Raw genomic sequence first — 57,671 nt, 5'->3', positions numbered from 1 at the left:
AACTGCTATGAATTGCAAGAAGTGGAATTCCCTAAAAGCCTGAAAACCATCGGCAATTATTGCTTTGACAAAAATTTGAAATTTACCAAAGTAACCATACCAGAGAATGTAACTCTTATCGGGGGATATGCATTTGAAGGGAATCCCCAACTTACTACCGTTTATTCTTTAAGTCAAACACCTCCTGAAATCAAAAAAGGATACCTTGACGGAGAAGAAGTATACACCTTATTTGACGACAATGACTATGGTGAAAGGGTTTTATATGTTCCTCAAGGAACTGTAGACGCCTATAAACTAACCTTCGGCTGGAATCATTTTAAATACATTAAGGAAATAATTCCCACCGCTATTCATAATCTTACAGCAGGCTTGAAGACTAATGCTTATAGTGATGCCAAGGGTCAACTGGTAGTTGTGAGTGCTGAAAAAGCCATAATCAATGTTTGTGATCTTACCGGAAAAAGGATAATCACTCAGCCAATGAATGCTGGGATCGTACGATTTAACGTACCAAGTGGTGTTGTGATTGTCAATGGACAAAAAGTGTTGGTTAAATAAACACAAGCCACCGTTTACTTTCGTACGTCATGTCACCATGGTATGCCATCCCGAATGTAGGTAAACTTTCATCAAAGCCTGTTTGAAAAGACACAGCGTACATAGGATTCATCATCATGAAACGTTGTTGGAGATGAGCAACTAACAACCGTCAATGATGATGAATTTTCTTGACATCGAATCTCTTCATAGCTGGCGTATTTGCGAACAACGATGCATCTTGCGGCAAATACGCCAAGCATTTGATACTTTTGTATACGACTAACAGACAACACATTACACTTTCCCCACGTCGTTTTTGATCTATTTTCAACTTCTTTTTAGGTCAAAAGCATTGAGTTAGGGGATCAATATGCATGCTTTTGGGGTGCAACAGCATGTAGATTGCCCACCAATAGGATGCTTCTAAGGATGTTATCTCCATGCTTTTGCGGAAAAATCCTTTTTTTCTTGGCAAACCAAACTCCTGTTTGCTCCGCGTCTGCCTATTGATTTTTTCCAGATTGAAAGTTTTCATGTGCCGTTTTAAGGGCAAAAAACAGACGAAATATTTTACAATTACGTTGTGACGTAATTTGTACGGAACGTGGTAAATCATACATCAACACACATCAAATAGCACAAAGAGCGTGTGGCAAGGAAATGCAAACAACCTTCTCAACCATCCGACCTCATTTACAAGTTGGCGCATCCAGGAATTGCGCTGCTTATAAATTTAAAGGCTGGCCTTAACCCATTATGCGGTTAGAGCCAGCCTTTAAATTTATCTTCTCAATCAACGCCATTCAGACGATGAATGTTCACACTCGCTTATCTGCGACGTCTGCTTTTCTTACTTTTCACGCTTTTCGTTGCGGTCAGTTCTTTCGTGAACGAATAAGGAGCGTCACTGTCGCTGATGCCACGCTGCTTATTGGGGGTACTACCCATGACATACTGGATGTTGCCGCCCCGCATCAACTGGTCGTGCGTGAAGAAGTTCTTGGTGGAAGGCGTGCCGTTGACGCTCAACGACTGGATGTATTTGTTCTCTTGACTACAGTTTTGCGCCGTGATGGTCATGGTCTTGCCGTTCTCCAAATGCAGGGTCATCTTGTCAAAGTAAGGTGTACCAATGACATACTGGTTGGCACCTGGACAAACGGGATAGAAACCCATGGCCGAGAAGACATACCAAGCAGAGGTTTGTCCGTTGTCCTCATCACCGCAATAGCCATCGGCATGAGCCGTGTAGAGCTTGTCCATCACCTCGCGAATCCAGTATTGAGCCTTCCAAGGCTGCCCAGCATAGTTGTACATGTAAATCATATGCTGGATGGGCTGGTTGCCATGGGCATAGTTACCCATGTTCATAATTTGCATTTCGCGAATCTCATGGATAACGCCTCCGTAGTAACTGTCATCGAACAAGGGCGGAACATTAAAGACTGAATCGAGCATTTGGACGAAGGTTTCCTTGTCTCCCATGAGGTTGATCAAGCCCTGTGGGTCGTGGAATACGGACCAAGAGTAATGCCAGGAATTGCCTTCTGTAAACGCATCACCCCACTTTAAGGGACTGAACGGTGTCTGGAACTTACCATCCTGATTGCGACCGCGCATCAAGTTGGTTTCCTTATCGAATACGTTCTTATAGTTCATGGCGTTCTTCTTGTACTGAGCCAGTTCTTTTTCAGACTTACCCAGCGACTTACCAAACTGATAGATGCACCAGTCATCGTAGGCATACTCCAAGGTACGAGCCACGTTCTCATTAATCTTCACGTCGTAAGGCACATAACCCAATTTGTTGTAATACTCCCATCCCAAGCGACCCGTTGAGCTAACCTTTGGGTGAACCGCGTTGGCACCATGCGTCACGGCTTTCCACAACGTTTCAGCATCGTAACCACGCAGACCTTTCAGGTAAGCGTCTGCCACGACAGATGCCGAGTTGTTGCCCACCATGCAGCCGCGATGGCCAGGACTTGCCCACTCTGGCAGGAACCCACTCTCGAGATAAGCATTGGCCAAACCCTCTTGCATCTTGACGTTCATGGACGGATAGATGAGGTTGAGCATGGGGAACAAACAGCGGAACGTGTCCCAGAAGCCTGTGTCGGTAAACATGTAACCTGGCAACACCTTGCCGTTGTACGGACTGTAATGGACGATTTTTCCATTGGCATCTTTCTCGTAGAAACTGCGTGGGAACAATACAGAGCGGTAAAGACATGAGTAGAAGGTACGCAAATGGTCTACATTTTTATCTTCCACCTCAATTCGGCTCAACGTTTTGTTCCAAGTCTGTCGGCCCTGTGCCTTGATTTGTTCGAACGACGAGTTGCCCAGCTCCTGCAAGTTGAGTTCTGCTTGCTCTGGACTGATGAAAGAAGAGGCGATACGGGCATGCACTTGTTCGCCTCGTTTGGTCTTGAAGCCGATGATGGCACCAGCGTGATTGACCGTTGCTTCCGTGGTTCCTTGCTTGATTTGACCATCGGCCACAGCAGCTTTGTATGTGAAAGGCTTGTCAAACTTGATGACAAAATAATTCTTGAAATTGTCGGGTACGCCCCCACTGTTGCGAGTAGTGTATCCAATAATCTTGTTTTCTGAAGGAATAATCTTCACAGAAGACCCGCGGTCGAGGGCATCTACTACCACATACGACTGGTCGGTGTCAGGGAATGTGAACCTGAACATGACGGCCCGCTCTGTCGGAGTCAATTCCGTCACCACGTCGTGGTCAGCCAGATAGACGCGATAGTAATAGGGTTTGGCCACTTCGGCCTTGTGTGAGAACCAACTGGCGCGTTCGTCTTCATTGAATACCGGCTTGCCGGTGATGGGCATGATGGCAAACTGTCCGTAATCGTTGATCCATGGACTGGGTTGATGCGTTTGCTTAAATCCGCGAAGTTTGTCGGCTGTATAAACATAAGCCCATCCATCTCCCATCTTACCTGTTTGAGGCATCCAGAAATTCATGCCCCATGGCAGGGCGATGGCCGGATAGGTATTACCTGTTGAGAGGGAAACCTTGGACAGGGTACCCACCAAAGGGTTCACATAATCTACGGGGTCTAGTTTGTCAAGTGCACTTGCATTCATGGCAGTAACCAGTGCGAGTGCAGACAGACACGTTTTAATGATGTTCATATTATTTATTTAGTTAGTGTTATTAGTATGGCAAATTTACAACAAAAAACAGGAACAGGCAAATGCGTTATCATTTATTCACTTTTACGTTGGATGTGCCCAACCAATACCATTCATTGTCTATCCGTCATCGATTGCAACGAACTTACTGTTGCGCTCGATGTGTCTATTCTGCATCTGGCAAGATTTTATGAAACCTGCCCTGCATGAAGTGATTTAATTAGTCTATTTGTGAAGAGCGGAATCTAATTCATCACGTTCTACAGAATTATAAAATATTTTATCTGTTTTTTTACCCTTAAAACGGCTCTTGAAAACTATCAACGTAGAAATTTGCCGAAAAAATGCATCGTAGTTGGCAAATTCGTCAGCTATCAAAAGCCTTGATGTCAAGAAAATTCATCATCAACGTACATCTTGTTTTTCAGTCAATCTACAGGCTGAGTTGCTGCTTTACAGTAACTGGTGCAGGCAGCGATGTAACATGCACAGGCGTCTCATGCCAAAAAGACGAAGCAGTTTTAATTTCAGGGTGCCGTAAAAGGGAAGTGTGGGAAGCTGGATGTCGTTCACATTGCCCGTCAATTCGTAGGTATGCAACTGAACATTCAACACATGGGCATAGTAAGCGCCAAAGCCTTCGCAGGCTTGAAGAGCCGTGTTTTCCAATACGTTGAGATGCGCTTGCAACAGGTCTTTCCATTCGTTGCCCTGCGCCCGAGCCGTTATACCGTTCTTATTATAGGTATATTGGTAAAACCCGATAGGAGTGGTACGAACACAGTGAACCTTACCTAACAGCTGTGGCAGCACAAAAACGTCCTCAAATTTACGACCAACTGGAAACTGGATGGTGTCAAACAGAGCTCGTTTGAATATTTTATTACAGGCGAAACCATGCAGATATGCCTTGGCTTCGAACCAATAGCGCCACACGTCGTGATAACACTTGTCGTGGAGCGTATGCGTTTCCACGCTCTTTCCATCGTCTCTGACAAACGAATATTCCAACAAGTCGATATCGGCATCCGCCTGTAATACCTTCATCAGCGAGGGATAAAGGTCGGCATCCAAGTAATCATCCGAGTCAACAAAAGTGACATACCTGCCTTGTGCCACCGTTAACCCCGTGTTTCGTGCCGCAGAGAGGCCCGCATTGTCTTGATGGATAACAGTGATATTCTTTGTGTTGCGATAAGTATCACAGAGAGCAGCCGAGCCATCTGTCGACCCATCATCCACCAAGATGACTTCCATATCAGGAACATTCTGAGTCAACACACTCTGCACACACCTTTCAAGGGTGTGTTCTACATTGTAAACGGGGATGATGACAGACAGCAACATCTTCTTTAATCAGGTCTGGTGAATTAATTTTTAATACCTATTTTTACATTCCAGGTCTGGGCCTGAACAACAAAGTGAACCATGTTATATCTAACATAATCCCACTTGTACCGCATGAGTCGGCGGAAAGATGTTCGATGTTTTTTTCTTTTTTCATCGTTTGGCAAAAGTAAGCAATATCCGTGATAATCAAGAAAGAAAAGATTTATTCTTCTTGTTGCGGCATTCGTTAAGCGCACAACCGTCTGAACAAACAAACGTTCCAAACAATGGGGAACGGTATGAAAAACGAATGCCGGGCCACCTTAATGGAACCCGGCACGAAAGTGAGATATAAAAAGTTGTTCTGATTATCGTTTCGCACTCAACAATACGTTTAGTTTGCCGTCGTCAAGAAGCTTGATAATCAGTTCACCGAAGAGCGTGTTCTGCCAAGCAAACCACGAACGAGTGAATTTTGTGGCATCGTTTTTATGGAAAGACTCGTGCATGAAGCCCAATCCGGCATCGGTACGCATGAGCTGTTCGATACATTCTTTGATTTCAGCGTCGTTGTTGCTGGTAAAGGCTTTCATCATAATGGTCATTGGCCAAATCATGTCATATCCAGTATGCGGTCCACCAACACCTTCTCCCGCTGCGCCCTTGAAGAAATAAGGATTGTCCTCGCTCCACACAAAGCGACGCGTGTTCTGGTAAATAGGGTCGTTCACGTCTACATCACCCAGGTAAGCCATGCCCAACAAACTGGGCACATTGGCATCGTCCATGAGCAACTGGTTGCCGAAGCCATCAACCTCAAAAGCATAAATCTTACCATATTTGGGGTGGTTGTGTACTGCATATTTCTGTAAAGCAGCTGCCACCTCATCGGCCAAAGCGGTACATTGGCTGGCCAAAACAGTGTTCTTGTTTACCTTTGTCAGAATCTCAGCAGCCTTGCGAAGTGAAGAAACCGCCATGAAATTGGACGGAACAAGGAACAAAAAGGTGGTAGCGTCGTCTGACGGGCGGAAGAATGAGGCAATAAGTCCAACTGGCTTCACAGGGTTTCCCAATCCGTCGTTTGACACGGTGTCCAATTGTCGCTCGGTCTTGCGTTGGAATTTGTACGGTCCTACCCCATTCTTGCGTTGCTGTTCGTGGAACGTCTTCAAGATATTCTTCATGGCCTCTATCCATTCGGGGCCAAAAACAGAGTCGTCACCAGTTACTTGCCAATAGTGGTAAGCCAAGCGGAGCGGATAACATAGCGAATCAATCTCGTATTTGCGCTCATGCAGTTCGGGTTTCATGTCTGTCAAGTCGCTCTGCCACTCGCCCCCCGTCGGTCCCATGTTGAAAGCATTGGCGTAGGGATCGATGTTGATACATTTCAATTGACGTAGAATGGTACCGCGCAACATGGCTTTCAGCTTAGGATCTTTGTTGGCCAATTGAACATATGGCCACACCTGCGCAGCTGAATCACGCAACCACATGGCGTGAATATCGCCTGTGTAGACGAAGGTATCATCTTTGCCGTCAAAGTGGACTGTGGTATCTAAGGTGTTGGGAAAACAATTCTCGAACATCCAAGCCAGGTAGGGATTGCCCTTCAACAGCTTGCGTACTTCCTTAATTTTCTTTTCAACAGCGTTGGAAACGAACAAACGTTCTGCCATAGGGGGACGCTGGGTTACTAACTTGGTGTTGTCGGCAGCAGCCACGATGGCTGTGCTTTCAGCAGTCATTGTGTAGGCCATTGCACCATTTGCAGACAGGCCCAACATCAAGCTGGCACCTGCCAATAACTTCATTCTTTGTTTCATAAAAGTGATTGTTATTTAATATTTGATAATCTTGTCATCATTTCTATCTATTGCAGCAGTGAGATTGGTGGTCTTTGTTGTACCATACCCGCTATTGTGCCTACAAGCCAGTGCCCAATCAGGGCCATCATTACTATTTTCATGTTGGTTTTTAATCATTTTTTGGGAAAGAAACATCGTTTCCCATGTTTAAGTAAACGAAGCATTTCTTCTGCAAAGATTGAGCAAGCCGAAGACAGAGAAAGTTTACTTTCTATGTTGAGGCGAAGCCTATCTTCTGCAAAGATAGTAAAAAATAAAGAGAATGAACGTTACAGGGGGAGGGAATTAAGCAACGGAAATTCACAATGTTTCCAATGAAAAATGATATATGAAGACATGGCTTCGGCTCCATATCATCGACATCCATGTTATACAAACAAAAAAAAATCCAACTGTTAGCATCCTGTTTCAGATTTCTAACAGTTGGATCTCTATAAGTCTTAAATCGGTAAAAAAGCCAAACCCTCTAATTATCCTCTCAGCACCTTCATCACTTTCCTGAAGTAATGATGCGTACTACGGTTACTGTAGTTAGGTCCACCGTTCCATGAACGGATTGCTTTCTCAACGTTGTTATTCGGGTTATACACCGATTGAATCAATAGAAACATCTCTTTAGACTTTGCCACACTTAGGCGGTCTGACAGCTTGTAGCGTTTCTTGCTGTTACGTCTTTTCAAGATTTGATTGCATTCTGCTACGAGTATCGGCGTAATCTGCATGACACCTACCGAATTTCCGCTCCTCGCTTTGACATTTCCACGACTCTCTACATGAATGATTGCCTCCATCACTGGAGTCCAATCGAAATTGCTTGTTGCACTGGTGCCTTTCATCTGTCCTGCCAAGGCAAAACCGGGAAGAAAGAGCAAGATTATCCATGTTACAAAAACAATCTTTTTTATTCTCTCCATATTTACTTGTTTATGGAGCCTGGACTTGACAACGCTCTTGTCAAACATGCCCGGGATGGCAGCTATGTGAGAACTTTTTTTTCTGCTCATCCGGCTCCGTTAGATACTTAGTAGATGGCCTGCTTATAATCACTATAAAATACCATCTCTATTTTTATCGGGTGCAAAGGTATGCAAAAAAAGGCGAACAGACAAATTATTCAATCTTTTTAAGTCTAATTTTAAAAATGTAAGACACTGATTTGTTGATAGTTATCATGCTACAATCGTCTACACATGGGTCTTCTGGGATGATTGAAACGCGATTGACATGGCGCCAGTGTAAATGCAAAACGCCCTCCGATTATCTCAACCGGAAGGCGTTATTCATTGTTTTTAGCACCGTTTGCTGGTGTGAGCGACGTGCTTACTTCGTCATCTTGCGCACGGTACTTGTGCCGTTGCTTCTCACCTCTTTTATAAGGTACAAGCCATGGATAGGTTCGGCGTTGAGCCGTTGGCCGCTGAGATTATAATACAGGCAGCGCACGACTTCGCTTGAACCTTCTGGGAGCAAGCGGTTAATGCCCGATGTGATTTTCTCGGTTACCTTCCAACCTTTCTGCTCGGCCTCGCTCTTGTGTACATCGGCACTGTTCTGACAAGAGTACACCAGCTGATCGCTCCACGTCACGCCTTGGATGGGCTTCTTACCTTTGATGTCAGGCAAAGCTGCGATGATTTTATTCAGTTCAGCGTCAGCCATGGCGTTGTCCTGAAGAAAGAGTCCTCGCAGACTTTTTTTGCCCTGAAGGTCTAACGTAGTGAGTTTGTTATGTTCGGCTGCCACCAGATGGAGGTCTTGGTTGGCCGACAAATCCAGGCTGGCAATCTCATTACTGTCGCAACGGAGGTAATACATGCTCGGGTTCTTAGAGATGTCGAGGGTAGTCAACTGGTTGTTGCCGATATTGAAATCAAACAGTGATGGGTTGTTGCTTACATCAATGTTGGTAAGCCGGTTGTGCTCAGCATAAAGCGTGTTGACCATCTTGTTGGTTGTGATGTCCAGTTCAGAGAGGTTGTTGTAAGAAACGCGCAACAACGCCAACTGCGGCTGCGACTTGGTGCTGAATTTAGACAGGTTGTTGTGTTCCACATTGATCCACCGCAGGTTGCGATTGGGTGTCAAGTCCAGTTCCGTCAATTTGTTGTTGTACAGGTACAAGCCAGTGAGTTGAAACAAGGGCACCAGGTTGATGCTCTCCAGCTGATTGAAACTCAGGTTGAGCAAATCCAGCTTATTTTCCCGCGGAAACGTGATGGTTTTGATTTCATTGTGGTCGGCATATAACTTCGTCAAGGATGATAGACCGGTAAGGTCGATTGTTTGAAGTTTGTTGCTTGAGCAAGAAAGCTCATCGAGTTTTTTTAAGCCCGTAACATCAATGTCAGTCAACTCGTTGTTATCGCAGTTTACATCCACCAGAACTGTATTCTCATCCTTGGGCAGCAACAGTTGAGTGAGCTGGTTGACAGACACGTCGACCTTCGAAAGACTTTTCATGCCGCTGCAATCCATCTTGCCCGGAATCTTGTTTTCACTGAGGTCGATGACTTTCAAGCCGTTGCAGCCGGAGAAATCCATCTCGTTTTCAATTTCATTTTTTGCAGCATACAGTCCGATCATCTTCGTCATGTGCGACACGTTCAAATGTTTGATGTTGTTTTCATAGATATGAAGACGCTGAATGTTGGGACAACCACTCAAATCCATCTCTTCAATCTCTTGAGCGACGGCAACAATTTGCACAAAATCGCCATACAGCTTCACCTGCTTTCCCTTCACGTAATCGATGCAAAACTGCGTTTTGTCATACTTTTTGAGAACGCCGTCGCCCCAATCTACCGAAAAGCTGCCAGTTGCTGCCAGTCCAACTTTCACAGGCTTGTTCACATGTGCTTCGTTATAGGTAAACACTGCAGCTGGCTTGTCGGTGTCAGCTGCCATGACCGACCAGGATGCACAGGTAAAAAGTGCAATCATGAGTAAAATTTTCTTCATACTTTGTCTCATTTTTTTAATAATTTGTAAATATCAGTTAACATTCAATTTTCAGTTTGGACAGGAAATGCATACAACTTGCTGCGCAAACTCATTGAGTTTAGTGTGCAAACTCATTGAGTTTAGCACTCAAACTCATAGAGATTGGAGTGCAAACCCATAGAGTTTGGAATGGCATCGACACCAAGTACCCATCACGCATCAATAACATCTCTCATCAAGCATGTGCGGAGGCGGAACCAGATAAGCTACACCCCTACAGATACGACCATGAGTTGTCATGTCCATTTGACATTTTGTAGGATGCACGTCGTTACGACTACAAAAGTACAGAAATATTACAAACAAAAGCAATAATTTGTAAGTTTTTTATCAAAATCGTCTACATAACATCATAAGAACTCTCCCATTTGAGCCATGTCGTCATGTTGATCCATTCATCAAGAAAAAAGTGTCAGTCAACTTATTGTGGCGAAAATGGGGTTAAATAAAAATATGACGAAGCATTTTTAATTTTAAAGAAAAGACAATAGGTTTATTGTTACAAAAAAGGTATGAGAAAAAGAACAGCAGTTCATATGGTGAACAGCTCATGAATACACATAGCATCCGTTCGCATGGACAGGAAAGAGCCTCCTACGCTCATGTGGTGACGACTCAAAGAGTTCATTTTATTTATGAATTCAGCGAACCTTAGAAAGACGACAGAAAGATTTTGTATACAAAAAAGCAATAAGCGGAAAGCCTTAACTTATCGGGCTTTCCGCTTATTAGTGGGGTGGGTGGCAGGTGGGACTCGAACCCACGACATTCAGAACCACAATCTGACGCTCTAACCAACTGAACTACGGCCACCATGTATAAAAAACTTGCTTCCTCACTTGGAAGCGATTGCAAAGATAAGGGATTTATTTAATCCAGCCAAACAAATCCCTTATTTTTTATCTATTTTCTACTTTGCCGGTGTTGCCGGAGCTTTTGGAGCTGCGGGTGCCGACTGTGTTCCCTGTGTTGCAGGTGCTGCTTGTCCGCCAGCTGCCGGAGCTTGTTGCTGACTGGCGCCAAATCCAGGCGTTGTGTTCGGGTTGGTGGTCTGTGTCTCAGTGGCGGTCTTCTCCAACACACTCTGACTGCTGGCTGAGTGAGGAGCCACATAAGCGCATGCTACGCTCAAGACTACCATTGCGATGGCCAAACCCCAAGTAGCTTTTTCGATGACGTCGGTCGTTTTTCTAACTCCCATGATGGCGTTTGAAGATGAGAAGTTGGAAGCCAAACCGCCTCCTTTTGACTCTTGGATCAATACGATTCCCACCATCAACAAGGACGCAAGAACGATGAGTCCAACGAATAATGTGTACATCATTTTCTTATTTGTTTATTTTATTGTTTAATATTAATTTCTCTAAAAAACGTAATTGGTCTGCAAAGTAACTATTTTTTTTTGGATAATTCAAATTTAATCGCTGAATTATTTCCAATGCCTGCTGATATCTTCCCTGTTTGATGTATATTTTGGCCAGTGTCTCAGTGAAGTATCCCTCATCCGGTTCACTGTTCTCGTTTTCTTCTTGCAGTTCTGGAAGATATTCGGGCGTGTCGCTCAATTGGATGCGTCCATCGCCGCTTTTCTCTATGAAGCTGTCGATAAGTTCCTGACCTTTGAGGTGTAGTGAGGGTGACGACTCCTGTTGTTCCTCACTGTTTTCCACCTCCATAAGATAAGCCACATAGTCAACGGCAGCATCTGCTGGTGTAGGCTTGCGTTTCTTGCTGGTTTCCTCTTCATCGGCAGGAATGGTTTCGAGGAAGTTGTCAATCAGTGAGATGGTACGATCGTCATCCACAGGTTGATTTTGTGGATTCTGTTTATCCTTGTCCGCCCGCTTGAGTTGATAATGCGCCGCCTCGATGAGACTGAAGAGAACCTTCCGATCGGTGAGATAGATGGCGGCTCGTCGCAGTTCTTCATCAAACGAGGGGTCGTGCAGAAGATACAGGTTTTGCAACATCAGCAACCTTGCCGTCTGATAATACGGGTGAAGGGCAAGCAGGCTTCTCAGGTCATAGAGCGTCTCCTTGTCCATCGTTTCTGGATGTTGTATCAGTCGGGTCAGATCCATCTGTAGGTTGTTGATTGCTTGAAGTTACCAGTTGGCTACGGTCGCATTGAAAATTTGGTCTGCAAGATCTTTCACCATTTGCGATACCAATTCTTCCTGCACTGAGCTCAGGTTCTGCGTTGTCTCGTACGACTTCGCGGATGAGAACTGTCTTTCAAAGTCTTCCGTATGGTTGACGTTATTGGTGAAGCGCACGTTCACCGTAAGAGTCAGCTCGGTTTGTGCCGAATGCCCTTCGCTGGAGACCGACTTGTTACGCTGCGTGTACGACACAATCTCGCCTTCTATTTTCAGATCTCCATTACGCCTCACCTGCTGTAGACGGGTGTGGTTGGCGAAAACGTCTTTCAGTTCGTTGTTGAACATCGGCCCCATCGGTCCCCACACATAACTACTTCGTATGGGAAAGTCGACGATTTGGATCGTCTTGGTCTTGGTATAGTCGATGCTGGCACCATTAAACTTATAGCTAACAGAGCAAGCCATGAGCATAAAGCCCACAACAAGACTGATGATAAGGTTGCCACATGCGTGGTAATATTTTCCTGCTGCCATACCGTCAACTCTTATCCAGTCCATATTGTTTAATTCTTCTATACAGCGTACGGTCAGATATACCGAGTTCCTGTGCGGCTTTCTTGCGGTTTCCACCATTACGTTCGAGAGCCTTCTCCACCATTTTCCGCCCTAGATCGTTCAAGTTCAGGCTCTCTGGTTCGGTCACTTCCTCCACGATGGCATCCTCTGGATCGGCCGATGACCGTACGTTTGCCTGCGGTGCGGTTACCTGGGGGTGCTGCGGCATATTGGGATATCCTGCCAGTTTATTATCCAACGCATGCACCTGTCCTTGATAAGCCACACCAACATTTTGCTGTTGCGCCTCGTTAAGTTGTTTTCTGAGGCTGTTCAAATCCCTTCGCAGATCACTCACGTTGCCCCTCAGCTCGTATAATATTTTATACAGTATCTCGCGCTCGCTTTCGTAGCTGTGCGATCCTTGTGGCGAGATGGGTGCCAGTTGCGTGCTTTCGGGATCGCGTGGGATGAACTGCTGCAACAGCTGTGCGTTGATTTCCCTGTCTTTCACCAACACCGACATCTGCTCGGTGATGTTCTTCAGCTGCCGAACGTTGCCCGGCCACTTGTAATTCAGCATCAGCTGTTTGGCATCTTCGGTGAGACTAATCTTTGGCAGGCGGTATTTCTCGGCCATCTGCATCGAGAACAAGCGGAACAGCAAAATCACGTCTTCCCCGCGGTCACGCAGAGGAGGCATCTTGATGGGGATGGTGTTGAGACGATAATACAAATCTTCTCTAAACCGTCCCTCACTGATAGCTTTAGGCATGTTCACGTTGGTGGCTGCCACGATACGCACATCGGTCTTGCGAACCTCTTGTCCGCCCACGCGGATATATTCGCCGGTTTCCAGCACACGCAGCAGGCGAGCTTGCGTAGCCAGTGGCAGTTCGCCCACCTCGTCCATGAAGATGGTGCCTTTGTTGGCTATGCCAAAATAGCCTTCGCTCTCACCGATGGCACCGGTGAACGACCCTTTCTCGTGTCCGAACAATTCACTGTCGATGGTTCCTTCAGGGATAGAACCACAGTTGATTGCAAAATACCGCTCTCGTCTTCGAGGTGAATGGTCGTGAATAACGCGCGGAACGATTTCTTTGCCCACGCCACTCTCTCCGAATATCAAGACCGACAGGTCAGTGGGTGCGACCTGAAGGGCCACATCCAGCGCATGGTTCAGCTCGTCAGAGTTGCCCACGATGCTGTAACGCTGCTTAACTTTCTGCAATTCCGAAGTGTTCATTGGTTGACAAAATTAAACAATTTATTCGAGATAGCCGCAAGGATGGCTGAGTTTTTATGCGCCATCGCTCCACCTTATTATATAGCATTCATCTGTCTGTCCCTTCCATCCTGAGTGTCAAGGCGTGGCCTTCGTCTGATCCTGTCCCTTTCGTTCGTTGATCTTGATAAACAACAGTCCGATGCCCGTCCACACCAATTCACGCAGTCTCACCAGCAGAGCCACGAAGATACCCGCGCTGGCCGTCATGCCCAGGGCCGATACTGACATCAGGAAGCCACCCTCGCGGCCGCCCAATTGCAGGGGCATGAAGAACAACAGATTGGCAAAGAGCGACGTGAAGGCCAACACCAGCACACAATGCAGATAGTCTACATGTGGCATGAGCACCATCAAAATGAACATCACCTCCAGTGCTGACAAAAACCTGCATGCCATTTCCAACGCTACGGCCGACAAAAAAGTCTTGGGATTTTGCTGATGCAAGGCCGCAATTTGCCGATCCACGGTGTCCAGCTGCTGCCTGTGCTTCTCCACGAAAGGCTGAGCCCACTTCTTGACAAACGGTATGTGGCGCAGCACATTCATCATGCGCACCGCCAATCCCTTTTGATAACCCACCAGAAAGAACCAAATACCCAGTCCGCAGAACACCGCTGCGGCAGCCAACAACAGCCCCATTTTGACGGACATGGGCTGCGTGAGTAGGTACAACCCGATGCAGACGGCCCAGAAACAAAAATGGGTAAAGATGTGTGTCATCACATAAAGAATCACCGATGACGACGCTCGCTCGGCACCTATTCGTGGCGACAGCTCCATGATGCGGTAAGGCTCGCCACCCATCAATCCGCCAGGAGTGGCGTAGTTGAGCGCAAACCCAGACACGGTAATCTTGTAGAGCCACCAAAAGCCCACCTTCTTCACAGGCTTCCCAGCTGCGTTGTCGTCACCACTTGTCGATTCTTGCGACGAATAAACAGGCTCACTGCTTCGGATGATCAAGTACCAAGCTGCGGTGTTGAACACATATAACACCGCCCACAGGGCTACAATGGCAAAGAACCAATAGCCTGCATGGGTCAACCCATTCCACACTTCGGTGAAATTGAGTTGGGTGACCATGATGACAAGTATGACTAACCCAAAAATGAAGAAGCCATTCTGATATTTACTTTTCATCTTTCTTTGGCTGACTGGCCTGCTGCTCGCCCTTCATCTGACGCTTGGGCGCATTGAAGCGACCTCTGCCACGGTCCTCGCGGCGTTCATGATAAAGCTTGGGCAGCGGATTTTTCATCGGCTCATCATAGTTGAAGCGGTTGCGATAGATGTCGATGGCCAGATAAACGGCTTGCCGCAGTGGGTTCTCATTGATAACACCCTGACCGGCCACCTCGAACATTGGCGTATAATTGGTTTTGGTACAGACGATGGGCAAGTTAGCGATGGCACTCACTCCCTCTTCCAGCGACAGCGTCTTAAAAGGCAACATGGCCTGGTCGTGATACATCGCCAAGATGCCATCAAACGCATCATAATCGTTGGAGCCAAAGAACGTCTCGGCCGCATAAGGACCAAAAGCGCACATGCCAGCATCCGAAAGCTTGGCAACAGCCGGACGAATGATTTCCTGCTCCTCTGCCCCATCGGCCTTCGGATTAAGACCCAGCACTGCAATGCGCGGGTTGGCGACACGCAGGTCACGCTTTAAGGTGAGGTACAGGATAGCTGCCTTGTGAACAATGTTCTCTAACGTGATGTTCTCCATGGCCGCTTTCAGAGGTTGATCGTCGGCCACCACGGCCACATGCATGAAGTCGTTCAGGTACAACGTGGTGGTTTGCTTCCCCTCTCCCAAGCAAGTCTGTAGGTAGTTTTCCAAGCTATCGAATGTGAGGTTGCCAAACTTAATGCCATCGGCGCTCATGGGAGCTGCCACCAGCACGTCGTAAACCCCTTCCCGATAATCGGTCATGGCACGGTCAAGGGCACGCACTGCCGCCTGTCCCGACTCTTCCGTAGGGGTTCCCAACTCCACTTTCACCTCGTCATCAAAGCAGGTCATCAGGTTGATGCGACCGTCGCACACCTCATCAGCCGTGTTGATGATGCTGAAGTTGGCCTGGATGTCCAGCGCCTTTCGGTGGTAAGCAGCAATTTTGGGCGACCCATAGATGATGGGCGTGCAGAGCTCTAACATCTCTGGAGCTGCGAAAGTTTTAAAAATCAGTTCATATCCGATACCGTTTGTATCACCGTGTGTAAGAGCCACACGAATTTTTCTGTTGTTCATAAGAGAATTTGTTTATATGTCACGGAGGTCATGAGTGACGGCTGTGGCCTGTCCTCGCTCCCCCTATCTTTATTTTCGTTTCACGGTCAGCAGTACCGCTTCCATCTCACGCATCTTGTTGCGTTTGTCCATTTCAGGCGCATAGACGAAGGCATCGAGTACCAGTGACTTACCGGCTACGCTGTCTTTGACGACGCGTCTCACCAACGGACCGCCCATGGCGTCGCCCACCATCTCCCACAGTCCGCACTGCAGCTGGCATGACTGTCTGCCGATTCTGACGTTTTCTTGTGTCATGGAGCGGGCCATGGTGCGCATGTACATGCGGTCGGTCTCGCCTTTCATGTTCGCCTTCAGCACGCTGTCCATGCGTTCAGGAGGTTGATTATCAATTCCGCTGAGGGTATAAACGCACAAATTCTGCATGCCCTGCGCCGCATTGTTTGACACCCAGAGGAAGTCTTTGCCCACCTTGTGGTAGGTCATGTCCGCAGGCAGCAGCACGGTATGGTGGAACATCGAGTCGATAAGCCTTCCACCTCGCACGGAATGCTTTCGCTGGAGCTGGAGAATGGCCGACAGATATTCGTTGGTCACCAGCAGCTGCCTCACTCGTTGTTGGTTCGTGGCGATGAATTGCTTCAGGTCGTTGGCCGACCCCACGTCAACATATACCATCAATTGCGGCTGCGCATGGCGGTCACGTTCGATGTGGAGCGAGGGTTTTCCAAGCCATTTTCGGTTTTGCCTCACCACCACGACATTGCGCGCCAGCAACAGCTTTCCCTTGAACCGAGCAGGCTCAACCTGCCGAACGTCGAACATTGGTTCGCGCTGTGGCAGTGCCGGCATCGGCACCGACAACATGTGGCTCACCAAACTGTCGGCATCGCCAACCACCAAAACCTCGTAAGGGTTCGCCGAGGCAGCGGGCAGCGGACGTTCCTGCTGCCGGCAGGCTGTTAAGAGCAGCATGGCAGCAAGGGCAACTACCCAACGAAGCCTGCTCATGCGCCAGCTTTTTTAGCCGTACTCAACAGGCCACAGGCTGCGAAGATGTCCTGCCCACGACTGGCTCGGATGGTGGTGAATACGCCATGCGACGTGAGGTAGTTGCGAAAGTTTTCCATCTTCTGCTCGTCGGCACCTTTCAATGGCACGTTCGGAATCTGATGGAAGCGTATCAAGTTGACGCGGCAATCCAGCCCATGCAGTAGGTCGATGATTCTGCGGGCGTGCATCGCCGTGTCGTTCAGTCCGCCAAAGACGATGTATTCGAACGACAACCGGCGTTGGTGAGCAAAGTCGTAGCCGCGCAATAGGTCAACAATCTGCTCGATGGGCAAGCCTTTCTCGGCGGGCATCAGCATGCTGCGCTGCTCGGGCAGAGCCGAATGCAGACTGATGGCCACATGGCAATCGCTCTCATCCAGAAAGCGTTTCAGCTTGCCTTTCACGCCCACACTACTCACAGTGATGCGCTTGGGGCTCCAGGCATAGCCGTAATCGGCGGTCATCACCTGTGTCACCCTCAGCACGTTGTCCAAATTATCCATCGGCTCACCCTGCCCCATGAACACGATGTTGGTCAGCCTGTCACGTTCGGGCAGTGAGTACACCTGGTTGAGGATATCGGCATAGGTCAGATTACCTTCAAAGCCCTGCTTGCCAGTCTGACAGAACAGGCAGTTCATCTTGCATCCCACCTGACAGGACACGCACAGGGTGGCACGGTCGTCATCGGGGATGAACACGGTCTCGACAAACTTTCCCGAGGCGGTTGGAAACAGATATTTGATGGTTCCGTCTTTCGAATACTGCGCATCGATGTGCGCCATGCAGCCAATTTCATATTCTTTGGCCAGCCGTTCACGGTTCGACTTAGAGATGTTCGTCATCTCGTCAATACTCGTCACCTGCCGCTGGTAGAGCCATTTAGCCATCTGTCCGCCAGCGAACGAAGGCATTCCCAAAGCCTGAGCAACCTCTTTGAGCTCGCTCAGCGTCATTCCCAACAGCTTTTTCTTACCAGTTTCCATTTTTGATCTTGTTTGTTAAATCGCCACCTGCCCTTTGCCGAAGACAGGCTTCGCCGCTGCAAAGTTAGCAAAACTTGCTTTGCATTCTGCTCGCACTATCTTTGCAAAGGTACACAAAAAGCCTGGAACATCCTACACCTAATATATAAAAACGAAAATTACAACCCTGATTCACGCAAAAAATCTGCTGTTTCTGCGAATTTTGCGTGACTAAACAGCCAAAGAATAAATTCTGCCAAAGATGAAAAAGCGAAGATGGCAGATGTTGGATGATTATACCACCCTACAAATGAAACCTTTATTTATGTGGAAAGCGATATACCAAAACCCTACAAATTGTCCTTATTTTTTATCAGATTTATGGTCAAAATCGCCCCATAAAAAAGCACATTCTAGAAAAAATCAATAGGCTTACCAGACACAAAAGAACGATTTGAGAGGCCTGAAAAAATCGTTTTCAACTTCAAAAGGAGCATTTTATCGGCTAAAAAACATTTTTATTGACGCACAACAAGCATGCTATTGAGGTACAAAAGCATGTGAATTGAATGCCAATAGCTTTGCTTTTGTCGAAAAAGTGCGTGAATAGCAGAGGACGAGCAAGGACAAGTTCGCATAAGAACCTGACTATCAATAATATCCTAAAATCACTCATATTTCTCGTATTTGCGTCTTACTACCCGTCTGGTGGCAAAAACGCAAAATATGGAAGGGTTGCTTGTCAAGATTATTCATCATCCAACACGATGATGGTTGGCATATTCTCGACGCCAACTTATCACTTCTTTGATAGTCAGAAAGGCGGACGATAAAAAAGTAGGTTGTTCATTTCTTTTTGTGGGCTTTTTGCACTATCTTTGCATAAAACAGGCAGCACCTCAGCAATTCAAACGCGATTTGACTGCTTTCGGTTTGCGCTGTTTTTGCATAAGATAGGCTGCGGCTCAACAATTACAAACAAGAGCACAAGCTTATCTCGCTCAGAAACCAAATCCGTTCATGTAAAAACCAAAATAATGAGAGAAAAAATAGACTGCTTCCTACCGTGCGACGACATCGCCGTGATGGAAAACACCCTCCACGACTTGCGACAGAGCAAGTGTGTACGACAAATTTATCTGATGGTTTCGGAACAGTTCACACAGGAAAACGAAGTTCCCCACGACTGTTCACTGGTTCGTATCAACCGCCTCACGTCATCTGAAACGATGAGGAAAATGGCTCAATTGGCTACTGCCGATTATATCCTGCTCAGCAGGAAGGCCACACCATTCACGCTGGGATTTCATGCCATGGACCGGTGGCTGCGCGTGGCGGTCGACGCTGATGCCACCTGCGTGTACAGCGACCACTACATCAGTGCGGACGGAAAGCGGCAGCCGCATCCCGTGATTGATTACCAGGAGGGGAGCATCCGAGATGATTTTGATTTCGGACAGCTGCTGTTGCTGAAGACAGAGACCTGCAAGGCATTCGCAGAACAAGCCGACAGGGACGATTACTTGTATGCCGGATTCTACGACCTGCGCCTCTTTCTCAGCACGCAAGGTACCATATTCCACCTCGACGAAATGCTTTATACCGAGCAACAGGTAGACAACCGACTGAGCGGAGAGAAGCAGTTTGACTATGTGGACCCGAACAATCGGGAGGCACAAACGGAGATGGAAAGAGCAGCCACGGCTCACCTGACCGCACTGGGTGCCAAGATAGACACTACGGCATATAACCGACCTGATTTTAAAGAGCAGGACTTCGAGTTTGAAGCTTCGGTAATTATCCCTGTTTTCAACCGCGAAAAGACAATTTCTGATGCCATCAAGTCGGCATTCGCACAACAAACGACATTTCCTTTCAACGTAATCGTGGTAGACAACCATTCAACAGATGACACCACCCGTATCGTAGAGGAATTGACTCGCACTCACCAACGACTGATTCATCTTATTCCCGAGCGTACCGACCTGGGCATCGGCGGTTGCTGGAACATGGCCGTGAACGACGAACGCTGTGGACGGTTTGCCGTACAGTTGGACAGCGACGACCTGTATTCGTCGCCCCAAACGCTGCAACGCTTAATAAACGCCTTCTATGAGCAAGGAGCTGCCATGATGATAGGCAGCTACCGCCTGTGCGACTTCAATCTGCAAACAATACCACCAGGCCTTATCAGTCACAGCGAATGGACAGATGATAATGGCCCAAACAATGCTCTTCGCATTAATGGGCTTGGAGCGCCAAGAGCCTTTTTCACACCTTTGTTACGACAGATACAGGTACCCAACACCAGCTATGGCGAAGACTATGCGCTGGGACTGCTCTTCTCACGCAAATACAAGATTGGGCGTATCTTCGAAGAGTTGTATCTCTGTCGGCGATGGAATGGCAACAGCGACCATGATTTGAGCGTGGAGAAACAGAACCGGAACAACCAATACAAAGATCGACTGCGCACATTGGAGATTCAGGCACGACGACAAATGGTGAGCGGAAAGAGTGAAAGCATAGTAGAGAGCCAGTTGCACCGGTTCACCAACCGCCAACTGGAGGTTTGGGAAAGTGCCCATCAGCGGTTCAGAGAACTCAAACAAGTAGAGACCCGACAGCTGCTTTTGGGCGACAACAGCTTCACCATTCAGTTAAATCCAGCACGAATGGTGTCAACGGGTGCAAAGATTGACCACAAATCGTTGGCCGCTCGCCCTTGCTTCCTCTGCGAGAAAAACCGACCGGAAGAGCAGATGACGAAGACGATTGACCAGGATTTTGAATTGCTCATCAATCCTTTCCCCATCCTACCCGAACATTATACCATCCCACTTCGGAGGCATGAACCCCAACAAATAGCCCCGCATTATGCGGAAATATACAAGCTGCTGGATTACTTTCCCGAGCTGATGGTGTTCTACAACGGTCCGCGCTGTGGCGCATCGGCTCCCGATCATGCCCATTTCCAAGGCGGCAGCAGCGGCATCCTGCCTCTTCAGCAGGCATGGCAACGGCTTTCACACTCCTTAGAGCCTGTGATATCGCTGAGTGAAGACGACCAGCTGGCAGTGGTCAAGGCATATCCGTGCCACGCCTTCGCCATCAAGTGCCGCTCAGCCAAGGCAGGTGAAAAGCTCTTCCGCGAACTGTATCGGGCCCTTCCCCTGCACGAAGGGGAAACGGAACCCATGATGAACATCGTGGCTTGGCGGCAGGATGAAGACTACATTTCGGTAGTATTCCCCAGAAAGAAACACCGTCCCGACTGCTACTTCGCCGAGGGGGCAGACCAAATGCTCATCAGTCCCGGTGCCTTAGACATGGCCGGACTGATTATCACGCCTCGGAAAGAAGACTTTGAACGGCTCACGGCCGCACAACTCGAGCACATTCTGTGCGAGATGAGCATCTCCCAGCAGGACATGCAACAGGTGTTAGACCGCCTGGCGAAAGCCTCAAACGCCAATCAGCCTACCTTCGCCACCATAGAGAATCATCAGGAACCCAGTGTATCGGTAGGAATTGTCAGTGCAGAGGAGATACGTTTCACGCTCAACAAGCCCTATTTGGCCAAAGGAGAGGTGGTGTCGGGCGAACAAACGGTGCGCTTCCACGAAGGCGGTATTGGTTGGAACGGTAACACCTACCGTGAGTTGACGTTCACGCCCCATCAAGCTGACGCGTCGTTCACGCTCGACGACGTGACCATCGGCATCAACTTCCACTGGGAACGCAAAGAGTCGCAGACCTTCCCAGGCGTGCTGCGCCTCATCGTGGACAGCGAAAAGATATGCGCCATCAACGAGCTGCCGGTAGAAACCTACCTCGAGAGTGTCATCTCCAGCGAGATGAGCGCCACGGCCTCGCTTGAACTACTGAAGGCACATGCCGTCATCTCACGCAGTTGGCTGCTGGCTCAGATGGAGAAACGCCGCAACCTGAAGGAGTCGGCAAACAGCTTCTTCTCGTTCATTCGGAAAGACGACGAGTTGATTAAGTGGTACGACCGAGAAGATCACACGCTCTTCGACGTGTGCGCAGACGACCACTGTCAGCGATATCAGGGCATCACAAAGGAAACAAGTCCCAACGTGGCCACCGCCATTCGCCGCACACGAGGGCAGATTTTGCTGTCGGAGGGCGAGATATGCGATGCCCGCTTCAGCAAATGTTGTGGCGGCATCAGCGAAGAATACGAATATTGCTGGGAAGATGAGCATAAACCTTATCTGGAAGCCATACGCGACAACCATCAACAACTGGAAGGTAAAGCCGAGCCTCTCCTCGACCTGACGGTGGAGAAAAATGCCGAGAAATGGATACGCTCGGCACCCGAAGCCTTCTGCAACACCACTGACAAAAAGATTCTCTCGCAGGTATTGAACGACTATGACCAAGAGACAGCCGACTTCTATCGATGGAAAGTGAGCTACACCCAAACGGAGCTGAAAGCGCTCATTGAGCAGAAGACGAACATGACTTTTGGCGATATCCTGGACTTGGTGCCGCTGAAGCGAGGCAAGAGCGGGCGCATATCCCGCCTAAAAATCGTTGGCAGCGAACTGACCTTCACCATAGGCAAGGAATTGGAGATAAGAAGAACACTGTCAGAATCGCACTTGTATAGTTCGGCCTTCGTGGTTGACAAGGAGGATGTGGTTGATGGCGTTCCCCAAAGGTTTGTCCTCACCGGAGCCGGATGGGGTCACGGCGTTGGACTTTGTCAGATTGGCGCCGCCGTAATGGGTGAAGATGGATATGGCTACGATGAGATTTTAACCCACTATTACCACCACGCTACCATCGAAAAACTGTACGAATAACAGGGAGTAAACGGGAGTGAATGGAAGTAAGCCGGAGTTAGTAGGAGTTAGTGGGAGTTAATTGGGGTTAGCAGTCAAATGCCTGTTTGGTAGGGAAACATCACTAACCCCCCGCTGCGTCAGCCTATATAATATAAGGTAACGTCCGATAACTCCAGTTAACTCCCACTAACTCCCCTTAACTCCCAATAAGAATTACCAGATACGAATAGCTCCAATCAACTCGAGATGATAAAGATCAGCCATCACCTATTCAACTCTCCCCTGAACCTCAACCACGAAGTCAAGGTTCCCTGGAAGTGGATGCCAACGTTGTACCTCTTCAAGGGGCTCACGTTTGTGATGCTGTTCTATTTTCCACTCGTGATTTTCAAGCGAATGGGAGTCGACAACGGAGCGGCAACTTTCTTTATTGCCTGGTTGATGTTGCCCGTCGCCATGCGTCCCGTACTGTCAATTTTCGTGCAGACGGGCCACCGCAACCGCCTATGGATACTGCTTTCTGAAGCGCTGATTGTCCTCTCCATGGCTGGCATGGCGTATACTCTGAATGGCACTTGCTGGTTGGAAGGCAGCCTCATGTGCCTCGGGGTGATGGCCTTTGCGCATGTTTTTCACGACATCGCCATCGACAAATTCAGTCTACAGGCCATCAAGCACCACCGCACCTCGTCCCTTCGACTCTTCAAGCTGACGTTCTACCAATTGTCCATGCTGGTGGTACTGGGCATCACCGTGATGATAGGCGGCAACCTCGAGGTGATAACTCGGAACATACGCAGTTCATGGAGCACGGCATGTTACTGCCTCAGCGGTTTCCTTGCCGTCGTTTTGCTGTGGCACATCTTCATGATTCCACAGTCGGGCGCCGCTGACAGAGAGCGAAAGATACGAGTGTCCGACATGTTCTACGCCTGCCTGAACACCAGTGCCGACCTCATCCGAACCCCGAGTTCGTGGCCAGGCATTCTCTTCCTGAGCATGTTTCTACTACCCTGTACGTTGCTCACGCCCGTTTCCATCCAGTTCATGCTCGACTTAGGAAGCAGTGGCGGACTTGCACTGTCGCCTCAAGAGTTTGGCTATGTACAAGGAACGGTAGCCGTCTTCGGCCTCATCATCGGTGGCATGCTGGGCATCTGGCTTCTTCGAAAAGTCGCATTCGGCAATGCACTCCCCCTCATGGCGTTTGCCACATGCATTCCCCCACTCTTCTACATTTATCTCAGCTATGCTCTACCCACGAACATTGGCTGGATAGCGTGCTGCGCATTCATCAATCAAATGGCCTGTGGATTCGGCTTATGCGCCTATATGCATTATCTTGTTTATTACAGTGAGGTAAAACGAGTGTCCACCTATGCCCTGTGCATGTCGCTGGCCACGGTGTCTGCGATGATTCCCATGATGCTCTCCGGCTCGCTTCAGCAAGCCCTTGGCTATCGTCGCTTTTTCATTCTCACCACTCTTTTGGGCATCTGTACCCTCATCACATCAGCTCTGGTGATGGTGGATAAAGAACTGACGGAGGAGGAAAACAAGCCAACAGAAAAGAAAACCATCCGGCAATGAGTACCTGATACGATATTTTCCGAACACAAATATTGTAAGAACAGAAAAAACCATGTAAGTTTGCACCAGCTTCTTGTGCCATTGAGGTTGGTTCGAGAAAGTAAATTTGTCTACACTGACGTAATCTAACGTATGAAATGACATTATCTGAATACCGCTTATATTTCAGACAGTTTTACCCGTCGTTGCTGCTCTACGCCACCCGGCTGCTGGTTCATGATGGCATGGAGGACGTTGTTCAGGACGCGTTTGTTGATCTGTGGCACCGACGCAATGCGATGGACGATGCGGCCCATATCAAGTCGTTCCTCTATCGGGCCGTGTACACCAAGTCACTCAATGTCATCAAGCACAGAAATGTGGTGAACGGCTATGCTGCCGAGTGTAGTGCCCTGGAGGCGATGCGACTGGCGTACTACGACCCCGGCAGCAATCAGGTTGACATGGACTTGGAGAATCAAGAGCTGCGGGAGAAGATTGACGCGGCCATTGATGAGCTGCCCGACAAGCGCAGGCAGATATTCAGGATGAGCTATCTGCACGGCATGAGCAATAAGGATATAGCCCAGGTCATGGACATCTCCGTGCGCACGGTCGAGGCGCAGCTCTACAAAGCTTTGAGGTTTCTGCGGCACCGCCTGGAGCGTCTCGTGCTGTTGCTGGTGTTAATGTTTGTTTTTGGGTAAGTTGTTTTGGCTGCCCAGTTGTATTATAATAAAGGAATGGAAGAGATAAGCAACAAAATACTCAAGAATTACCTCCTTGGCAAGTGCTCGCCACGGGAGATGGAGCGGCTCACGGCCTGGGCGCGCGAGTCGGACGAGCATGCCCGGTGGCTGTTCAGGATGACCGATGCCTACCACGCCTACCGCGCGTCACATCAAGTTGACGAGGCTCATGTGCAGCGGGCCGAGCTGGACTTGCTGAATCGCATTGCCAAGGAAGAGAAGTCAAGAAGACATAGAAACGGCGTGAGGTGGGCGATGTATGCCGCCGCCGCTGTTCTTGCCGCCCTGTTCGTCATGACTGGCCTGCACTATTGGGGAGACCGGGAGGAGATGGTACGGGTCGTGGCTCTCGACGGCGTGCGACATGTGCTGCTGCCAGACAGCAGCGAGGTGTGGCTCAATGCCCATTCCACTCTTCGGTACCCCAGGCATTTCAGCGACGATGGCCGGCAGCTGGAGCTGGATGGCGAGGCTTACTTTGAGGTGAGGCCTGATGCCGACAGGCCGTTTGTGGTGAGGAATGAGTTCCTTACCACCCGCGTGTTGGGAACAAGGTTCAACTTCAGTACCCGTGCCACGGACAATACGGCCGAAGTGACCCTGCTGTCGGGAAAGGTGAGGGTGAGCGGCAACCATGGCGAGGGAATGATCACCCTGCGTCCCGACCAGCGGGTCATCCTCGACAAAGCCAGCCGCAGCATGGAGATTGTGCAGACCTATGCGCCCGTGTCGGCCGCATGGCACAACAAAGTTATTCCCTTTACCAACATGCGCATTGACGAGATTGTCAAGGCACTTGAGGAATACTATGACGTGCGCATTGACATCTCGCCCCGCCTGCAGAACAGGGCAACCTATACGGGCGTCATCAACTGCCGGCCAACGGTTGACTCGGTGCTGGCCGACCTGTCGTACTCCGTTCCGTTTACGTTCCACCGAAAGAACGGGCGCTTGGTTCTCGTAGCAAAACAACCTTGACGCCAGTGCCATCCAGGCACAGGCAAACAATCAAACCAATCAATATCAAGAAGCAAGGAGAATGGCGTGCCGTTCTCCTTGTTCGCGCAATAAAGCATTTTTTCTTGCACCGGAGTAAGTACCTTGCAGGTATCAGTTGTAATAGTAATGTAACAACAATCAAACTGGGCAAGGCTCCGGAAGCCGGCCTAAGTCTTAACTCTAATCAATTCATAATGAACAAACATTGCTATGAAAGAGGATCCATGCTACGCAGGATTGTCTTATCCGCGGTTCTCTTAGGCTTGCCGCTGCAATGGGCAAGCGCACAGATTAATCTGACTTCGGAGCGAACAAAGTTGGAGAACATCGTGAAGAGAATCAAATCACAGTCAAAGTACCGTTTTTTCTACAACGACTCGCTCGGTTCGGTTCGGGTGAATGCCGTTAAGCTGAGCAACGTACCCTTGACAACCGCCTTGGACAAGTTGTTCGCCGGAACGGGCGTGAAGTACCACATCTCGGGAGATGTCATCTATCTAACGCTTCAACAGAAGCCCCTCAAGACCAAACCGGCACCAGCCAATGCCAAGCCTCATGTCATTTCGGGCGTGGTGACCGATGCCAATGGTGAGCCGCTCATCGGCGTGAGCGTTCTTGAGAAGGGCACAGGCCAGGGTGTGGTGACCGATATCAACGGTCACTATTCATTCGAGTCGAAGAGCGACCAACCTCTACTCGAGTTCTCGTACATAGGCTATGCCTCACAAACCGTCAAACCTGGCGACCGCTCCAGCATCAACGTGCAGCTGATGGAAGCTGGCCAGGAACTCAATGAGGTAGTGGTGACCGCCTTGGGTATCAAGCGCGAAGAGAAGGCACTGAGCTACAACGTGCAGAAACTGGGCGGCTCAGACTTCGCCTTGAAGGAGGCCAGTGTGGCCAATGCCTTGAACGGTAAGGTGGCAGGTGTGGTTATCTCGCAGTCGGCATCGGGCATCGGTGGTTCCACCAAGGTGGTGATGCGAGGTGACAAGTCGGTCAATCCAGACGGCAACAACAACGCGCTTTATGTTTTGGACGGCATTCCGCTCCCCGACCTCTTTCCGCGTAAAGGCTCGGCATCCAATGGTCAGTATGGCGGTGTGGACGACGGCGATGGCATTTCAAACATCAACATGGAGGACATTGCCGAAGTCACCGTGTTGACTGGTCCGTCGGCAGCTGCCCTGTATGGCGGTCAGGCTGCCAATGGCGTGGTGATGCTGACGACCAAGAGAGGAGGATTGAAAGATGGAAAGCCGCGCATCAGCTTCTCCAACTTTACCGACTTCTATCGGCCTTTCCTGCTTCCAAAGCTACAGAACCGTTATGGAAGCCGCAGCAACGAGTTCAGCAGCTGGGGACCACGCTTGCAGAATGAGGCCAACTACAACCCTGCCGATTTCTTTCAGACAGGAGCCAGCGTCTCGAACACTGTTGGCATACAGTTCGGTAACGAAAAGAACAGCACTTATTTGTCGCTGTCGGCCTACAACGCCCATGGAGTGATACATAACAACAAGATGAACCGCTACAACGTTTCGTACAATGGTATGTATTCCATCGGTGACAAGCTGAGCCTTGGTGCCACGCTGATGTACATTGATAAAACCGCACAGAACATGCTCTCGCAGGGAGAATATTACAATCCTATCGTTCCCATCTACCTCTTTCCACGAGGCGACCAGATAGAAAAGTACAGGTCGTATGAGCGTTATGATGCCAGCAGGGGCTTCCCTTTGCAGTTCTGGCCTTACGGAGATCAGAAGCGGTCTATTCAGAATCCATACTGGATTACCCACCGCAATTTCAATATCAACCACAACGAACGTATTATTTTGGGGGGAAGCCTTAAGTACGATATCCTTGACTGGCTCAATGCAACGGTACGGTTCAGAACCGACCGCAACACCAAGGTCAATGAAATCAAGAACTACGCTTCGACACTTCCTTTGCTTACATCGGCATCTGACAAGGGGTCTTACCTGTTGGCTACCGATAAGTCTACGCAGGATTATGGTGACCTGATAGTCAATCTTCATAAAAACTTCAATCATTGGGGGATGGTGATCAATGCCGGTGGCAGTTTTAAGAACACCAGTTTCAACTATACAGCCAACTCCAACAAACTTGAGTTTGGTGCGCCCTTGGCCACTGTTCCCAACAAGTTCACCCTGAACAACCTCACACCAGAACCTCAATACCAGGAGGGAAAATCCATCAAGACACAGGCTCTGTTTGTGAGTGCATCGTTCGATTACAAGCGTTGCATATTCTTGGATGTCACGGGGCGCAACGAATGGACTTCGTTGTTGGCCAATACCTCCAGCAAGAGCATATTCTATCCATCGGTGGGTATGTCGTTCATCCTAACCGAATGGCTCAAGGCACCCAAGTCGGTGCTGTCGTTCTCCAAGTTACGCCTGTCGTATGCCAAGGTGGGTAACGTGCCGGTTTCATTGGCAGGCATCACCGTACCGTCCTATCCCATCAGTCCTGGCGGAGGCGTGAGCATCAATCCAGACCTGCCCATCAACAACCTGAAGTTCGAACAGACCAAATCGTTCGAGATTGGTCTCAACTCACGTTTCCTGAACAACAAGATTGGCGTGGACATCACTTGGTATCACGCCAACACCTACGACCAGCTCTTCAAGTTCAGAGCGCCCGAGAGCAGCGGCTACAGCAACTTCTATGTAAATGCCGGAAAGGTGAGCAACCGCGGTATTGAGGCGATGGTAGATGCCGACCTGACATTTGGAAAACTCTTGTACAAACCCGTGCTGACCTTTACCTTCAACCGTAACCGTATCGAGGAGTTGGTGCGCAACGTGTCCAATCCTATCACGGGCGAACCCATGAACGTAGACCATTTTGACTTAGGTGGTCTGTCCTCTTTCAGAAACTACATCAATGAGGGCGGCTCTATCGGTGACTTTTATGTGAATCATCTGGTTAAAGACTTGAACGGATATACCTATGTCAATCCCAACAACATGCAGATGGCTATCGACAACACCAATCTGATATATGGCGGCAACACGTCTCCCCGGTATTCCGTGAGCCTGCGTAACAGTTTCCAGTACGAGGGTTTCAACCTCTCGTTCTTGATTGACGGTCGCATAGGAGGCAGAGTGGTGTCGGTTACGCAAGCCGTACTCGACGCTTATGGCGCATCCGAGCGCAGCGCTTTGGCAAGAGATCGCGGCGGTGTAAGCGTGAATGGAATGATGATGGATGCCGAAACCTACTATCGGCAGATAGGAGGAGGATCGGGTGTGTTGTCCAACTATGTGTACGATGCCACCAACATCCGTCTGAGAGAGGTGTCACTGGGCTATACCTTCTCCAACAAATGGTTTGGCAATGTCATCAAAGACCTCACGATTTCGGTGACGGGTCGCAATCTCTGGATGATCTACAACAAAGCACCTTTTGACCCACAACTCACATCATCGGTCGGAACGTTCTATCAGGGAGTTGACTATTTCCTGATGCCGAGTTTGAGAAGTTTCGGTGCCAGTATCAAATTTTCTTTATAAAAACAAGCAACAACTATGTATAATTTCAATATAAGTGCAAAGAACACATGGACATCGCTTCTGCTGTCCGTTGTGATGCTCTCCTCTTGCACAAGCGATTTCCTGTCTACCAATACAGATCCCAATGCGGCAAACGAGGAAGATTTGCTGCATGACAATTTGGGCATGGGGTCGCTGATCACACAGATGGAGTATCAGATATACCCCTGTGTCACAAAAGCACAGAACGTGGATGTGAACAATTACCAGAAGATGTATTCATTGGCTGGTGACATATTCTCGGGATTCATGGGCGTTTCCAATACGTTTGACAACAGCGGAATGAACAACGCCACCTACAAGATGGAGCCACGGTGGTGCAATGCGGCTTACAGCGTGGCTTACCAGAATTACATGATACCGTGGTACAGGCTATCCTTGAAGAAAGAACTCGTGCCTACCACCTTTGCCGTAGGGCAGATATTGAAAGTGCTGGGCATGCACCGCATAACCGACATGTACGGACCGATACCGTATAAGGACTTCAAGCCTTCGTCAGACATTGCTTTCACGGCACAGAACGAGATATACGACCTCTTTTTCAATGAACTGGACGAGGCGGCGGCAATCCTTGCAGATTTCGTGAAGACCAACCCAGACGCACGTCCGTTGGCAGCCTACGACAAGGTATATGCCGGCGATTTCACCAAGTGGATTAAGTTGGCTCATTCACTAAAGCTTCGCTTGGCCATGCGCATTGTATATGCCGATGCGGCCAAAGCACAGGCTAAGGCTGAAGAAGCCATACGGGCTGGCGTCATGGAAGGAAACGACGACAATGCCTTGATTCGCGTAAACGGTGCCTCCACCGTCAATCCGCTGTACATGATTTGCCATTCGTACAACGACAGTAGGTTGGGTGCCACGTTGGAAACCTACCTGAAAGGATACAAGGACCCACGCCTCGGGTTACTGTTCGAGCCGTCTGAGGTATCTGGCGCGAAAGACTACAACGGAGTGAGGACTGGTATCTACATGACCGGCAACGAATACAAGGTGTGCTCCAAACTGAATGTCACAGCATCAACGCCCATTCAGCTCATGACAGCTGCTGAGGTATACTTCCTGAAAGCAGAGGCTGCCTTGCGTGGATGGCAGACTGGTGGCAGCGCACAGCAGTTATATGAACAAGGCGTGCGCACGGCATTTGACCAGCCTTTGGGAGCATCGCAGGCAAAGGCAGGCAGTGCCGATGAGTACCTCAAAGGTACAACTACGCCCGTTCCATACAAAGACTTGTTGGACTCATACAACAGTGTTACCACTTATGGACTTTGCTCAGTGGCTTGGAACCATCATGTACAGATTGATGATAATGATGGTGATGATGAAGGTGGTGACGACCCTGGTGACTATCCAGATGATGGTGATGACAATGGCGGCATAGACGACGGTGGTGAGATAACGCCAGCCATGTTACCATTCGGAGGAGCTGACAGCGAGGAGTTGCTGGAGAAAATCATCACACAGAAATACATCGCCCTTTATCCTGATGGACAGGAAGCTTGGAGCGAATTTAGGCGGACAGGCTATCCACGCGTGATTCCAGTGGACATGAATATGAGCATGGGCAGTATCGACTCTAAGAAACAGGTGGCCAGGTTGCCCTATCCAGTGAACATCAAGAGCGACTTCCCTGCCTCTTACCAACATGGACTATCCTTGCTACAAGGTGCCGACAATGGCGGAACTAAGCTGTGGTGGGACAAGAAAGCAGATAAGAAATATCAAAAATAAGTAACATCCATCAACATCGTAAATTATTCAAAAAATGAAAATAAAAAGTTTTATTGGCATCTTGGCTTCACTGTTCTGCCTGGTGGCATGTGAGGAATGGACTGAGCCAGAACCGAAAGCGTTGGACGATACATCCTTCCACTCTCTGACACCCGAGCAGGAGAAAGACCTGATTGCGTACAAGAATTCTGACCATAAAATTTTCTTTGCATGGTACAATTACTCACCAGCCACGCCATCAATGCAGACTCGGCTGACAGGCATTCCCGACAGTATCGACATTGTGTCGTTTTTTACGGGATATGTGAACAACGAACAAAACAGGAATGACGTAAAATTCCTGCAAGAGCATAGAGGGACAAAGGTGCTGGTCACCATGTGGCCTGAACATTATTTCAGTAAGACTGGGGAGGGATCGGAAAACTTGGACTCCATGAAAATTTATGCTAAGAACCTGGCTGACTCCATTTTTCACTGGGGACTTGATGGATTTGACCTTGACTATGAGCCATGGTTTGGCGGCGACCAATACAGCAAGGAGATGATGCGCACCTTCATAGATGAGCTGAGCCAGTATCTTGGTCCCAAGTGCAAGGAGCAGTACAAGGTGAACGGCAAGCACAAACTATTGGTGGTTGACGGTCAATGGCTGGATGAGGAATATGCTGACAGGTTCGATTATTTCATTGGACAGGCCTACAGCTCAATCTCACCGCGACAACTGAAAAACCGCCTCAAGGGAGGTTGGAGCGATTATGGAAAGGGCTTTCCCAACGAGAAACGTATCTTGTGCGAGTGGACCAGCAAGGTGGGTAACTCCTTCGGGCATGGTGGCGTAGACTTCCATGAGGACGGCAAGGTGATACCGAGCTTGTGGGGTATGGCCAAGTTTGCCGTTGACAACAATCTTGCTGGCTGTGGCGTATATGTGTTGCAGTTTGCTTACGCAGAAGGCAACCATCTCAACAAGCCTGTACCGCCCAACAATTACTTCTATGTAAGAGAGGCTATCCAAATTATGAACGGTAACAAGAACAATAAAAAACAAGAATGATGAGACATACGATAAAAACAATCTGCTATCTGTCCACAGTCTGCTTGTTGGGTTTGATGGCCTGTACAGATGACGTAGACGTAGACGCTGTTTACATTACGGCAGCAGAAAAGACACCCGTTACCACTTTCTCGGTGAAACAGCAGGGCGATGCCATGGGACTGACCATATCGAGTGCCTTGAAGGTGGAAGAAGATGTTAGTACTGAACTGGCTATAGACAACAGCTTGGTGGAGACATACAACAGCATGCACGGTGAGAATTACCAGTCATTGCCAGAGGGCACGTTTGCATTATCGCAAACAACGCTGACCATCAAGAAAGGTGGCTATCGTTCAGAAAGCACCAGTCTGCAAGTAAGCAAGCTGGAGAACCTGAAGAAAGGCATGAACTACTTGCTGCCTGTGAGGATGACAAGCAAGAACAAACGCTACCCACAACTTCCTGGCAGTGACGTACTTTATGTTGTTGTGAACAGAACCCTTCTGATGAATGTACCGAGGCTTAATGGAAGTAATTGTTTCAAGGTGACTTTCAAGGACAATGATGTCAGCAGACTTCAGAACCTGGATGCCTTTACGCTCGAGGCTCGAGTGTGCTTGTGGGAGATGCCGAAATACTATGGAGGCAACCTGATGGGCATTCTAGGCTTTCCCGAAAACTCGAACGATGAGAAAAGCGCATGGCTGTTCGTGGATGGAACACCCGACCGTGTCGGTGGCGAGGGCAACGTGCCTGTGTTCATGTTTGGCTTGAAGCAATGGGATGTCTATGCGGGGCGTTTGGGCTTCAGCATCGCCAAGAACGAGTGGTACCACATCGCAGGCGTGTTTGCCAACAACAAACTGTCGCTCTATATAGACGGAATCCTCTTTGCCGAGGCCGACTACGCTAAGAAAGTGTCATTTACCAACAACTTCTATATCGGTGCCGCACCTGGCGTACAGAATGGTTTCTATCTCAAAGGATCGGTGAATGAATGTAGGTTCTGGACTCGAGCTTTAACACCGCAAGAACTGAAAAACCCATTGCATCAGTGTTTCGTTGAAACCAACAGCAAGGGATTGGAAGGTTACTGGAAGCTGGACGATGGTACTGACGAGTGCAAAGACTACACTGGCCACGGACACACCGCCCATAAGGATGGTTATGGCGAGATAACTTGGCAGAAAGAAGTACCATGCCCCTTCCATTGATAGAATGAAGGAAGAAAATTGAAAAGAGAGGCGACTGCATTTGTGCAGCTTGCCTCTCATTTTTTCATAGTTGATGCAAAACAGACGTAATGAGTTAGATTCATCTGCAAAAGAATGAGAGATAAAAGTCCAAGGTAAAAAGAAAAACAAGACGAGAACATGGGTAACCGGTTTCGATGCACAAAAAAAATTTTGAGGTTATCCTTTTTTGTAGTAACTTAGCACCTGATAATAACATCGAACGATATAACCAACTTACACCCAACTACCAACCATGAAGAAAACAATGAAAATGCTGGCAACCGCCCTGTTGCTATCTGCCATCTGCCTGTCGGCATGTGAAAAGCCATCTCTAGCAGAAGAGACAAACACCGAGGAACAAGAAGCAAAAGACTTGTTTCACCTTTCTTTCCATGTCGCCCAATTCGAACACATTCCTTTCAACCAAGCCGTAGACATGTCGCGTGCCACCGATGTCAAGCAGGTTTGCACGCGTATCAGCTTGGCCTTGTTCAAGGATGGCGTGAAAGTAAAGAACATTCACCAAGATACGAAGGACACCCACTTCGGTCAGATTGACGTCACACTGCCAGCAGGAACTTACCAAGTGGTCGCTATTGCCCACAGTGGCAGCGGGTCGGCCACCATCACATCGCCCGAAGAGATTTCATTTGCCAAGAACAAGATGACCGACACCTTTTATTATTGTCAAGAGGTAACGGTTGGAGGCAATGCGTCTTACCAACTCGAAATGAAGCGTGCCGTAGCCATGTTCAGACTGGTAACCACCGATGCCATACCAACAGCGGTCAAAACCATGAAGTTCTATTACACGGGCGGCAGCTCAACATTCAACGCGATGACAGGCGTTGGTGCGAAAAACTCTCGCCAGACCGAAGAACGCACCGTGACAGATGCACAGCATGCTGCATCTGGACAGTTTGACGTATACACCTTTCCGCACACGCCCTCGGATGTGTTGAAGATCACGGTATCTGCATTAAACGCATCTGGCGATGTCATTACCGAGCACACTTTCGAAGAGGTTCCCGTCAAAGTAAATGAGATCACGCAATACAAAGGCTCGTTCTTTCAAGGCACCACACCGGCAGATGCCAATGTCTTTTCCTTTTCCGTCCAAGACGAATGGACGAAGAAAGAATACAATTATTAATCGTAACCCTTCAAGAAGGATATTTTTATAGCTCAACCAGACAGGTTTTTGGAAAGATTTATCTACCTTTGGCCCAGCTTTCCAAAAAGAGGATACTATGTCGTCTATTCGAAATTTCAAAGACATGGCCAGTCAGCTGGCCCAAAGAGGTGTACGAAAAAGAACAGCGGTTATCTGTGCAACCGACGAATCAACACAGCAGTCGGTCGCCATGGCCATCCAGCAAGGATGGATGGAAGCAGTCATGATTGGCTGCACCGACCAGGTTAAACAAAGCCAACCCTTGATGGCATGCTCGCAACATCTATCGTTTATAGAAGCTGAGAATGATCAAGAAGCAGCCGAAAAGGCCGTAGCAATGGTCAAGGAAGGCACGGTAGACCTCATTATGAAAGGCCTCATCAGCACGGATGTTGTCATCCGAGCCATCCTCGACAAAGAGAAAGGCATCTTACCCGCAGGAAACGTGCTCACCCATGTAACCGCCGCATCCATTCCCGACTATCACAAACTGCTGTTCTTCACCGACGCTGCGGTGATACCTTACCCCACACAAGAACAGCGTTACATGCAAATCAAGTATATTACACAGCTTTGTCATCAGTTTGGCATCAGCCAACCCAAGGTGGCCCTGATACACTGCTCAGAGAAGGTCAACGCCAAACATTTTCCATTCACTGCCGGTTACGCCAGTTTGATAGAGCAAGCGAAAGCCGGAGACTTCGGACCTTGCATCGTAGACGGCCCGCTCGATTTGAAGGTGGCCTGCAACTTGCACAGCATGCAGGTCAAACGCATCGATTCACCCATACAGGGATCGGCCGACGCATTGGTATTCCCGGACATTGAAGCTGGCAACTTGTTCTACAAAACCATTACACTGTTTGCCCATGGCGAAACGGCTTGCATGCTGCAAGGCACCCAATGCCCCGTCGTCCTCCCGTCAAGAGGCGATGATGTCATGTCCAAATTCAACAGTCTGGCGTTGGCCTGCCTCCATTGTTAGCACGCCGTTGCACCTGATTCCTACAGAAATAATCAATTTATGTTCCACATATTAAGCATCAATCCCGGCTCTACATCCACCAAGATAGCCGTTTTTGAAGATGAACAGATGCTGTTCACCCGTAACATCAAACACTCTGTTGCCGAATTAAGCCAGTTTGACCAGCCCATGGATCAGCTGGAATACCGTCGGCAACTGGTTATAGACACCCTCAAGCAGATGGAGGTACCGTTCAATTTCAACGCCGTCATCGGTCGCGGTGGCTTGGCCAAACCTGTGGAGAGTGGGGTCTATGAGGTAAACGAACGCATGCTCGAGCTGACACGCAACGCCTTACACCAGCATGCGTGCGACTTAGGTTGCCTCATCGCTTACGACATTGCGAAGGACATTCCCGGCTGTCTGCCCTTGATTGCCGACCCCGGCGTGGTGGACGAGCTGTCGCCTTTGGCCAAAATCAGCGGCTCTCCCCTCTTACCGCGCTATTGTATCTGGCACGCACTAAACCAGAAAGCCATCGCCCGACGATATGCACGAGACATCGATAAACGCTATGAAGACCTTAATCTTATCATCTGTCACCTGGGGGGCGGCATCTCCATCGCAGCCCACGAGCATGGCCGCGCCATTGATGCCAACAACGCCTTGGGTGGCGAGGGACCTTTCTCTCCCGAGCGAGCCGGCTCACTACCGGTGGCCGACCTGATACGCTTGTGTTTTAGCGGCGAGTACACCATGGAGCAACTCCTTAAGAACGTGACAACAGAAACGGGACTTAGAGCGCATCTAGGCACCAACGACGTGAAAGAAATCCTACAACGCATCGACCAGGGCGATCAGCATGCGCAACTCATCCTCGACGCCATGCTGTTCCACACCGCCAAAGCCATCGCCTCAGAAGCAGCCGTGCTGTACGGTAAAGTAGATGCCATCTTGCTCACCGGAGGCATCGCTTATTCCGACTATGTGGTGAACAAACTGAAAGAACGTTTAGACTTTCTGGCACCCGTCATCACCTATCCCGGCGAAAACGAGATGCAGGCCATGAGCAACAACGCCCTTGCCGTGCTGCGGGGAGAGCTGAAGACGAAAGAATACCAATAAGTCGACAGCACACGAATGTTGCAAAGCGGCGATGTGTCGATGGAGAGATTGTGCCAACAACGTGTGTAACAAACGAACTCCAAAACGCATTTGACTATTTTGGGGTTCCAAGGAAAGAGCTTTAGTCTTGAGGGGCAAACGGAAATCATCTCACTAAAACAGCTAAGGGCGGTTCTATAAATTAGCTTTGACAGATTGTGAGACTATTTTTGAGGTCAATTTGTTTGTAAGTGAAGGAGTATAGCGAGCTATACGACTGAACGAATAAGCAAATTGAACCAAAAAGAGTCCACAAGATGACAAAACGTAAAAAAAGACTGACATAAAAAACTTTACGGTGGTAATTTATAGAACCGCCCATATATTGCAATGGGATGCCAACATCAGGCAACCATCAACACCCTAAAACGTCAAAAGACTGGTAGCCACCAAAGCAGCTGCCAGTCTTTATTTTTAGTGGACTTGCGGAGATTCGAACTCCGGTCCGCACAAGGAAACCATACGTTTTCTACATGCTTATTTCAGCCTTCGATTTTCGTGCCACAGCAAGACCTGAACCACCAACTGCGACCTTATCCTCTAAATTTCACCTATGCATCGAGGCGTACACGGGCTATTTCCGATTTACCTGCACCGCTTGACCCTCAGATTCGGAACAACATCCTTGGAGCAGTGTCTCGTTCCATCATCTAATGACGGAATAAAGCTAATAATCTACTATACTTCGATTAAGCAGCGAGAGCGTAATTATTTTCGCCAATTAATTCTTTGATAACTGAGATTTAGGAGCCAGCCACCGAAGCTCCGCATGCTTACATACCATTTCGACTTGCCGTCAAATCCATACAAGCCCAGGATGTAGAATGCAAAGATACATCTTTTTTCTTTACTTCATATACTTTCCCGCAAAAAGTTTTCCTTGACGGAGAGTAAACTTTAAACTTTAACCAAAAGAGTATTACACAATATACATTACAGCCGCTGCCTTCATCATTTTAGTCGAATAAAAACAGCGGCTGCACTACACCTACAAATTGGTTATTAGTTCCACATCACCTTTACTGTAGAATGTTTCTTGCCGTGATATACCGTAATAATATAAAGACCGTTGGGTAAACCATTCAATGGAAGCATGTAAGTTCCACTCTTAATTCGTCCCCAATAGCTTTGACGCACCACGCTTCCTGCAGCTGAAGCCACTTCCACACGCACATTTTCTTCCTTATCTAAGTCAAGAGCCACCTGTGCCCCCTTGCCTGCAGCCATTGTAACAACAGGCTTTCCACCACGTTCTAATACAGGATTCACGATACTTGTAGCCACATTTTTATATATCAAAGCAAATTGCTTGATTTCTAAATCATAGCTTTTCTGTGATACCATTCCTGCACCTCCTATGGAGAACTGCATAAAATTGAAGAACAGAGGATAGGCACCACGATCATTAGCATGTTCCATCAGGTCAGACAATGCCAAGCTAATGGTATTATCTTTATTCTTCTCGAACGATGTGAATTCTTTATTAATCGTTTGTATTCCTCCGTTATTCTCTTTAAAACGCATACTTAATTTGTGTACGTTTATATCGCCAGGATTGAACACTAACTTCACCGTGTCAGGCAAACTATACAATGCAACCTCACTATTATAAGCCACATTAGTATTACGTCCCGACTTATACGTAAAAGTTGTCTTTATCGATTGTTCTGTAGGAGTATTCACAAGGCCCTTCAAATTAGACGATGTGGTTACTTTCCATGACGCATTAGTAAAAGGCAGAACAACCCTTGGACTTTGTTCTGCCACCTCTACCATCACCTTTATCTGATCTCTGTGTGTACCCAAAGTTCCTGTAACAATAGCTGTTCCATTCTTTAAGCCACGCAGAACACCATTTGTAACCGTACAAACAGTAGGGTCATCAACCTCCCAAGTAAGCGCACCGGGGTAAAGCCCCATTAAGGTTCCTTCTACCTCTGTTTGCACTTCAATAGGGTAAGCTACCTTATTATCGAGCAAAACAGAATCTAAACGAATAGAAACAGAGCTTTCAGCCAACTGCTCTATGATAATTTTTGTTGTAGCACCATGATATGTTGCTGTTATCTCACCGCTCTTTGTTCCTGATGCTAAGAAGCTGCCATCATCAAGAATTTTTCCTACAGCAGGATCAACTGTTTGTATAACACCCTCTACATTCTTTGAAACAAGAACGCCATACTGGTTATAACCATAGTACAAAGGTGCATAAACACCATATCGAGGTAGGCGAACACGCTCTTTTACACATCGAATCTCACTGATATTATTATCGGTAGGAGCTGTAGAAACCACATAAATACCATTTGAAACAGCACGTTCCTGACCATCGCTAACCTTGTTCATCGGACCAAAATCTTTCAAGAACAAACAGCTTGAACCTCCACCATCTAAGTTGATAGCATCAACAGCACCTACAAACCGCATAATTTCAGCCAAATCTTTTGTTGAAGCTCCTGTCGAGATCGTGCTACGACCATCAACTACACAGTGAATAGCCGTTTTTCTATCTGCTGTATAACCAAAACCCGTACGCGGGTGAAGCTCGTTCCATACGTCGCCTGTGCTCACTACTCCATCCCTAATTATCGCACTTCTTGCATCGCCACCTACAATCTCTGAGAATGGTTTCACAGCACCATCTAAGGTGATGTTAAGCGCAATTTTTACTATAGCGCCCTCAGTTAGTGTATTTAAGGCGTCAGCACCAGCACCGTGACCCGACAGCACTGCATATCCTGCGGGAATCTTCATATTGCCTTTATTCTTGACAATCTTTTCTACTTTGGCTTCCAATACTTTATTAACAGCCCAAGTATAACCCTCCGAAAGCTTTACCAACACTTCAGTACCATATTGATTAGTATGTGTATAACCTCCGTTATGCTGATTATAAAGCACTATTTCTCCTGCCTGACGCAAATGATTTACATGCGCAATTGAATAGTTATTACCACCTACTGTCAATGTTCCTGTATAGTCAATACCACCTAAGTACGGCACTTTGTTATCGTCAAAAGCTAAACCCATTCTGCGCCCAGCTTGCAGAGGGTTATTAGCAATCTCATGATCAATCATTGTATAGCCGCAAGGCAGACCCACATAACCTGTTGTATTGTAGAAGTCGCCATTAGTACCTGCAAGATAGGTAAAGCCCTCACGACTCTTACGTGCTGCCACACGTGTAGGCTGTTCGCCTCCATAAATAGAGTCGTTACCAATAGCGGCACGATAGGTAATATAAGGATTTGTCAGGTCAACCTTCAGAAAAAATGCGTTCATACGCCTACTTCCTCTAAACTCCAGCGCCATATACTGCATACCCGGACCTGCTTTAAACATAGCCGTTGTATCAACACTGTAGCTTTTTCCACCAATAAGCACATCGCCTGCCTGTGCACTAACACACAACAACAGCAGGAGGAAGCTTTGTAAAATCTTCTTCATCGTGTTTTTCTGTATATAATTGTTATAAAGAGTATACTTCTATTGTAATGAAAAGAAGAGAGTAACGGCTACTCTTCACACCGCACTCCCTTCTCTGTAACGTTAGTCTATCACCATCTTTGTTGCCTTCTTGCTACCATCTGCTGCCTGAATGCTAAGCAAATAAACGCCCTTTGCAGGTGCCTTTACAGTGCGTCCATCAGCTGATGTTGCAACTTTCTGTCCGTCTAAAGCAAAAAGATTGATTTCCTTTGCCTGAGTATTTACAGTTACCGTACGGCCATTAACGGTGAAGTTAAAGCCTTCTGCAGTCTGCAGTTTAACGCTTGTTGCGCTTGAATTTGTAAATTCATATATTCCGTAACCGTTACGATATGCATACAGATTAATCCTTGCTTTCTTCTGTCCATCAGCTCCTTCTACCACTTCTACACGTGGAAGAGCTGTTCTTACTGCATTAGACACTCCACCTAAACCTGCTTCTGGGAAACGGTAAAGCAGCTGCATGTCTGCAAATGAGCGCCCATCGTCCTTGAATTTAAACAAGTCAAATGCCTGAGGAGGGTCGTTATTGGTGTTGGTAGAAGCCACAATAAGGTAGTAAGAACCATTAAGTTCGAACTCGGTTACACCGTTCTGGCCTGTTGCTACTGGTGTTAATGGAACATTATTTTGGAAACCATCAACCACGCTACCGTTCATATCATAAAGCATTGGCATAGTTGAGAAACCGTCATGATAGAACAACTCGTCGTCAAGAATGTTGATACGAGGTGCTGCACCTGCTGCAGTAACTTTCTTTGGATTAAATTCTGCCAACACGATTGTCTGGGGATTAGCAACATCTGCCACACCATTCGACACATTATATTTAATTACAATATTACCCGCTCCAGGCTCATTACTACTGATAGGCAGCATAATAATACCCTTACCATTTAGAATATCTCCGTAGATATCATAAGTATCTACACGCATACTCTTTTCAAAGGTTGTAGGAAGTGTAGCATTAAACACAGTCCTATAGGTTACAGGATTCTGCGAAACGTCCACATAGTTTATTCTTAATGTGTGTGCAGCACCCTCGCCACGCATATCAGTAGCCATGTTTGCAACAAAAAGATGACCAGCATTATCAGCTTGAACGTCATTCGCAATGAAGCCAAGCTTTACCTCTCCGTCTTTCCACATCTCTTCAGGAAGCTCAATAGTACGAAGCAAAGCACCAGTAGTTCCGTCTAATTCTACAAGATGCGAAACACCTTCTGGTGTTCTATTGCACACGTACATTTTGCCACCTACTACAGCCATGCCTCTTGCGTCACCCTCAACGCCGCCAGGATACACTGCTTTTCCGCCGTTCAGAACAGCTGAATTCAAATAGAGGTTGGTGAGTTGCTCGCCAGATGCCGTTGGAGCATAAGTAGCAGGATCTTTAAATGTTTGCGCTGTTGCAACAACGCCACACAGGCCAATAGCGGCCAAACTAAGTAAAATTTTTCTCATATGTATTAGGTTTAAAAAAATATTATCTTATAGATTCATTTTGTCGTTTCTGCAATATAGACTTGTATACTAACAAATCATACCGTGTGCTGTATATGATGTAAAACCGACATTCTCTCGCAAATATACATAATAATTTTGTATTTGCAACCTTTTTCTATAATTTTTCCTACACCTTTCAGGCCTCAATCCACATTTTTTCACCACAATTCCGTCTGCGATTCACAAAAACAATGTACCTTTGTGGAAATTAAGCATTTCGTGAACGAAACGACAGCAATCAAATAACAATACAATGAACAAACTTATTTCATTTTTCCTCGTCACCTTCCTGGCCCTCAACGCATGGGCTGGCAAGATAGTGACCGACAGTATTCACAGCAATGTGCTGGATAGTACGATGACCTACAATGTCTATCTGCCCACAGGATACGAACTGTCATCACAAAAGTACCCCATTGTTTACTTGCTGCATGGGCTGTATGGCACTTATAAAGATTGGGCTTCGAAGGCAAACGTGAAAGAAGTAGCCGACGAATTAATAGAGTCTCAGGAGGCTGTGCCCATGGTGATTATTATGCCCAATGCAGGAAATCCCGATGTAAGGAATCAGTGGAATGGCTATTTCAATATGCCTGGCTGGAACTATGAAACGTTCTTCTTTACCGAACTGATGCCTGCCGTGGAGAAGAAATACCGCGCCATAGGCGATAAAGCCCACCGCGCCATCATGGGACTCTCAATGGGTGGAGGCGGCAGCACGGTGTATTGCCAACGCCATCCCGAGCTTTTCTCGTCATGCTATGCCATGAGTGCTTGGTTAGACAATAAAGAACCAGAGGTTGCCCCACATGGGAAGGACAAATTGTACTATGTTTCTAAATCGGTACGTGACCATTCGGCAATTGATTTCGTTGCGAACGCTGACGAAACAACGAAACAACAGATGCGTTCTGTTCGCTGGTTTTTCGATTGCGGGGATGATGATTATTTGGTAGAATTATCCTTTAAGATTCACCAACTCTATGCCAAAGCGGGCATCAAAAGCGAGTTGCGCATCAGAAACGGCGTACACAACTGGGAATATTGGCACAGCTGTTTGCGCACGGCCTTACCGTTCGCCTCCATCGACTTCCGCAGATAACTGATAAACAAGGAGGGTGCCACACCAGTGTCTTGCCGAAGCCTGTCTGTGACAGTGTATAGCCCCTTCATTCCAAACTCATTGAGTTTGGAGGTCAATCTCCATGAGTTTGACCTCCAATCTGTATGACTTTAGGGTGTAAACTCAATGAGTTTGAGAAGCGTCAATCAATCTTGCATAAAATACAGTCAATGACAAGCCCCTCACGAAGCAAAGAAAGCAATTATTCCTTCTATTTGTTTTGATAAACAACATCAAAAATGTATCTTTGCCTTAGCTATTAAACAGAACAGTCAACTACTGCGCAAACCGAATCATTCAACTGAAGCCCACTTTTCATAAAAAATAATATTGATTTGATACCGCGTTTAGAAACATAAAGTTGATTATGGACGACAAATTTTTAATCAAACAACTCAAAAGTGGCGATAAACTTGTATTCAGGCAGTTGTTTAAAGGATATTACCCGCGCCTAAAAGGATATTGTTTGAGATTCGTTTTCGATGATGAACTTGCTAACGACATTGTCCAAGAATGCTTTCTCAAACTTTGGGAAAAGCGTAAGGAGCTTACAGGCATATCTATTCGGTCACTATTGTTCACCATGGTGAGAAACAGCTGTCTGAATTATCTCAAGCATAAGGCCATTGAAGAAAAATATCAAGCAGCTTACTATGATATCAAGCAAGGTGAAGAACGCCTGTATTCACTTGATTTCACTGGATCAGCAGACGGTCTCTTGCTTTACGAAGAGCTTCAAGAGCAAATAAATATTGTATTGGAAAACCTACCCAAAAGGTCAAAGGAAATATTCTGCATGAGTAGACTGAATGGACTTAAAAATAAAGAAATTGCCGAACAACTGAAAATATCTTCTACTGCTGTCGAAAAACATATTTCAAAAGCTTTACATGCCTTTAATAAATATTTCAGAGAAGCCTATCCGTTTGACATACACACTATAATCCTTATAATCTTAGCATTACATTAACTCTTTTTATCTTTTTTTTCTTGACTTACAAGTTGGGAACAAGTGATATAACTTGTTATATCTGTAAGAAACTGAAATAAGTATGACAATTGAAGAAAACATATTGAAGAACCTCGCCTATAAATATTTTCAGGGAGAATTAGAAGCCAAGGACGAAAAGACTTTATACGATTTCATCCAAACAACCTATGGGCAGCAACGCCTCAGACAGTGGGAAGAAGAATGGATTAGTCAAGCTGAACAATCTGATCGTGATGAGGCCGCCTGGAAGAAGTTGGAAAGTAAAATGTATATCAAGGAGGCTATTTCTCCATCAATACTACATTCCAGAAATGCGATGTTTTGGTTAAAGACAGCGGCAATTGTACTTCTTATATTGAATGTAACAATGGGACTTTGGTTGGTATTCCAAAAACAAACTCCGGTTACATACCAAATATGTGAGGCTCCATACGGTGAAAAGGCCAAATTAACCCTACCAGACGGAACAAACGTGATGCTCAATTCAGGCTCCAAACTGACGTACTCTAATCAATTCATGGCGTCAAACAGAATTGTAGAGTTAAGCGGCGAGGGTTATTTTGAAGTGACAAAGCAAGATGGCAAGGATTTCACAATCAAAACGAAAGAATGCAATCTTGTTGTGAAAGGTACCAAATTTAACATCTCTGCGTATGATGACGACACAGAAGTGGTTACCTCTCTATTTGAAGGAAAAGTTGTTTTAATGGGCGACTCCAACTCTATAGAAATGCAACCAGGTGATCTTGTGGCTTACAAGCTTGACACCCACCAGTTTATCAAGCAACAGACCAAATCTCTACAAGCAAAGGCCTGGATAGATAGCAATATCGAATTTGACGACATCTCACTTGGCGAGTTATGCAAACGTCTTTCGCGCCAATATAATGTAAACATTCAAGTTGCTTCCAAACAATTAGAAGATACACACTATAGTTTATCATTAAGAAATAAGGAGTCTATTTCAGAAATTTTGAATGCACTGAAAGAACTGATCCCCATCAAGGTTGTATACCAAGAAAAGAAGATACTCATCTCCTCTTTGTAAACAGACAGGATGTTTACAATCATTTCTATAAACATGAATTTAATCTTCAGCACATAGCATCATGGCTTTGCTTGAAAGTGCTGTTGGGTCTATTTCCATAAACTATTCCTCAGACTCAACACCGACGGCAGGTTCCATGCACATGCTATGGACTGCCGTCGGTGTGTATTGAATCAAATGCCACTATCTATCTGACATGGCAATTCTCACCCCTAAAAAACAACACAAGGGTTGGGTAAAACGTAAGCTGGTTGTTATATCTGTATAACCTAAAGAATCAGGTTTGTTTAAACAGACATGATTAATAATTAATAAATCTAATGAAGTAATATGTATTTTCGAAGTAACTCTTGCCACAGACTACTTTTTGTTTCTTTATTGGTAATTGGCACAACGCTATCGTTTGCACAAACAATTACAAAAGATTTCAAGAACGAGCCTTTAAAAAAAGTTCTCAAAGAGGTTGAACGACAAACCAACTATTCCATCATCTATAAAAAAGGAGAAATAGATGAGAATCGTCGTATAACAGGACGCTTTCAGAAAAGCACGCTTGAAGAAACACTGAATACCATTTTAGGAGATAAGATTGAATACAAACTGCAAAACAAATTGATTATTCTTTCTCCTAAACACAAAGCTATCACCAAAGCCTCTTATAACACAAACAGAAAAATAACAGGTAAGGTTGTTGGCGCTGACAACGAACCTATCATTGGAGCAACCCTTAAAATCAAAGGTAAAAATACTGGTGCCATAACCAATGTTGACGGTGTTTATGTGTTGGATGCAGAGGATAACGACTTAATCACCATTTCGTATATCGGTTTTGAAAGTAAGACATTGAGAGCAAACCAGCTAAAGAATAATGGAACAACGGTGCTTACCGAAAGTTCTCAATCACTCAATGAGTTGGTTGTTATAGGTTATGGCAGCCAGAAGAAAATAAATCTTACTGGAGCTGTAGCCGTTGTTCAAGGCAAGGAGATGGCAGGACGCCCTTCACCTCGTTCATCCCAGATGCTGCAAGGTTTGGTCCCCAACATGAATATCACGTTTTCTTCAGGCTACCCCGGAGTTTCACCAAACATCAACATCCGTGGTGTGAATTCCATTAGTGGAGGTTCTCCCTTGATTCTGATTGATGGCATTGAAGGAAACATAGACCGCATCAACCCCAACGACATCGAATCGATTTCGGTACTTAAAGATGCCTCATCGGCAGCCATTTATGGTGCACGCGCCTCGTATGGTGTCATTCTTGTGACTACTAAGAATGGCGCATCCGAAAAACCTACAGTCAACTACGACGGAAGATTCTCATGGAGTTCCCAAACAACCTCTACAGACTATGAAACCCGGGGATATTATTCGGCTGGTATTAACGACTTGTTCTACTCCAATTATGCCGGCAAGCCCTATACCAATTATACGGAAGACGACTATAAACAACTTTGGGCCAGACGTAATGACAAAACAGAGCAACCAGAAAGGCCATGGGTGGTGACTGACCAGCGAGACGGAAAAGAAACATACATTTATTATGCGAATTTTGATTGGTACAATCATCTCTTTCGTAAAACCCGACCAATGTGGGAACACAATGTAAGCATCAATGGCGGAAACAAGAAAACCAACTATTATCTTTCTGCCAACACGGCATCACAAACAGGAATTTTCAAACAAAATCCCGACCATTACCTTGTATATAACATCCGGGGAAAGCTCGGCATTCAGCTTACGGACAAGATTCATCTAACCAACAATACAAAATATCACTATGATAGCTATTCCTATCCTGGATTGGCAGGCGTGAACAATACATTCAACGGAATCACCAACCACGGCCTGGCAAGTTTTGTACCTACCAATCCAGATGGCAGCATTGTATGCAAGACATCGCTGAACAACGAGATCATCATGGATGGTGTCGGTGCCATATTGGAACACGGAAAACACAATAATAAGGACAGAAGACACGAATTCTCCAACACTATAGAGTTATCATGGAATGTACTTAAAGGACTGAATCTGCATACCAACTACAGTATTGTTCAGTATAACTACATCACTAAAAACCGAACGGTCAACATTCCTTATTCTCACTATCCTGGTGAGACACAAACACTCACAACAGGTTCCATGGTGAACAAACTGACAGAAAACCACACAAACCACACCTATCGGGCCTTCAACGTATATGGTGACTACCAGTTTGATTTGGACGGTCACCAATTCAAAATGATGGGTGGCTACAATTTTGAAAGCAAGAAACTAAAGGACACATCTGCTTCCCGACAGGGATTGCTCTCAGACGACCTCGATGATTTCAACCTGGCAACAGGAGATGTCATGAATATCAATGGAGGACAGAACGAATATGCCATTGTTGGACTTTTCTATCGATTGAATTACTCTTTTAAAAACGGGCGCTACCTCATGGAAACTAGTGGAAGATATGACGGAACCTCCCGCTTCCAAAAAGGTCACAGATTTGGCTTCTTCCCTTCAGCTTCTGCTGGATGGCGCATTAGTGAAGAACCGTTTTTCAAACATCTTAAAAAGACATTCAGCAATGTAAAGCTGCGAGTTTCTTATGGTGCGTTAGGCAACCAACAAGTTGGATACTATGATTACATACAAACCATCAATACAAACAGGACGATGTCGTACCTGTTTGGCGATCAACAAATGGGAAACTACGCCAGTGTTTCCGACCCCAACAGTGCAGACTTGACTTGGGAGAAGGTGTCGACAGCCAATATAGGTTTAGATTTGGGAATGCTTAACAATAAACTAAATCTAAACTTTGACGCTTATATCCGTGACACAAAGGGCATGCAGGCCGCCGGCAAGAAACTCCCTGCTGTTTATGGTGCAAAATCTCCGAAGCAAAATGCTGCGAACCTAAGAACAAAGGGATGGGAATTAGCCTTAACATGGAACGACTCTTTCCAACTACAAGGTAATCCATTTAAATACAATTTCACTGTGGGTGTTGCCGACAACACTTCCGAGATTACAAAATATGACAACCCCTCACGTATTCTCAACGATTATTATGAAGGCCAAAAGTTAGGAGATATTTGGGGATATGTAGTTGATGGCTATTTCTTAACTGATGAAGAAGCCACAAATTATGAAGTAGACCAAACAGCTGTCAATTCAATCATCAATTCTTCGCAAGTTGATCCTGGAGTACACGCTGGTGACCTTAAGTTCGTCGATTTGGATGGCGACAAGAAGATTTCTATTGGCGCCAACACAGCTGATCATCCTGGTGACCGCAGAATCATCGGCAATGCGCTGCCTCGTTATACATATAGCTTGCAGACAGGAGCAAGCTGGGCTGGGTTCGATATCTCAGTATTCTTCCAGGGTGTTGGAAAACAAAATTGGTATCCAGGACAAAATGCCCTCGGGTTCTGGGGGCCCTATTCTCGTCCTTACGCATCATTTATTTCATCTACCTTCTTAAAGGACGTATGGAGTCCTGACAATCCCAATGCTTATTTTCCACGTCCACGTGGATATATCGCCCTTAAAAGCAATAGAAGCCTGGGTGCGGTAAACACCAAGTATCTTCAAAACTTGGCTTATTGCCGTATCAAGAATATCACAATGGGCTATACACTCCCCGCGCAACTTACAAACAAGGTTGGAGTAGAACGCATACGTATCTATTTCAGTGGTGAGAACCTGTTTACATTCACTGCTCTCCGTAGTAAATATATTGACCCAGAGCAAGCATCAGCTCAAAACTCTATCCGTTCTGGATCGAGCACGGCAAAATTGTATCCTTGGTCAAAGACATATTCGTTTGGCTTATCTGTAACATTTTAAAGCATTATAAAAAAATGAGTAAGTTAAATTATATAAGAATACTGATTATATCATTAGTTTGGATAAACATTTCTTGTGAGGATCTTTTGGATAAGACACCTCAAGACAGGCTTCATCCAACCGTATATTTTAAAACTGAAGAAGAACTGAAACTCTTTACAAACCAATTCTATAATCAGCTTATTCCAAGTGCGGCAAGTGTGTACAATGAAACCGCAGATATCATAGTTCCCTCCACTTTAATGAACGAAATGACAGGTCAACGTGTGATACCCGATGATGGTGGAGGTTGGGGGTTCTCGGCCTTGCGAGACATTAATTTTTATCTGCAACACTCCAATCAGTGCAATGACGAGGCTGTACGCAACAAATATGATGGCGTGGCTCGATTTTTCAGAGCATTCTTCTATTTTGACAAAGTGAGGCGATTTGGGGATGTACCCTGGTATGATACGGCTTTGGAATCAACGTCTCCTGAGCTGTACAAGCCGAGAGACACCAGAGAATTCGTAATGCAGAAAATAATGGAAGATCTTGATTTTGCCATCACCAACCTTCCTGCCGAGAAAGATCCATACAGAATTACAAAATGGACGGCACTGGCCTTAAAGTCAAGAGTGGCGCTGTTTGAAGGAACCTTCAGAAAGTATCATGGACTACAGGACTATGAGAAGTATCTTGATTTGTGCATTGCCGCCTCTGAAACATTTATGTCTACAAGTGGATACACCCTCTACAACGAGGGAAAATATCCATACAGAGACCTGTTTGCGTCAATGGATGCAAAACCTGAAGAAATTATTCTGGGAAGAGATTACAATGCAAGCTTATCTGTATTTCATAGTGTCCAAAACTATGAGAATTCGTCATCCATGGGTAAGCCTGGACTCAATAAAAAAATTGTAAACTCATATTTGATGAGTAATGGTAGTAGATTTACTGACAAGGCTGGATACCAGACCATGACATTTCAAGAAGAAACGCAGAACAGAGATCCAAGACTGGCACAAACCATCAGGACACCAGGTTACAAGCGCATAGGCGGAAGCAGTACAGAAGCACCCAACCTGGCATTTACCATGACAGGGTATCATCTAATTAAATACACGCTGACGCCAAACTACGACGGCTATAACAAATCGTGTAACGACATGCCCATTTTCAGAACGGCAGAGATATATCTAAATTTTGCGGAAGCCAAAGCAGAAAGAGGAACGCTTTCACAAGGCGATTTAGACAAGTCGATCAAGCTAATTCGTGAAAGGGCAGGAATGCCAAATCTTAGAATGGATGATGCTAACGCAAATCCTGATCCCTACCTGTTATCCGAAACGACAGGATATCCACATGTGCAGGGAGCCAACAAAGGCGTCATTCTTGAAATTAGACGCGAGAGAACCATCGAGCTAATGATGGAAGGATTTAGATATTGGGACCTAATGCGTTGGAAAGAAGGAAAATTGCTTGAGAAAGAACTACTTGGAATATATATTCCAGGAGCAGGTATCTATGACCTAGATGGTGACGGGAAAAACGATGTATGCTTCTACGAAGGCACCAAACCTTCAGCAAGGGTTCCACTATTCCTGGAGATAGGAAAGCAAATTCAGCTTAAAGAAGGCAACAAAGGAAATATTATTTGCCACAAACAAATTGAGAAGAAATGGAATGAAGACAGAGATTATCTGTACCCCATCCCTATTAATGACCGCACTCTTACAAACGGTGCATTGACCCAAAACCCTGGATGGAATGACGGATTAAGTTTTCAATAATCACAAAGAGATAATATTTAATTATGAAAAATATGTTTTTATACAGTTTACTTTTAGCGGCTGCATCATTTAACTTTTCATGCGCCAATGAAGACGACAACTCAAAGTTCGACAACTTATTGCCCTATGGCAAGCAGGAAGTGTCATACACATATCCTAAGGCCGATGGCAACTTCCGCCTCTTGACTTTTAACGTCAGAAGGTGTATGGGAAATGACAACCAGATAAATTATAACCGAACAGCCTCTGTCATCAAAGCCCTCAATCCAGACGTGGTATGTGTTCAAGAACTCGACAGTGTAAGGCCCCGCACAGGATCTGTCTACCAGCTGGCCGAGCTGGCAAAGCTTACAGGCATGAACTATTATTTCGGACGGGGCATCAGATACGAAGGAGGCGGATCATACGGTACCGGACTGCTTTATAAAGGCAAGCCCATCAGCACCCGTACCATACCTCTGCCTGGAAAAGAAAAACGATGCGTGTCTGTAGCAGAATTCGATCATTATGTCTTAATGTGTACTCACCTTGCTCTGCAAGCCGAAAATCGTGAAGCATCGGTAAGAATCTTCACGGAAGAGGCAAAAAAATATAAAAAACCGGTCTATCTCGCGGGCGATTTCAACGAAGACAAAATGGAGAGTAAGTTTTTTGTTGACCTCCAGAAAGAGTGGGACATCGTATCTTCTTCAGAATTCACATTCCCTGTTCCCAAGCCTGTCAAGCGAATTGATTTTATCATAACATTGAAGAAGTATCCTGTAACAGCCAATGCGTCAAAAGCCGTTTATAAAATGGATGGGTTGAACGTTGATGCCGTTTCTGACCACTATCCTGTCTATTGTGACTTCCCAACCCCACCACCCTTTGTTGTAGAGGACGACCCGCAAGAAGGTAAGGGAGAGATACCACTGGCTGCTGGCGATGTGCGAATAGCGAACTATTATACCCAATATTGCAGAGGAACTGATGGAAAAGTGGATTGCAATCGGTTTGCAACAGCCATCAATAAGATCAATGCCGACGTGTTGTGCATTCAGCAACTGGACAGTTGCTCTGAACGAGCCAACAACAAGTACCAGATTGAGGAGCTAGCGAGAATGACAAAGATGCACGGATACTACATGACAACAAATAAACTGACGCAAGGCTCAATGGGGCAAGCTATCCTGACAAAAGACAAGCCTCTCTCCATTGCGAGAGTACAGCTTCCTGGAAAGAAGGAGAACCGGGGTGCCATCATCGTTGAATTCGAAAAATATGTCGTTGCCTCAACTCATTTTGACACAGACATGGGCAACCGAATCATTGCCCTAAACATCTTGAAGGACAAGCTGGGAGTTTATCACAAACCGGCTTTCATATCAGGTTATTTCAATGAGGGTAATTTGAAAAGTGATTTTTTCAAGGAAGTAGAGCAAAACTGGACTATCGTAAACAAGCGCATACCAACAGAAAATCGAGGGAAAAAGCGTGAATTGGACTTCATCGTCTACCTGAATGGTTTAAAGCCATCCTTGACAAAAACGGATGTGATTCAACAGCTCAGCGATGTTGACCTGCTGACTATATCAAAGCATTACCCTGTGTATTGCGACTTCTCTGGCTTGAAATAAAGCTGTTGGTTGACTGTATCAGAATTCATACCAAAGGGTTCTGGTACAGTTAAACACTAACACTATTGATGCACACGTTGCATCTACCGACAAATAAACAAAATCTCTAATACGTTTTAAAATCATGAAAAAAGTTCTGCTCACCTTGGCGTTGTCAATGATATTTTCAACAATGCCACTCCTGGCACAAAACACCGGAGCTTTTCCACGAGTCAATCAAAGCGATGTGCGCATCGCCAACTATTATACGCGATACTGTTATAGTCCTACGCTTAAAAATGTCGATGTAAACAGAATAGCAAATGTCATCAACAAACTGGATGCAGACATCGTTTGCATACAGCAATTGGATAGTTGCACATCGCGTTCCAACAAAGAGATCCAGACAAGCAAGCTGGCCGAACTAACCCACATGCATGGCTACTTCATGAAAACCGTAACACTGAAGGATGGTGGGGCTCAAGGACAAGTAATTCTCACACGCGACAAACCTCTGTCTGTTCAATATGTTCAACTACCTGGAAAGATAGAAAAACGAGGTGCCGTCATTGCTGAATTCGAAAAATATGTCATTGCCTCAACACACTTTGACACAGAAACTACAAACAGGATAACGGCCTTAACCACGTTGAAAGAAAAGCTCAGCGCCTACAACAAAACTGCTTTCATCTCAGGCTATTTTAATGAAGGTAACCTCAACAGCGAATTCTTCAAGAAAGTGATGACTGATTGGACAATTCAAAATGAAAGAGTGGCTACAGAAAACTCACGTAAAAAGCGTGAACTCGACTTTATCGTTTCTCTCAATGGTGACCACAACCCCTACTGCACCAACACAAAAGTAGTGACATCACTCGAAGGTCTTAACCTGATAGAGGCATCGTTGCATTATCCTGTTTTCTGTGACTTCAAGGACTTAAGAACGACGTCGACAAACATTCTACACATCGACCCGGAACAAAAAGACAATACGTATTATAATCTTCAAGGCACAAAAATAGAAAATCCAACGAAAACAGGGGTATACATCCATCATGGAAAGAAAGTTCTCATCAAATAATATTTGCATGAAAGCATAGCTGTCGAGCAAAACTTTTTGGCTTTTAAAATCAAGATGATTTCTCCGTACGAGTGATCTCCCAAAGCCTTGCTGCAACGGTGTATAGCCCCTCCATTCCAAACTCATTGAGTTTGGTGGTCAATCTCAATGGGTTTGACCTCCAATCTACATGACTTTAGGGTGTAAACTCAATGAGTTTGCGCCCTATTTTATTCGATAATAGAATGTATTCATCACGTTGACCCTTGCTTGCCCATCGTTGAAAAGGCCAATACGGGCGGGTGGCAACTGGTTGATTTGAAAACGGCCAACTTCACTGCGGTCTACGTAAACCACGATAGCATCGCCTCTTCGCTCCACACGCAATTGATACTGCGCAGCTACATCGCGTCTCGTTTCCATGCGATATACATGCCTTTGATGGTCAACAGGATTACGATTAATCAACCGAATGGCACGTGTAGACACAGGATTAAAGGTAGCTTCGTCGACACCCGGATAAGCAGAAGGTTTGATTTTAATAGCCAATGGACGCCAGGTATCCCCATCAAGATAACTAACCTGCTGTGTTGCTATTGCACTTTCTCCGCTTTCGCGCGGACAGAGAATGCCCGACACTTGGGTGATGGCATCAAACCGATATTGTTTTTCAAACGAGTCGGAATACTTCACGTCGGGATAATGTACATCATAGTGCGAGAGTGGTTTGGCACTGCGCTGCACCTTACCATCTTGGCAAAGCTCTGTCGTGAAAGTGAGTGCCTCTGTATCAATACCCACTTTCAAATAGTTGCGAGCATTGATATAATAAGCATAAAGGCCATACTTACTTGGTGTCAAGCTGGCGGGCTGACTGAACATCACACTAAACGCATACGACGAAACCGCATTCCCCTTCAAACTTGATGTATCTGTGAGTTGAATGCCCTGTGGTAGGGTACGACATTGCTCCCAACCACTGAAATGATTATCATATTCATCCCAACCTTCAGTATAGGTAACGTGCACCACTTGGTACTCACTTGCGTTGCCCAACCACTGGATAGGCGAATTGACTCGGATGCCTGTTGTTACATGATCGTAAACCAACACGCCATCAATCCATACCGACAAAAGACCATTATTTTTCTCAATACGCCACTCATGAGGCACACCTGTGGAGAAGCCTTGTGGAAGCATGAGTTGTTGTTGACCTATGCTAACACCCTGTTGTGAACGTTTTGAGGAGAACGTAAGCTCCAAGAGAAACGCATCAGTGGTACGAAGACTGTCGAGCGACTTACCTGCATACATGGGTTGTGCGGGTTGCGGATGAAATCCTGGCGTTTTCTTACCCGTTATCCCATCAACCGACAGTTTATTGTTGACAAAATGAACACGGTCAATATACTGATCACGCTGCATTCCTTGATTGGCCATGTATACCAGCCACCACTCCCAACCATTAGGGCCACGCACCAAATTTGGTTGTCCTGGAGTGAAAAGCGTGTCTGTTACCGGCTGTTTGGCTTGCATAGACAACGGTCGGTCAGTAGGCGGACCCAGCACTGGATAAGGATATTTACCGCCTGCATTGAAGCACATGGGCGACGAAGCCTCACAAACGCCCAGGCGGTAATTCCCATATTCGGGTGCCGTATGATTGGCATTGTACATCATGTAATAACGTCCACGATACTTGATTACGAAAGGACCTTCCGCTACCCTGTTGTCATACGTTTCCCATGTGTCAGGCTGCGAGCTGAACTGCAACATGGCATCACCCGAAAACGAGAAATCGGCATGCATGGGACGCACCCAGATAGCGTTTCATTCGGTAAACTTGACCATGTAAAGATATAACTTTCCATCTTCATCCTTGAACACCATCGGGTCAATGCGATTCTCGGTCCACTGGTCAGGGCGCACTTCAACATACTTTCCGTCAACCTTTGGCGACACGGCATGTGTGATATGCACGATGTGCCGGTCGTTACCCCAATAATTCACACTAAACAACAGATGAAACTGTCCGTTGTGGTAAATCATGTCATTCGCGTGAATTTGATTGTTTTTAGCCCCAGTTCCGTGTGTCCACTGGTTATCTAAATCAAATACATGGATGCGTTGATTCCAGTGTACAAGGTCAGTACTCACGAAAAAATCGCCATACGTATGCACTCCCCCAATGTAATATTTTCCACCAAAACGAAGCACACCCGCATCAGCAACACCTTTCAATACGGGGTTTTGAAGGGGTTGGCCACTGCTTTTTGAAAACAAGAGCAAGAAGAGGCTCAGCAAAATGATTTTGAATCGACGCATCCTATCGTTAAACGCCAATGGGTTATTTGAAATAAGGCTTCTTTTGTTCCTTGGAGGGCGAATCGGTATCAACATAAGGCCATCCGTCTTTCCACTTTAATTGATCCATCATGAGCACCCGTCCCCGACCAATGTCCGACCGCAGGAAAGAATGATAAATCATCCAATCGTTACCATGATCATCAGTTATGATTTCGGCATTATGCCCTGTACCCACAAACTGATTATTGGCATGCAGCACCACTTCGTATTGATTGTCCATCAACTGTTTACCTTGCTTATTGACATAAGGGCCCAGCAAATGCTCAGAACGACCAACGGTAATGCGATAAGTACTATTGGCACCATCGCAGCATGATCCGAACGAACCAAACATATAATAATAATCGCCTCGACGATGAATGCATACCGCCTCCATGAAACTGCCCGCCACCTTTTGTTTTTCGGCACCAGGAAGCACCGACAAGCCATCAGCCGACAACTCAATGGCATAAATACCGCGAAAACTACCCCAAAAGAGGTAATGTCGTCCATTTTCTGTAAAGTAGTATCCGTCAATGCTGTTTTGCACACCAATCTCCATACTGGTCAGCACTTTCCCACAATCCTTAAAGGGACCTTCTGGCCGATCAGCTACGGCAGCACCGATACCAGCCTGCCATTCGCCACCCCAAGTAGACATGGCGTAATATAAAACATACTGACCGTTGATATAATTGATGTCAGGAGCCCAAATTCCTCCGTCCTTTACCAACGTTGGTCTGGTGCTATTGGTGAAAGCAGTGCCTACGTATGTCCAATGCACCAAATCACCCGACTTGTAAATAGGGGTATTACGGATATCTTCAGTGGCATAGAGATAGAAGTTTCCATCACTGGCTCGGATGACTGTAGGGTCGGGTAAACTGGTATTGATGATGGGATTGTGATACACATTTTCTTTTTTCTGTGGCTTTTCCTTTTCCGCTCTTGTCGGTTCGTTGTGTGACGAACAACCTAATAGAAGCGCGGAAAACAAAAGGATGTATAAGCTGTTTTTCTTCATAATTATTGTTTCAATTTCGGAACGATATAATCTTCACTTAGTCGTAGGTTACCTTCATGATCGAAAGTAGCCGTTGTGATGTACATGAGGCGTGGATGAATGTGTGTCCGATCGTGATGAGCGTGGAAGACATAACGCAACACTCCTTCTTTATCTTTGAACAGAGCGCCATGCCCAACGCCCACCAAACCAGGAGGATTTTGCAAGATAGGGTTGTGCTGGTACTTGACCCAAGGGCCTTCTATCTGATCAGCAACGGCATAACCTACACCATATTGTTGACTTTCATAACTATTGGCAGAATAAAGAAGGTAATACTTTCCTTGGTGTTTGTACACAAACGCGCCTTCATTCACCCTTGGCCAAACCTCTTCCCACTTTTGAGAAACATGGATACAAGGGCATAGTGTGTTCTGCAACACAGCCATATTGTCATCCAATTGGACAGACCAAATATTCAATCCGTCATTGAATCGATCGAAAAACATGTATTTCTTGCCGTCGTCATCAATGAACAATGTGTTATCAATGTTTTTCTCCCAAGCCATCATGGGTTCTTTCTTTGGTTGTTTGAAAGGCCCCAAAGGCGAATCGGCGACCGCCATGCACACATGTTCTTCGGCCGAATAAAACATGTAGAATTTTCCATTGAGCGCATATACTTCAGGAGCCCAAAACCACTTGTTGCCCCAGGAATCGTTGCGATGTAAGGCCAATCCAGCAGGTT

The 57,671-nt window shown here is 46.5% G+C and carries 38 protein-coding genes, 1 tRNA gene and 1 other RNA gene (2 of these 40 only partly in view); 19 read left to right on the top strand and 21 right to left on the bottom strand.

Translation table 11 applies throughout. The features are described 5' to 3' along the window. Positions 1–561: the 3' portion of a leucine-rich repeat domain-containing protein gene (locus NQ518_RS13460; protein WP_227961468.1), read on the top strand. The gene continues 369 nt to the left of window position 1, outside the view; 561 of the gene's 930 nt are visible here — the last part of the coding sequence; the start codon falls outside the window, past its left edge; the stop codon is at positions 559–561. Positions 562–1,371: 810 nt separating this feature from the next. Here the strand turns inward: NQ518_RS13460 and NQ518_RS13455 are convergent. From NQ518_RS13455 to rlmN, 14 genes are all read right to left on the bottom strand, one after another. Then, positions 1,372–3,702 carry a GH92 family glycosyl hydrolase gene (locus tag NQ518_RS13455; RefSeq protein WP_227961470.1) on the bottom strand — a complete coding sequence of 777 codons (2,331 nt, stop codon included), beginning with the start codon at positions 3,700–3,702 and terminating at the stop codon, positions 1,372–1,374. A gap of 453 nt (positions 3,703–4,155) precedes the next feature. Further along, entirely contained in the window at positions 4,156–5,049 is an 894-nt protein-coding gene (locus NQ518_RS13450) for a glycosyltransferase family 2 protein (protein ID WP_227961472.1), read from the bottom strand. A gap of 350 nt (positions 5,050–5,399) precedes the next feature. Beyond that, positions 5,400–6,860 carry a glycoside hydrolase family 125 protein gene (locus tag NQ518_RS13445; RefSeq protein ID WP_227207588.1) on the bottom strand — a complete coding sequence of 487 codons (1,461 nt, stop codon included), beginning with the start codon at positions 6,858–6,860 and terminating at the stop codon, positions 5,400–5,402. A 512-nt stretch (positions 6,861–7,372) separates the two neighbouring features. Next, positions 7,373–7,816 carry a lytic transglycosylase domain-containing protein gene (locus NQ518_RS13440; RefSeq protein WP_227207586.1) on the bottom strand — a complete coding sequence of 148 codons (444 nt, stop codon included), beginning with the start codon at positions 7,814–7,816 and terminating at the stop codon, positions 7,373–7,375. A 406-nt stretch (positions 7,817–8,222) separates the two neighbouring features. Then, a complete protein-coding gene (locus NQ518_RS13435) occupies positions 8,223–9,860 on the bottom strand; it encodes a leucine-rich repeat domain-containing protein (RefSeq protein WP_227207584.1) in 1,638 nt (545 codons plus the stop codon). 780 nt (positions 9,861–10,640) lie between these two features. Beyond that, positions 10,641–10,716 (bottom strand) — tRNA-His (locus NQ518_RS13430). A 96-nt stretch (positions 10,717–10,812) separates the two neighbouring features. Then, on the bottom strand, positions 10,813–11,223 hold the full coding sequence (gene secG, locus NQ518_RS13425; protein WP_169308976.1) for a preprotein translocase subunit SecG: 411 nt from the start codon (positions 11,221–11,223) through the stop codon (positions 10,813–10,815). Between the two features lie 7 nt (positions 11,224–11,230). Beyond that, positions 11,231–11,983 (bottom strand): tetratricopeptide repeat protein, encoded by a 753-nt coding sequence (locus tag NQ518_RS13420; RefSeq protein WP_227208544.1) that lies wholly within the window; start codon positions 11,981–11,983, stop codon positions 11,231–11,233. 24 nt (positions 11,984–12,007) lie between these two features. Continuing rightward, the gene (locus tag NQ518_RS13415) at positions 12,008–12,475 is read right to left on the bottom strand and encodes an LptE family protein (RefSeq protein WP_227208546.1); all 468 of its coding nucleotides are present in this window, start codon (positions 12,473–12,475) and stop codon (positions 12,008–12,010) included. Positions 12,476–12,542: 67 nt separating this feature from the next. Beyond that, complete coding sequence (locus NQ518_RS13410) at positions 12,543–13,808, bottom strand: sigma-54 interaction domain-containing protein (RefSeq protein ID WP_227208545.1); 1,266 nt, start codon at positions 13,806–13,808, stop codon at positions 12,543–12,545. A gap of 117 nt (positions 13,809–13,925) precedes the next feature. After that, positions 13,926–14,990: a lysylphosphatidylglycerol synthase transmembrane domain-containing protein gene (locus tag NQ518_RS13405; RefSeq protein WP_227207816.1), complete on the bottom strand. Its 1,065-nt coding sequence runs from the start codon at positions 14,988–14,990 to the stop codon at positions 13,926–13,928. Beyond that, on the bottom strand, positions 14,980–16,104 hold the full coding sequence (locus NQ518_RS13400; protein WP_227207814.1) for a PdxA family dehydrogenase: 1,125 nt from the start codon (positions 16,102–16,104) through the stop codon (positions 14,980–14,982). Before NQ518_RS13400 ends, NQ518_RS13405 begins: the two co-directional genes overlap by 11 nt. A 69-nt stretch (positions 16,105–16,173) precedes the next feature. Continuing rightward, positions 16,174–17,115, bottom strand: a complete 942-nt coding sequence (locus tag NQ518_RS13395) for a DUF4837 family protein (protein WP_227207812.1) — start codon at positions 17,113–17,115, stop codon at positions 16,174–16,176. Then, positions 17,112–18,143 (bottom strand): dual-specificity RNA methyltransferase RlmN, encoded by a 1,032-nt coding sequence (rlmN, locus tag NQ518_RS13390; RefSeq protein WP_227207810.1) that lies wholly within the window; start codon positions 18,141–18,143, stop codon positions 17,112–17,114. The genes NQ518_RS13395 and rlmN overlap by 4 nt, the downstream gene beginning before the upstream one ends. 1,016 nt (positions 18,144–19,159) lie before the next feature. On the opposite strand from rlmN, the gene NQ518_RS13385 reads away from it, so the two are divergent. The 11 genes from NQ518_RS13385 to buk all read left to right on the top strand — a co-directional run bounded on the left by NQ518_RS13385 (position 19,160) and on the right by buk (position 37,105). Next, positions 19,160–22,954, top strand: a complete 3,795-nt coding sequence (locus tag NQ518_RS13385; RefSeq protein ID WP_227961474.1) for a DUF4922 domain-containing protein — start codon at positions 19,160–19,162, stop codon at positions 22,952–22,954. A gap of 228 nt (positions 22,955–23,182) precedes the next feature. Continuing rightward, positions 23,183–24,526 carry an MFS transporter gene (locus tag NQ518_RS13380; RefSeq protein WP_227961476.1) on the top strand — a complete coding sequence of 448 codons (1,344 nt, stop codon included), beginning with the start codon at positions 23,183–23,185 and terminating at the stop codon, positions 24,524–24,526. Between the two features lie 137 nt (positions 24,527–24,663). Then, on the top strand, positions 24,664–25,212 hold the full coding sequence (locus NQ518_RS13375) for an RNA polymerase sigma-70 factor (RefSeq protein ID WP_227961478.1): 549 nt from the start codon (positions 24,664–24,666) through the stop codon (positions 25,210–25,212). A gap of 36 nt (positions 25,213–25,248) precedes the next feature. Then, positions 25,249–26,232: a FecR family protein gene (locus tag NQ518_RS13370; RefSeq protein ID WP_227961479.1), complete on the top strand. Its 984-nt coding sequence runs from the start codon at positions 25,249–25,251 to the stop codon at positions 26,230–26,232. Between the two features lie 215 nt (positions 26,233–26,447). Then, positions 26,448–29,795, top strand: coding sequence for a SusC/RagA family TonB-linked outer membrane protein (locus NQ518_RS13365; protein WP_227961481.1), 3,348 nt, complete (start codon positions 26,448–26,450; stop codon positions 29,793–29,795). 15 nt (positions 29,796–29,810) lie between these two features. Beyond that, a complete protein-coding gene (locus NQ518_RS13360; protein WP_227207799.1) occupies positions 29,811–31,571 on the top strand; it encodes a SusD/RagB family nutrient-binding outer membrane lipoprotein in 1,761 nt (586 codons plus the stop codon). A gap of 34 nt (positions 31,572–31,605) precedes the next feature. Then, positions 31,606–32,625 carry a glycoside hydrolase family 18 gene (locus tag NQ518_RS13355; protein WP_227207797.1) on the top strand — a complete coding sequence of 340 codons (1,020 nt, stop codon included), beginning with the start codon at positions 31,606–31,608 and terminating at the stop codon, positions 32,623–32,625. Beyond that, positions 32,622–33,821, top strand: coding sequence for a DUF1735 and LamG domain-containing protein (locus tag NQ518_RS13350; RefSeq protein ID WP_227207795.1), 1,200 nt, complete (start codon positions 32,622–32,624; stop codon positions 33,819–33,821). Before NQ518_RS13355 ends, NQ518_RS13350 begins: the two co-directional genes overlap by 4 nt. Before the next feature lie 274 nt (positions 33,822–34,095). Next, positions 34,096–34,995: a FimB/Mfa2 family fimbrial subunit gene (locus NQ518_RS13345; RefSeq protein ID WP_227207793.1), complete on the top strand. Its 900-nt coding sequence runs from the start codon at positions 34,096–34,098 to the stop codon at positions 34,993–34,995. Between the two features lie 97 nt (positions 34,996–35,092). Beyond that, entirely contained in the window at positions 35,093–36,001 is a 909-nt protein-coding gene (locus NQ518_RS13340; protein WP_227207791.1) for a phosphate acyltransferase, read from the top strand. A gap of 39 nt (positions 36,002–36,040) precedes the next feature. Then, positions 36,041–37,105, top strand: a complete 1,065-nt coding sequence (gene buk, locus NQ518_RS13335; protein ID WP_227207789.1) for a butyrate kinase — start codon at positions 36,041–36,043, stop codon at positions 37,103–37,105. 454 nt (positions 37,106–37,559) lie between these two features. On the opposite strand, the gene ssrA is transcribed toward buk, so the two are convergent. From ssrA to NQ518_RS13320, 3 genes are all read right to left on the bottom strand, one after another. Continuing rightward, positions 37,560–37,958, bottom strand: a transfer-messenger RNA (tmRNA) gene (gene ssrA, locus NQ518_RS13330). A 188-nt stretch (positions 37,959–38,146) separates the two neighbouring features. After that, entirely contained in the window at positions 38,147–40,591 is a 2,445-nt protein-coding gene (locus NQ518_RS13325) for a phosphodiester glycosidase family protein (RefSeq protein ID WP_227207787.1), read from the bottom strand. A gap of 102 nt (positions 40,592–40,693) precedes the next feature. Beyond that, positions 40,694–42,097, bottom strand: a complete 1,404-nt coding sequence (locus tag NQ518_RS13320) for a hypothetical protein (RefSeq protein WP_227207785.1) — start codon at positions 42,095–42,097, stop codon at positions 40,694–40,696. 295 nt (positions 42,098–42,392) lie between these two features. Between NQ518_RS13320 and NQ518_RS13315 the strand changes: the two genes are divergently transcribed. From NQ518_RS13315 to NQ518_RS13285, 7 genes are all read left to right on the top strand, one after another. Beyond that, entirely contained in the window at positions 42,393–43,241 is an 849-nt protein-coding gene (locus NQ518_RS13315; RefSeq protein ID WP_227207783.1) for an alpha/beta hydrolase, read from the top strand. Positions 43,242–43,629: 388 nt separating this feature from the next. Continuing rightward, positions 43,630–44,232 (top strand): RNA polymerase sigma-70 factor, encoded by a 603-nt coding sequence (locus tag NQ518_RS13310; protein ID WP_227207382.1) that lies wholly within the window; start codon positions 43,630–43,632, stop codon positions 44,230–44,232. An 82-nt stretch (positions 44,233–44,314) separates the two neighbouring features. Beyond that, positions 44,315–45,301 carry a FecR family protein gene (locus tag NQ518_RS13305; RefSeq protein WP_227207384.1) on the top strand — a complete coding sequence of 329 codons (987 nt, stop codon included), beginning with the start codon at positions 44,315–44,317 and terminating at the stop codon, positions 45,299–45,301. 330 nt (positions 45,302–45,631) lie between these two features. After that, a complete protein-coding gene (locus tag NQ518_RS13300; protein WP_227207386.1) occupies positions 45,632–49,144 on the top strand; it encodes a SusC/RagA family TonB-linked outer membrane protein in 3,513 nt (1,170 codons plus the stop codon). 14 nt (positions 49,145–49,158) lie between these two features. Beyond that, on the top strand, positions 49,159–50,919 hold the full coding sequence (locus NQ518_RS13295; protein ID WP_227207388.1) for a RagB/SusD family nutrient uptake outer membrane protein: 1,761 nt from the start codon (positions 49,159–49,161) through the stop codon (positions 50,917–50,919). A 23-nt stretch (positions 50,920–50,942) separates the two neighbouring features. Then, positions 50,943–52,535 (top strand): endonuclease/exonuclease/phosphatase family protein, encoded by a 1,593-nt coding sequence (locus NQ518_RS13290; RefSeq protein WP_260107745.1) that lies wholly within the window; start codon positions 50,943–50,945, stop codon positions 52,533–52,535. Positions 52,536–52,659: 124 nt separating this feature from the next. Beyond that, positions 52,660–53,595 carry an endonuclease/exonuclease/phosphatase family protein gene (locus tag NQ518_RS13285; RefSeq protein ID WP_227207392.1) on the top strand — a complete coding sequence of 312 codons (936 nt, stop codon included), beginning with the start codon at positions 52,660–52,662 and terminating at the stop codon, positions 53,593–53,595. Between the two features lie 204 nt (positions 53,596–53,799). Here NQ518_RS13285 and NQ518_RS13280 read toward each other — a convergent pair whose 3' ends face one another. The 4 genes in view from NQ518_RS13280 to NQ518_RS13265 are tightly spaced (at most 22 nt apart) and all read right to left on the bottom strand, a layout consistent with a single transcriptional unit that may run on beyond the window. Then, complete coding sequence (locus NQ518_RS13280) at positions 53,800–55,392, bottom strand: glycoside hydrolase family protein (protein WP_227207394.1); 1,593 nt, start codon at positions 55,390–55,392, stop codon at positions 53,800–53,802. 12 nt (positions 55,393–55,404) lie between these two features. Next, complete coding sequence (locus tag NQ518_RS13275) at positions 55,405–55,899, bottom strand: family 43 glycosylhydrolase (protein WP_227207396.1); 495 nt, start codon at positions 55,897–55,899, stop codon at positions 55,405–55,407. A gap of 22 nt (positions 55,900–55,921) precedes the next feature. After that, positions 55,922–56,944, bottom strand: a complete 1,023-nt coding sequence (locus NQ518_RS13270) for a family 43 glycosylhydrolase (RefSeq protein WP_227207398.1) — start codon at positions 56,942–56,944, stop codon at positions 55,922–55,924. Between the two features lie 2 nt (positions 56,945–56,946). Then, positions 56,947–57,671 carry the 3' portion of a glycoside hydrolase family 43 protein gene (locus tag NQ518_RS13265; RefSeq protein ID WP_374211150.1) on the bottom strand. It continues 265 nt past the right edge of the window, so only the last 725 of its 990 coding nucleotides appear in the window; its start codon lies beyond the right edge, outside the window — the gene reads right to left on this strand; it ends in the stop codon at positions 56,947–56,949.

The organism is Hoylesella buccalis ATCC 35310 (assembly GCF_025151385.1).
Classification (GTDB): Bacteria; Bacteroidota; Bacteroidia; order Bacteroidales; family Bacteroidaceae; genus Prevotella; species Prevotella buccalis.
This window is presented reverse-complemented; position numbering and strand designations above follow the sequence as displayed.

What these genes read in the sequence shown, in the direction of transcription:
- NQ518_RS13355 (WP_227207797.1), top strand. Translation starts at nt 31,606, where the DNA reads ATGAAAATAAAAAGTTTTATTGGCATCTTGGCTTCACTGTTCTGCCTG.
- NQ518_RS13275 (WP_227207396.1), bottom strand. Translation starts at nt 55,899, where the DNA reads ATGCGTCGATTCAAAATCATTTTGCTGAGCCTCTTCTTGCTCTTGTTT.
- NQ518_RS13405 (WP_227207816.1), bottom strand. Translation starts at nt 14,990, where the DNA reads ATGAAAAGTAAATATCAGAATGGCTTCTTCATTTTTGGGTTAGTCATA.
- NQ518_RS13455 (WP_227961470.1), bottom strand. Translation starts at nt 3,702, where the DNA reads ATGAACATCATTAAAACGTGTCTGTCTGCACTCGCACTGGTTACTGCC.
- secG (WP_169308976.1), bottom strand. Translation starts at nt 11,223, where the DNA reads ATGTACACATTATTCGTTGGACTCATCGTTCTTGCGTCCTTGTTGATG.
- rlmN (WP_227207810.1), bottom strand. Translation starts at nt 18,143, where the DNA reads ATGGAAACTGGTAAGAAAAAGCTGTTGGGAATGACGCTGAGCGAGCTC.
- NQ518_RS13285 (WP_227207392.1), top strand. Translation starts at nt 52,660, where the DNA reads ATGAAAAAAGTTCTGCTCACCTTGGCGTTGTCAATGATATTTTCAACA.
- NQ518_RS13305 (WP_227207384.1), top strand. Translation starts at nt 44,315, where the DNA reads ATGACAATTGAAGAAAACATATTGAAGAACCTCGCCTATAAATATTTT.
- NQ518_RS13295 (WP_227207388.1), top strand. Translation starts at nt 49,159, where the DNA reads ATGAGTAAGTTAAATTATATAAGAATACTGATTATATCATTAGTTTGG.
- NQ518_RS13440 (WP_227207586.1), bottom strand. Translation starts at nt 7,816, where the DNA reads ATGGAGAGAATAAAAAAGATTGTTTTTGTAACATGGATAATCTTGCTC.
- NQ518_RS13435 (WP_227207584.1), bottom strand. Translation starts at nt 9,860, where the DNA reads ATGAAGAAAATTTTACTCATGATTGCACTTTTTACCTGTGCATCCTGG.
- NQ518_RS13320 (WP_227207785.1), bottom strand. Translation starts at nt 42,097, where the DNA reads ATGAGAAAAATTTTACTTAGTTTGGCCGCTATTGGCCTGTGTGGCGTT.
- NQ518_RS13360 (WP_227207799.1), top strand. Translation starts at nt 29,811, where the DNA reads ATGTATAATTTCAATATAAGTGCAAAGAACACATGGACATCGCTTCTG.
- NQ518_RS13270 (WP_227207398.1), bottom strand. Translation starts at nt 56,944, where the DNA reads ATGAAGAAAAACAGCTTATACATCCTTTTGTTTTCCGCGCTTCTATTA.
- NQ518_RS13315 (WP_227207783.1), top strand. Translation starts at nt 42,393, where the DNA reads ATGAACAAACTTATTTCATTTTTCCTCGTCACCTTCCTGGCCCTCAAC.
- NQ518_RS13385 (WP_227961474.1), top strand. Translation starts at nt 19,160, where the DNA reads ATGAGAGAAAAAATAGACTGCTTCCTACCGTGCGACGACATCGCCGTG.
- NQ518_RS13365 (WP_227961481.1), top strand. Translation starts at nt 26,448, where the DNA reads ATGAACAAACATTGCTATGAAAGAGGATCCATGCTACGCAGGATTGTC.
- NQ518_RS13375 (WP_227961478.1), top strand. Translation starts at nt 24,664, where the DNA reads ATGACATTATCTGAATACCGCTTATATTTCAGACAGTTTTACCCGTCG.
- NQ518_RS13345 (WP_227207793.1), top strand. Translation starts at nt 34,096, where the DNA reads ATGAAGAAAACAATGAAAATGCTGGCAACCGCCCTGTTGCTATCTGCC.
- NQ518_RS13370 (WP_227961479.1), top strand. Translation starts at nt 25,249, where the DNA reads ATGGAAGAGATAAGCAACAAAATACTCAAGAATTACCTCCTTGGCAAG.
- NQ518_RS13325 (WP_227207787.1), bottom strand. Translation starts at nt 40,591, where the DNA reads ATGAAGAAGATTTTACAAAGCTTCCTCCTGCTGTTGTTGTGTGTTAGT.
- buk (WP_227207789.1), top strand. Translation starts at nt 36,041, where the DNA reads ATGTTCCACATATTAAGCATCAATCCCGGCTCTACATCCACCAAGATA.
- NQ518_RS13350 (WP_227207795.1), top strand. Translation starts at nt 32,622, where the DNA reads ATGATGAGACATACGATAAAAACAATCTGCTATCTGTCCACAGTCTGC.
- NQ518_RS13290 (WP_260107745.1), top strand. Translation starts at nt 50,943, where the DNA reads ATGAAAAATATGTTTTTATACAGTTTACTTTTAGCGGCTGCATCATTT.
- NQ518_RS13340 (WP_227207791.1), top strand. Translation starts at nt 35,093, where the DNA reads ATGTCGTCTATTCGAAATTTCAAAGACATGGCCAGTCAGCTGGCCCAA.
- NQ518_RS13300 (WP_227207386.1), top strand. Translation starts at nt 45,632, where the DNA reads ATGTATTTTCGAAGTAACTCTTGCCACAGACTACTTTTTGTTTCTTTA.
- NQ518_RS13380 (WP_227961476.1), top strand. Translation starts at nt 23,183, where the DNA reads ATGATAAAGATCAGCCATCACCTATTCAACTCTCCCCTGAACCTCAAC.
- NQ518_RS13415 (WP_227208546.1), bottom strand. Translation starts at nt 12,475, where the DNA reads ATGCTCATGGCTTGCTCTGTTAGCTATAAGTTTAATGGTGCCAGCATC.
- NQ518_RS13310 (WP_227207382.1), top strand. Translation starts at nt 43,630, where the DNA reads ATGGACGACAAATTTTTAATCAAACAACTCAAAAGTGGCGATAAACTT.
- NQ518_RS13395 (WP_227207812.1), bottom strand. Translation starts at nt 17,115, where the DNA reads ATGAGCAGGCTTCGTTGGGTAGTTGCCCTTGCTGCCATGCTGCTCTTA.
- NQ518_RS13445 (WP_227207588.1), bottom strand. Translation starts at nt 6,860, where the DNA reads ATGAAACAAAGAATGAAGTTATTGGCAGGTGCCAGCTTGATGTTGGGC.
- NQ518_RS13420 (WP_227208544.1), bottom strand. Translation starts at nt 11,983, where the DNA reads ATGGATCTGACCCGACTGATACAACATCCAGAAACGATGGACAAGGAG.
- NQ518_RS13450 (WP_227961472.1), bottom strand. Translation starts at nt 5,049, where the DNA reads ATGTTGCTGTCTGTCATCATCCCCGTTTACAATGTAGAACACACCCTT.
- NQ518_RS13400 (WP_227207814.1), bottom strand. Translation starts at nt 16,104, where the DNA reads ATGAACAACAGAAAAATTCGTGTGGCTCTTACACACGGTGATACAAAC.
- NQ518_RS13410 (WP_227208545.1), bottom strand. Translation starts at nt 13,808, where the DNA reads ATGAACACTTCGGAATTGCAGAAAGTTAAGCAGCGTTACAGCATCGTG.